Origin of the sequence: Novacetimonas cocois, from assembly GCF_003311635.1 — a bacterium.
Classification (GTDB): Bacteria; Pseudomonadota; Alphaproteobacteria; order Acetobacterales; family Acetobacteraceae; genus Novacetimonas; species Novacetimonas cocois.
In genome coordinates this window covers 57,672-115,342 of record NZ_QEXL01000005.1, presented here as the reverse complement: position 1 = coordinate 115,342, position 57,671 = coordinate 57,672, and the positions used below count along the sequence as shown (strand labels likewise).

At 62.3% G+C, this 57,671-nt stretch carries 50 protein-coding genes and 1 riboswitch (2 of these 51 cut by a window edge); of the genes, 31 read left to right on the top strand and 19 right to left on the bottom strand.

Annotated features, from left to right (window positions below; genetic code table 11):
- On the bottom strand, window positions 1–1,167 hold the 5' portion of the coding sequence (gene ahpF, locus NJLHNGOC_RS05125; RefSeq protein ID WP_113595411.1) for an alkyl hydroperoxide reductase subunit F. The gene continues 414 nt to the left of window position 1, outside the view; only the first 1,167 of its 1,581 coding nucleotides appear in the window; its start codon is at window positions 1,165–1,167; its stop codon lies off the left edge, out of view.
- Window positions 1,168–1,243: 76 nt separating this feature from the next.
- Entirely contained in the window at window positions 1,244–1,807 is a 564-nt protein-coding gene (gene ahpC / locus NJLHNGOC_RS05120; RefSeq protein ID WP_113595410.1) for an alkyl hydroperoxide reductase subunit C, read from the bottom strand.
- Between the two features lie 144 nt (window positions 1,808–1,951).
- Between ahpC and NJLHNGOC_RS05115 the strand changes: the two genes are divergently transcribed.
- A complete protein-coding gene (locus NJLHNGOC_RS05115) occupies window positions 1,952–2,908 on the top strand; it encodes a hydrogen peroxide-inducible genes activator (RefSeq protein WP_113595409.1) in 957 nt (318 codons plus the stop codon).
- Between the two features lie 17 nt (window positions 2,909–2,925).
- On the opposite strand, the gene NJLHNGOC_RS05110 is transcribed toward NJLHNGOC_RS05115, so the two are convergent.
- From NJLHNGOC_RS05110 to NJLHNGOC_RS05065, 10 genes are all read right to left on the bottom strand, one after another.
- Window positions 2,926–3,855 (bottom strand): AEC family transporter, encoded by a 930-nt coding sequence (locus tag NJLHNGOC_RS05110; protein WP_113595408.1) that lies wholly within the window; start codon window positions 3,853–3,855, stop codon window positions 2,926–2,928.
- A 164-nt stretch (window positions 3,856–4,019) separates the two neighbouring features.
- A complete protein-coding gene (gene mgrA, locus NJLHNGOC_RS05105; RefSeq protein ID WP_113595472.1) occupies window positions 4,020–5,045 on the bottom strand; it encodes an L-glyceraldehyde 3-phosphate reductase in 1,026 nt (341 codons plus the stop codon).
- Window positions 5,046–5,333: 288 nt separating this feature from the next.
- Entirely contained in the window at window positions 5,334–6,284 is a 951-nt protein-coding gene (locus NJLHNGOC_RS05100) for a helix-turn-helix domain-containing protein (RefSeq protein ID WP_113595407.1), read from the bottom strand.
- 196 nt (window positions 6,285–6,480) lie between these two features.
- On the bottom strand, window positions 6,481–7,335 hold the full coding sequence (locus tag NJLHNGOC_RS05095) for a transporter (RefSeq protein WP_239021350.1): 855 nt from the start codon (window positions 7,333–7,335) through the stop codon (window positions 6,481–6,483).
- Window positions 7,336–7,441: 106 nt separating this feature from the next.
- On the bottom strand, window positions 7,442–9,901 hold the full coding sequence (locus tag NJLHNGOC_RS05090) for a membrane-bound PQQ-dependent dehydrogenase, glucose/quinate/shikimate family (RefSeq protein WP_113595405.1): 2,460 nt from the start codon (window positions 9,899–9,901) through the stop codon (window positions 7,442–7,444).
- Window positions 9,902–9,942: 41 nt separating this feature from the next.
- Window positions 9,943–10,251 carry a LolA-like protein gene (locus tag NJLHNGOC_RS15600; RefSeq protein ID WP_133258666.1) on the bottom strand — a complete coding sequence of 103 codons (309 nt, stop codon included), beginning with the start codon at window positions 10,249–10,251 and terminating at the stop codon, window positions 9,943–9,945.
- A 384-nt stretch (window positions 10,252–10,635) separates the two neighbouring features.
- A complete protein-coding gene (locus NJLHNGOC_RS05080) occupies window positions 10,636–11,319 on the bottom strand; it encodes a sulfotransferase family 2 domain-containing protein (RefSeq protein ID WP_113595471.1) in 684 nt (227 codons plus the stop codon).
- Window positions 11,320–12,051: 732 nt separating this feature from the next.
- Complete coding sequence (locus NJLHNGOC_RS05075) at window positions 12,052–12,837, bottom strand: alpha/beta fold hydrolase (protein WP_113595403.1); 786 nt, start codon at window positions 12,835–12,837, stop codon at window positions 12,052–12,054.
- A gap of 355 nt (window positions 12,838–13,192) precedes the next feature.
- Window positions 13,193–13,762, bottom strand: coding sequence for an NADPH-dependent FMN reductase (locus tag NJLHNGOC_RS05070; RefSeq protein ID WP_113595402.1), 570 nt, complete (start codon window positions 13,760–13,762; stop codon window positions 13,193–13,195).
- Between the two features lie 174 nt (window positions 13,763–13,936).
- The gene (locus NJLHNGOC_RS05065) at window positions 13,937–14,818 is read right to left on the bottom strand and encodes a pirin family protein (protein WP_113595401.1); all 882 of its coding nucleotides are present in this window, start codon (window positions 14,816–14,818) and stop codon (window positions 13,937–13,939) included.
- A 120-nt stretch (window positions 14,819–14,938) separates the two neighbouring features.
- On the opposite strand from NJLHNGOC_RS05065, the gene NJLHNGOC_RS05060 reads away from it, so the two are divergent.
- From NJLHNGOC_RS05060 to NJLHNGOC_RS05040, 7 genes are all read left to right on the top strand, one after another.
- Complete coding sequence (locus NJLHNGOC_RS05060; RefSeq protein ID WP_113595400.1) at window positions 14,939–15,868, top strand: LysR substrate-binding domain-containing protein; 930 nt, start codon at window positions 14,939–14,941, stop codon at window positions 15,866–15,868.
- Window positions 15,869–15,895: 27 nt separating this feature from the next.
- Window positions 15,896–16,831 carry a 2-hydroxyacid dehydrogenase gene (locus NJLHNGOC_RS05055; RefSeq protein ID WP_113595399.1) on the top strand — a complete coding sequence of 312 codons (936 nt, stop codon included), beginning with the start codon at window positions 15,896–15,898 and terminating at the stop codon, window positions 16,829–16,831.
- A 145-nt stretch (window positions 16,832–16,976) separates the two neighbouring features.
- Window positions 16,977–18,203 carry a lytic transglycosylase domain-containing protein gene (locus NJLHNGOC_RS05050; RefSeq protein WP_239021349.1) on the top strand — a complete coding sequence of 409 codons (1,227 nt, stop codon included), beginning with the start codon at window positions 16,977–16,979 and terminating at the stop codon, window positions 18,201–18,203.
- Window positions 18,204–18,406: 203 nt separating this feature from the next.
- On the top strand, window positions 18,407–18,538 hold the full coding sequence (locus tag NJLHNGOC_RS16590) for a hypothetical protein (RefSeq protein WP_275399379.1): 132 nt from the start codon (window positions 18,407–18,409) through the stop codon (window positions 18,536–18,538).
- Between the two features lie 74 nt (window positions 18,539–18,612).
- Window positions 18,613–18,747, top strand: a complete 135-nt coding sequence (locus NJLHNGOC_RS16585) for a hypothetical protein (RefSeq protein ID WP_275399378.1) — start codon at window positions 18,613–18,615, stop codon at window positions 18,745–18,747.
- Window positions 18,748–19,048: 301 nt separating this feature from the next.
- The gene (locus tag NJLHNGOC_RS05045) at window positions 19,049–20,200 is read left to right on the top strand and encodes a PepSY-associated TM helix domain-containing protein (protein WP_239021348.1); all 1,152 of its coding nucleotides are present in this window, start codon (window positions 19,049–19,051) and stop codon (window positions 20,198–20,200) included.
- Window positions 20,201–20,250: 50 nt separating this feature from the next.
- Window positions 20,251–20,847: an NAD(P)H-dependent oxidoreductase gene (locus tag NJLHNGOC_RS05040; RefSeq protein ID WP_113595469.1), complete on the top strand. Its 597-nt coding sequence runs from the start codon at window positions 20,251–20,253 to the stop codon at window positions 20,845–20,847.
- Window positions 20,848–20,983: 136 nt separating this feature from the next.
- Here the strand turns inward: NJLHNGOC_RS05040 and NJLHNGOC_RS05035 are convergent, their stop codons facing one another.
- Both NJLHNGOC_RS05035 and NJLHNGOC_RS05030 read right to left on the bottom strand, forming a co-directional pair.
- Complete coding sequence (locus NJLHNGOC_RS05035; protein ID WP_113595397.1) at window positions 20,984–21,928, bottom strand: PDR/VanB family oxidoreductase; 945 nt, start codon at window positions 21,926–21,928, stop codon at window positions 20,984–20,986.
- A 12-nt stretch (window positions 21,929–21,940) separates the two neighbouring features.
- Complete coding sequence (locus tag NJLHNGOC_RS05030; protein WP_113595468.1) at window positions 21,941–22,993, bottom strand: aromatic ring-hydroxylating dioxygenase subunit alpha; 1,053 nt, start codon at window positions 22,991–22,993, stop codon at window positions 21,941–21,943.
- A 126-nt stretch (window positions 22,994–23,119) separates the two neighbouring features.
- On the opposite strand from NJLHNGOC_RS05030, the gene NJLHNGOC_RS05025 reads away from it, so the two are divergent.
- Window positions 23,120–24,061, top strand: coding sequence for a LysR family transcriptional regulator (locus NJLHNGOC_RS05025; protein WP_113595396.1), 942 nt, complete (start codon window positions 23,120–23,122; stop codon window positions 24,059–24,061).
- A 291-nt stretch (window positions 24,062–24,352) separates the two neighbouring features.
- A complete protein-coding gene (locus NJLHNGOC_RS05020) occupies window positions 24,353–24,937 on the top strand; it encodes a hypothetical protein (RefSeq protein ID WP_113595395.1) in 585 nt (194 codons plus the stop codon).
- Between the two features lie 105 nt (window positions 24,938–25,042).
- Here the strand turns inward: NJLHNGOC_RS05020 and NJLHNGOC_RS05015 are convergent, their stop codons facing one another.
- On the bottom strand, window positions 25,043–26,254 hold the full coding sequence (locus NJLHNGOC_RS05015; RefSeq protein WP_113595394.1) for a DUF2075 domain-containing protein: 1,212 nt from the start codon (window positions 26,252–26,254) through the stop codon (window positions 25,043–25,045).
- A gap of 217 nt (window positions 26,255–26,471) precedes the next feature.
- On the opposite strand from NJLHNGOC_RS05015, the gene NJLHNGOC_RS05010 reads away from it, so the two are divergent.
- Both NJLHNGOC_RS05010 and NJLHNGOC_RS05005 read left to right on the top strand, forming a co-directional pair.
- Window positions 26,472–27,326: an ABC transporter ATP-binding protein gene (locus tag NJLHNGOC_RS05010; protein ID WP_239021347.1), complete on the top strand. Its 855-nt coding sequence runs from the start codon at window positions 26,472–26,474 to the stop codon at window positions 27,324–27,326.
- Window positions 27,323–28,744 carry a hypothetical protein gene (locus NJLHNGOC_RS05005; RefSeq protein ID WP_113595393.1) on the top strand — a complete coding sequence of 474 codons (1,422 nt, stop codon included), beginning with the start codon at window positions 27,323–27,325 and terminating at the stop codon, window positions 28,742–28,744. Before NJLHNGOC_RS05010 ends, NJLHNGOC_RS05005 begins: the two co-directional genes overlap by 4 nt.
- A 221-nt stretch (window positions 28,745–28,965) precedes the next feature.
- Here NJLHNGOC_RS05005 and NJLHNGOC_RS05000 read toward each other — a convergent pair whose 3' ends face one another.
- Window positions 28,966–31,029, bottom strand: a complete 2,064-nt coding sequence (locus NJLHNGOC_RS05000; RefSeq protein WP_239021346.1) for a S46 family peptidase — start codon at window positions 31,027–31,029, stop codon at window positions 28,966–28,968.
- A gap of 308 nt (window positions 31,030–31,337) precedes the next feature.
- Between NJLHNGOC_RS05000 and NJLHNGOC_RS04995 the strand changes: the two genes are divergently transcribed.
- Window positions 31,338–32,705 (top strand): PQQ-dependent sugar dehydrogenase, encoded by a 1,368-nt coding sequence (locus NJLHNGOC_RS04995; protein WP_113595466.1) that lies wholly within the window; start codon window positions 31,338–31,340, stop codon window positions 32,703–32,705.
- Window positions 32,706–32,767: 62 nt separating this feature from the next.
- On the opposite strand, the gene NJLHNGOC_RS04990 is transcribed toward NJLHNGOC_RS04995, so the two are convergent.
- The 3 genes from NJLHNGOC_RS04990 to NJLHNGOC_RS04980 all read right to left on the bottom strand — a co-directional run bounded on the left by NJLHNGOC_RS04990 (window position 32,768) and on the right by NJLHNGOC_RS04980 (window position 36,959).
- Complete coding sequence (locus tag NJLHNGOC_RS04990; RefSeq protein ID WP_239021345.1) at window positions 32,768–34,936, bottom strand: prolyl oligopeptidase family serine peptidase; 2,169 nt, start codon at window positions 34,934–34,936, stop codon at window positions 32,768–32,770.
- Window positions 34,937–35,049: 113 nt separating this feature from the next.
- Entirely contained in the window at window positions 35,050–35,649 is a 600-nt protein-coding gene (locus NJLHNGOC_RS04985; RefSeq protein ID WP_133258665.1) for a hypothetical protein, read from the bottom strand.
- Window positions 35,649–36,959 (bottom strand): carotenoid oxygenase family protein, encoded by a 1,311-nt coding sequence (locus NJLHNGOC_RS04980; RefSeq protein ID WP_165837845.1) that lies wholly within the window; start codon window positions 36,957–36,959, stop codon window positions 35,649–35,651. Before NJLHNGOC_RS04980 ends, NJLHNGOC_RS04985 begins: the two co-directional genes overlap by 1 nt.
- Window positions 36,960–37,066: 107 nt before the next feature.
- Here NJLHNGOC_RS04980 and NJLHNGOC_RS04975 point away from each other — a divergent pair, with 107 nt between their 5' ends.
- From NJLHNGOC_RS04975 to NJLHNGOC_RS04890, 18 genes are all read left to right on the top strand, one after another.
- Window positions 37,067–37,654, top strand: a complete 588-nt coding sequence (locus tag NJLHNGOC_RS04975) for a TetR/AcrR family transcriptional regulator (protein ID WP_239021344.1) — start codon at window positions 37,067–37,069, stop codon at window positions 37,652–37,654.
- Between the two features lie 52 nt (window positions 37,655–37,706).
- Window positions 37,707–37,924: riboswitch (cobalamin riboswitch) on the top strand.
- Window positions 37,925–38,043: 119 nt separating this feature from the next.
- On the top strand, window positions 38,044–40,143 hold the full coding sequence (locus NJLHNGOC_RS04970) for a TonB-dependent receptor plug domain-containing protein (RefSeq protein WP_113595389.1): 2,100 nt from the start codon (window positions 38,044–38,046) through the stop codon (window positions 40,141–40,143).
- A gap of 1 nt (window position 40,144) precedes the next feature.
- Complete coding sequence (locus NJLHNGOC_RS04965; protein ID WP_113595388.1) at window positions 40,145–40,990, top strand: ABC transporter substrate-binding protein; 846 nt, start codon at window positions 40,145–40,147, stop codon at window positions 40,988–40,990.
- Window positions 40,987–41,994 (top strand): FecCD family ABC transporter permease, encoded by a 1,008-nt coding sequence (locus NJLHNGOC_RS04960; RefSeq protein ID WP_113595387.1) that lies wholly within the window; start codon window positions 40,987–40,989, stop codon window positions 41,992–41,994. Before NJLHNGOC_RS04965 ends, NJLHNGOC_RS04960 begins: the two co-directional genes overlap by 4 nt.
- Window positions 41,991–42,749 carry an ABC transporter ATP-binding protein gene (locus NJLHNGOC_RS04955; protein WP_113595386.1) on the top strand — a complete coding sequence of 253 codons (759 nt, stop codon included), beginning with the start codon at window positions 41,991–41,993 and terminating at the stop codon, window positions 42,747–42,749. The genes NJLHNGOC_RS04960 and NJLHNGOC_RS04955 overlap by 4 nt, the downstream gene beginning before the upstream one ends.
- Before the next feature lie 574 nt (window positions 42,750–43,323).
- A complete protein-coding gene (locus tag NJLHNGOC_RS04950; RefSeq protein WP_113595385.1) occupies window positions 43,324–43,749 on the top strand; it encodes an NADH-quinone oxidoreductase subunit A in 426 nt (141 codons plus the stop codon).
- A complete protein-coding gene (locus NJLHNGOC_RS04945) occupies window positions 43,746–44,381 on the top strand; it encodes an NADH-quinone oxidoreductase subunit B (protein ID WP_113595384.1) in 636 nt (211 codons plus the stop codon). Before NJLHNGOC_RS04950 ends, NJLHNGOC_RS04945 begins: the two co-directional genes overlap by 4 nt.
- A 4-nt stretch (window positions 44,382–44,385) precedes the next feature.
- A complete protein-coding gene (nuoC, locus tag NJLHNGOC_RS04940) occupies window positions 44,386–46,152 on the top strand; it encodes an NADH-quinone oxidoreductase subunit C/D (protein ID WP_113595463.1) in 1,767 nt (588 codons plus the stop codon).
- Window positions 46,139–46,630 carry an NADH-quinone oxidoreductase subunit NuoE gene (nuoE, locus tag NJLHNGOC_RS04935; RefSeq protein WP_113595383.1) on the top strand — a complete coding sequence of 164 codons (492 nt, stop codon included), beginning with the start codon at window positions 46,139–46,141 and terminating at the stop codon, window positions 46,628–46,630. Before nuoC ends, nuoE begins: the two co-directional genes overlap by 14 nt.
- On the top strand, window positions 46,627–47,931 hold the full coding sequence (gene nuoF, locus NJLHNGOC_RS04930) for an NADH-quinone oxidoreductase subunit NuoF (RefSeq protein ID WP_113595382.1): 1,305 nt from the start codon (window positions 46,627–46,629) through the stop codon (window positions 47,929–47,931). The genes nuoE and nuoF overlap by 4 nt, the downstream gene beginning before the upstream one ends.
- Window positions 47,928–50,678, top strand: a complete 2,751-nt coding sequence (gene nuoG, locus NJLHNGOC_RS04925; RefSeq protein ID WP_113595381.1) for an NADH-quinone oxidoreductase subunit NuoG — start codon at window positions 47,928–47,930, stop codon at window positions 50,676–50,678. Before nuoF ends, nuoG begins: the two co-directional genes overlap by 4 nt.
- Complete coding sequence (gene nuoH, locus NJLHNGOC_RS04920; RefSeq protein ID WP_113595380.1) at window positions 50,675–51,631, top strand: NADH-quinone oxidoreductase subunit NuoH; 957 nt, start codon at window positions 50,675–50,677, stop codon at window positions 51,629–51,631. Before nuoG ends, nuoH begins: the two co-directional genes overlap by 4 nt.
- A gap of 26 nt (window positions 51,632–51,657) precedes the next feature.
- The gene (nuoI, locus tag NJLHNGOC_RS04915; protein ID WP_113595462.1) at window positions 51,658–52,170 is read left to right on the top strand and encodes an NADH-quinone oxidoreductase subunit NuoI; all 513 of its coding nucleotides are present in this window, start codon (window positions 51,658–51,660) and stop codon (window positions 52,168–52,170) included.
- Window positions 52,171–52,182: 12 nt separating this feature from the next.
- Window positions 52,183–52,686, top strand: a complete 504-nt coding sequence (gene nuoJ, locus NJLHNGOC_RS04910; protein ID WP_113595379.1) for an NADH-quinone oxidoreductase subunit J — start codon at window positions 52,183–52,185, stop codon at window positions 52,684–52,686.
- 1 nt (window position 52,687) lies between these two features.
- Window positions 52,688–53,011: an NADH-quinone oxidoreductase subunit NuoK gene (gene nuoK / locus NJLHNGOC_RS04905; RefSeq protein WP_113595378.1), complete on the top strand. Its 324-nt coding sequence runs from the start codon at window positions 52,688–52,690 to the stop codon at window positions 53,009–53,011.
- Complete coding sequence (gene nuoL, locus NJLHNGOC_RS04900) at window positions 53,004–54,971, top strand: NADH-quinone oxidoreductase subunit L (RefSeq protein ID WP_113595377.1); 1,968 nt, start codon at window positions 53,004–53,006, stop codon at window positions 54,969–54,971. Before nuoK ends, nuoL begins: the two co-directional genes overlap by 8 nt.
- A complete protein-coding gene (locus NJLHNGOC_RS04895) occupies window positions 54,968–56,479 on the top strand; it encodes a complex I subunit 4 family protein (RefSeq protein WP_113595376.1) in 1,512 nt (503 codons plus the stop codon). Before nuoL ends, NJLHNGOC_RS04895 begins: the two co-directional genes overlap by 4 nt.
- Window positions 56,476–57,671, top strand: partial view of an NADH-quinone oxidoreductase subunit N gene (locus NJLHNGOC_RS04890; RefSeq protein WP_113595375.1) — the 5' portion only. Its footprint extends 259 nt past the window's final position; 1,196 of the gene's 1,455 nt are visible here — the first part of the coding sequence; its start codon is at window positions 56,476–56,478; its stop codon lies off the right edge, out of view. Before NJLHNGOC_RS04895 ends, NJLHNGOC_RS04890 begins: the two co-directional genes overlap by 4 nt.

Here is a 57,671-nt window from a genome sequence, read left to right as displayed (position 1 = left end):
GAGGTGAGAGCCACGCTGCAGCAGCGTGACATGGGCAACGATGCCGGCAAGGTCAATCGCGGCCTCCACGCCGCTATTGCCACCACCAGCCACGGCGACACGCTTGCCCTTGTAAAACGGGCCGTCACAGTGCGGGCAGTACGCAACACCCTTGTTGCGGTATTCCTCCTCACCCGGGACGCCAAGATGACGCCAGTGCGCACCCGTCGCCAGGATGACCGTCCGCGCATGCAGGATCGCCCCGCTTTCCAACGCGACACCATGCAGGCCGCCCGGCTGGGCCGCGGGAAACAGTTCCTTCGCACGCTGCGCCGAAATCACGTCCACGTCATAGGTGCGGACATGGGCCTCCAGCGCGGCGGACAATTTGGGACCGTCCGTTTCAGGAATGGAGATGAAATTCTCGATCCCCGCCGTATCCATCACCTGCCCGCCGAACCGTTCCGCCACGATACCGGTCCGCAGCCCTTTGCGCGCGGCATAGATTGCAGCCGACGCACCCGCCGGCCCGCTGCCGATGATCAGCACGTCGAACGGCGCGATGTCCTTCAGCTTTTCCGCCGCGCGCCGGGGGGCGTCCGCGTCCAGTTTCGCCAGTATCTGCTCGATATCCGCGCGTCCCGTCTCGAACGGTTCGCCATTGAGGTAAACCTGAGGAACGGACATGATGTTCCTGGCCGTCACCTCGTCCTGAAACAGCGCGCCATCGATCGTGGTGTTGTGGATATGGGGATTGATGACGCTCATCGCGTTCAGCGCCTGAACCACGTCGGGACAGTTCTGGCACGATAGCGAGACATAGGTCTCGAAATTGTAGGTCCCCGGCAGGGCGCGTATCTGGGCGATGACGTCATCCGAAAATTTGGGGGCATGCCCCGCCACCTGCAGCATCGCCAGCACGAAAGAGGTGAATTCATGCCCCATCGGGATGGCGGCGAAGGTGACGCCGCTTCTGGCATCCGCGCGCCGGATCACGAAGGACGGGCGCCGCGTGGCCTCGCCATGTTCGGAAACCTCCACCTTGTCGGAAAGGGCGGCGACATCATGCAGGAGTTCATGCATCTCCCGCGATGCAGGACTGTCATCGAGCGAGGCTTCGAGCACGATCGGGTGCGCCAGCATCGCCAGATAGCCCTTGAGTTGCGTTTTGATGGCATCCTGCAGCATGGGGAAAATACTCCGCTTTTTCCGAAAAGATGGGCGGGAGGGCCTGACCCCGAAGGGCCAGACCACGAACCTGCGATCAGATCTTGCCGACGAGGTCCAGCGAAGGGGTCAGCGTCTTGCCGCCTTCCTTCCACTTCGCGGGGCAGACTTCGCCCGGATGGGACGCGACGTACTGCGCGGCCTGGATCTTGTCGAGCAGTTCGCTCGCGCTGCGGCCGACGCCGCCGGCCGTGATTTCGATGTACTGGATCTTTCCTTCCGGATCGATCAGGAACGTGCCACGGTCCGCAAGGCCCGCTTCCTCGATCAGCACGTCGAAGTTACGCGCCAGATGGCCGGTCGGATCGCCGATCATGACATACTTGATCTTGCTGATCGCCGGCGACGTATCATGCCACGCCTTGTGCGTGAAATGCTTGTCGGTCGAAACCGAATAGATTTCCACGCCCAGCTTCTGGAACGCGGCATAATTGTCAGCAAGGTCCTCAAGCTCCGTCGGGCAGACGAACGTGAAATCCGCCGGATAGAAGAAAAAGACGGACCATTTGCCCTTTACGTCGGCGTCGGTCACCTTGATGAACTTGCCGTTGTGGAAGGCATCAGCCTCGAAAGGCTTCAGTGGCGAATTGATGCGTGCCATATGAAATGCTCCTTGCTTTCGCTTGTCAGTTGATGACAGGCCTGTTGTCCCACGAACACGGATGACGCGGAAACAGTTTGTTCTGATAGCTCTGATCGGCAGAACCTTTCAATCCCGCCCTTAAAATCCGCTATACCTATACCCATGAGGTACATTCCCCTTTCCGGCCTTTCCCTGCGGGACATTGAATATGTTGTGGCGGTGGACGACCTGCGCAACTTCTCCCGCGCGGCGGATCGCTGTGGCGTCAGTCAGGGCGGCCTGTCGGAACAGGTGCGCAAGCTTGAAACCCTGCTGGGCGTCGTGCTGTTCGAACGTTCCCGCCGCCATGTCGCCCCGACGCCGCAGGGCGCGCGCCTGATCGCGCTGGGCCGTGACGTGCTGGCCGCCGCCCGCGCAATGATCGAGGCGGCGCGCGTGCAGACCGGCCCGCTGGAGGGCATGCTGCGCATCGGAATCATCGCGACACTTGGCCCCTATTACGTGCCCAGCCTGCTGCCGCTGCTGCGCAATGCCTATCCACAGCTGAAGCTGCAACTGACGGACAGCCTGACGCTGCCGATGCTCAGGATGCTGCGTCATGACGAACTCGACCTCGTCTTCGCGGCGCTCCCGGTGGGGGGCGAGGGCTTTCACCACGCACCGATATTTGAAGAGCCGTTCCTGGCCGCCTTTCCCGCCAGCCATCCCCTTGCGGCCCGCGAAACGCTGGCGATGCGCGATCTTGACGGGCCGGACCTGCTGCTGCTTGAGGACGGGCACTGCCTGCGCGATCAGGCGCTTGCCCTGTGCGGCATGCCCCCACGGCGCGAGCAGCCACGCCTTGCCGCCAGCCTGGAAATGCTGTGGCACATGATCGGCGCGGGGGAAGGATATTCCCTGATCCCCCGGCTTGCACTGCGCCACCGCGCGGAGTGGGAGGATCTGATCACCACCACGCCGCTTCCCGACGCCAGCCGGACGATCGGCCTTGTCTGGCGCGCATCGGACCCGAGGGAGGCTGCATTCATCGAATTCGCGCGTTTCCTGCGCGAAAATGCGCCCGAGGGATGTCGTCCGGCCGAATGGCCCGAAACGGGACCGACCGAGGTTGCAGGCTGAATGCCCGGCGCGGCGCGCTAGCTGACGCAGGCGATGAAGAACGTCATCGTCAGCACTGACAGCACCGCGCTGAGGAACAGGGTCGAGGCCGCCTCGCGCTCATCCACCCTGAAACGCACACCAAGGATGACGACCACCGTCCCGACGGGAATGGACAGCGCCATGATCGCGGCGCGGATCGTCTCGTGCGACAGCCCGATCGCGGCCAGCAGCAGCCATGACAGGGCGGGCACCACGATATTGCGTGATGCCACGGTCACGATGACGGGAAGCGTTATGGAAACCCGTTGGGAAAACAGCACGATGCCCGATGCGAAAAGTGCCACGCCCGCCGTGGTGTTCCCCAGCAGCCCCATGGCGTTGAGGAGCGCATGCGGCGGATGGAGGCCAAGGATGACAAACGCCGTCGCCACGATCGGCGCCCAGACAATCGGCTCCTCTAGCGAGGAGAGGATCTGTTTCATGACGGGCGGCGCGGCGGAGGCATCCGCATTTTTCGCCAGCAGCATAAGGCTGATGGGCGTCTGGACCAGCACCATGGCGAATACGGCGGCGGAAATCACCACTGTCGCACTGCTGTGCCCGATCAGGGGCGGCAGCATGGCCGAACCGATGAACGGCACGGATGGCCCGCCGATCGCAAGTCCCTGCAGGGTGGATGCAGCCCCGTCGCGCCTGAACACATATCGCGACAGGCCATAGGCCACCGCGAAACTGCCGCACATGATCAGGAAAACGGAGGCCGCCAGCGGAACCTGTTCCGCAAGGGTCGCACGCGGCGTACTGGTGATCCCGACGAACAGGTTGAGCGGAAAGGCGTAGAGCATCACCATCCGGTTGAGGGTAGAGACCTGCTCCGCATTGAAATCCTTGTGCCACCCGGCGCGATACCCCAGGGAAAACACCACGACGAGCGGCAGCATCGCAGCCAGTATGTTCGAAAGCATGCAGTCCTGATTCCCGTGCCTTGCAAAACATGATGTCCCGTGCCGGGCATCACCTGCTGAAATATTCACCGCGCGCAGGCATCGACCTGCCTGGACCATGCGTCGGGAGGGATGAAATCGCAACGAAAGGGGGCTGCGTCAACCGGCGTCAGAAGGAGCTGACGTCAGAGAGAACTGACGTCCCGCCACAGGTCGATCTTCCCCTCACGCGCATACCGATCGATCAGGTCCAGCTCTTCAGGGCTGAACGACGGGTTTTTCAGGGCATTGAGCGAGTCGTCAAGCTGCGCGACATTACGCGCGCCGATCAGGGCAGATGTCACCCGCGGATCGCGCAGGACCCAGGCAATGGCTATCTGTGCAAGGCTCTGCCCGCGTCTGGCGGCAATGTCGTTGAGGGCACGCACATGGGCGAGGTTTTCCTCGCTCAGCATGGTGCGGCTGAAGGATTCATCCATCGCGGCACGGGACCCGGCAGGCACGCCATCAAGATACTTGGCCGTCAGCAGCCCCTGCGCCAGCGGGGAAAATGCGATGCAGCCCACGCCCAGTTCCGCCAGCGTATCAAGCAGCGAGACCTCGATCCAGCGGTTCAGCATGGAGTAGGAGGGCTGGTGTATCAGCAGGGGAACGCCCTCCCCCTTCAGGATTTCAGCCGCCTGCCGGGTGCGTTCGGGACCGTAGGAGGAGATGCCGACATACAGCGCCTTGCCCTGACGGACCATCTGCACCAGCGCGCCCATCGTCTCCTCCAGCGGGACATCAGGGGTCGGACGGTGGGAATAGAAAATATCCACATGGTCCAGCCCCATGCGACGAAGGCTCTGTTCCAATGACGTCAGCAGGTGCTTGCGCGATCCGCCCGCGCCATAGGGACCGGGCCACATGTCCCAGCCGGCCTTGGAGGAAATGACCATTTCATCGCGATGGCCCGCGAAGTCCTCTTTCAGGATCCGGCCGAAATTTTCCTCCGCGGATCCATAGGGGGGACCGTAATTGTTCGCCAGGTCGAAATGCGTGACCCCGCGATCAAAGGCACGCCGGATGACCGCGCGTCCGGTTTCAAAGACATCGACGCCACCGAAATTATGCCACAGGCCAAGGGAAATGGGCGGCAGGACCAGCCCCGAACGTCCACAGCGCCGGAAACCGGCCTGTTCATAACGGTGCGCGTCAGGAACCCATGCCATCGTCTTCATCTCCCCCCGGGCCTGAGCGTGACATCGTAAGTTCAGGCACCACACGGAAAAGGATATACGTCACTTCACGAAACATGGACAAGGCAGGGGCAATCCCCCTGTTCCGCCGCAGTGACACAGTGACGTACGACACCTGACGGCCGTTTTAAACAGCCGCCATGAAACATCGTGCATATTACAAGGAAATTTCAAGCGCAGCCTTGACCGGAAAGCCCCTGAAAAAAACCGTGTTCAGGAACCTTCATTATGTTTATCGACAGGTGGTTTTTAAAAAGTCTTTCAACGGATCCCCAGACCCTTCATCTTGCGATAAAGGGTCGCGCGGCTGATCCCGAGGCTGCGCGCGGTTGCGCTGGCGTTGCCATGTGACAGGGCAAGGGCAGAGCGGATCACGTTCTCCTCCGCCTTGTGGAAGCTGATCTCGTCCCCGGATTCAAGCTTGTTCAGCAGGTTGGGACGCATCTGGATCATGTCGTCCGTCCACCCCGTCAATGAACGCGCGGCGTGGGTGGCGCCAATGATTTCCCCTTCGTCATTGACGCTGACCAGCGGCGCGGAACATCCCTCGGCCGTGCCCAGCGTCAGCACGCGGCCGCCCGCGTAACAGGCACGGAAAAGCTGCTCCTCGATACGGCGGCCAGACTGCATCAGCGCATCCAGCACAAGAGGGGCCACCGGACGCGTGGAGTTCCCGCTGAAGGCCGCGAGATTGATGGCGCCGGCGACCTGTCCCTGCGCATCGAAAACAGGCACGGCATAACTTGCCAGAAGCGAGAAACAGAAGCGCCAGTGTTCCCCCTCCCCCAGCACTATGGGGCAGCAATCCTGAACCGATGTGCCGATCCCGTTCGTGCCCGCGACATGTTCGCTCCAGATCGCGCCTTCGCGCAGTTCCAGCCTGCGGCATACCGGCTGATGCGCCTCGTCAATGTTACGGGCCAGTATGATGGCATCGCGATCCGCCAGCAGCACCATTAGGCCCAGCCCCTGCACAAGGCTGAACAGGCGGCGCATTTCGGGCATGGCAACCTTCAGAAGCTCAGCCGAACACCCGCTGACATGTCGGAATTCCGCCCCGGACAGGACATCCGCCTTCCACCCCTGCGACGGGTCCAGGCCATAGGACGCAACACAGCGCTGCCATGATTTGGTGACTTCCGTCGTACTGGCGGGCCGCAGGGCCGGAACTGGCGGGACAGGCTCCGCATGTCTGTCACAGGTCGGTATCATCTGTATCTGCCGTCCACATGTCAGGTCGCAAACATCATGGGTGTGCGACCGGTGGGTATCTTTTCAGGGGTGGAACCGATCATGTGACATCCGGTATTGCGTTGTATCCATGCCGCTCTTCTTGTCGCATATCTCGCGAGGGAACCAGTATCAAATTGCCGAGATACCATGCCCGCAGCCGTGACCACCATCCGTTTTACCACAGATACACGAATTTCACGTAATAGGCATTACTTTCCGGAACATTGCGGCCATCGACGGAATGGGAATAGCGGCTGGTAAAGGACAGGTGGCGGGAGATGTTGAACATGACGCCAAGGCCAAGCGTTACTTCGCGACTGTTCGAATCATCCAGATACTGCCCTGCCGTACGGTCATAGGTGCCTTTTACATTCTGCCAGTCAAGGGCGAAGAACGGCTCGACAAGGCGGGAGGCTTTCCAGCTGAAACGCAGGTTGGTGTAGAAGACGACGCCGGGGGAATAGCGGTGCTGCCCCTTCTGGTGTCTGTCCCCTCCCGCCACGGTTCCGGCATCGCCATCGAAACTGAAATGCTTCCATTCATAGTCGAAGATGAAGCTGGAAATGTTTGACCAGTAATTCGGGCTGGTCGCATCGCGCGTGCCAAGGGGGGTCTGCATGAAGGTCTGGATGCCGAACGTGCTGTGCCTGTTCGGCTTGAACCATGCCGCCGGGCCGACGATGGTGGGACCAAGCCCGCCAAAATCCGTGCCGTTGGCGAGGGAATAGCTTTCGGTCTGGATCAGTTCGAAGGCAAAGCCCACATGCGGGATGGCGTCAAAGCTGCGGAAATGCACGTATTTCGTCATGCCTGACCATGTATGGCTGCCGCCACTGGCATGACGCTGGCCAAGGCTGTTGTAGGAACTGCCGGCCGCGTTTCCATCGCCGTACTGCACAAGGACGTTGAACGGCTTGAAATCAACCGGCAGGTCATATTCATGCGGTCCGATGATCCCCAGCGTCACGTCCGCCGCGCGGGCCTGTATCGCGCATGCCGTCATGACGGACATGACCGCGAGATGAAGCATGGCGCGCGGCCACGCAGACCTTTGTATCGGATGCATGGGGGATGTTTCCGTGAAGAAAGACACGGGTATCCGACCGGGGCCGGATACCCGCGCGGGTTTCTATTGTTTATTGGGGCGTGCTGGCGCCCTGCTGGCCGTCCAGCGTATAGGCGATGATGTAATCGCCGCTTCTGGTGCCCAGTCCGCCATGACCACCGGCGGCAATCACGACATACTGCCTGCCACCGATTTCATAGGACATGGGCGTGGCCTGACCGCCCGCGGGCAGCCGGTCGTCCCACAGGACCTTTCCGGTGGCGAGGTCAAAAGCACGGAGGTAGTCATCCGCCGTCGCGCCCATGAACACGACGCCGCCCCGGGTCACGATATTTCCGCCGATATTATACATGCCGGTAGGCAGCGGCAGATTGTTGTGCGTGCGGAAGGGACCCGTGTCGCGCGTGGTGCCGACGGGATGCTGCCAGACGATCTTTTTGGTGACGAGGTCGATCGCGGTCAGCGTGCCCCACACCGGCCCCTTGCAGGGGATCTGCAGCGGATTCAGCCACGGGGAGGTAAACGCGATATACGGCGTGCCATAATCAGGCGAAACCGCAAGGGCATCCCCCTTGGCCGCGGGTTCGTCCCCCTGCCCGTTCCATTTCGGAAGGATCCCGGCACCTTCCAGCTTCTGACGCCGGTCCAGCCGGATGCGGAACGGCAGGTAGCTTGCATTGGCAAGCATGATCTTGCGCTGCGGGTCGATCGTGATGCCCTGCCAGTCAACGACACCATAGAACGCGGGATAGACAATGGTGGACTGACCCACATGCGGGGGCGTGAACTGCCCTTCATAGGCTGACTGGCGATACTGGATGCGGCAGATCATCTGATCCAGCAGCGTCGCGCCCCACATGTCGTTTTCCTTCAGGTCGGGCGGCGTCAGGCTGGGCATCGCCACCGGGAAGGGCTGCGTGGGGGAGACATGGTCATCCGGCGCGGCACCCGCGGTCGGGACACGGCGTTCGGCCACGGGATAACCCGGCACCGTTTCGCCCGTGCGACGGTCAAGAACGAAGAATTCCCCGCGCTTCGTACTCTGGACCAGTGCCGGTATCGTCTCCCCGTTCGCGCCGGGCAGGTCCACCATGGACGGGCCGGACGGGATATCCATGTCCCACAGGTCGTGATGCACCGTCTGATAGGTCCAGCGACGTTCGCCCGTCACGATATCCAGCGCAATCGTCGCGGATGACGTGGCATCATCGAACGGACGGCGCGACCCGCCCCAGTTGTCGGGCGGCGCGTTTCCGGTCGGGATATAGACCAGCCCGAGGTTCAGGTCGGCGGTATAGACGCCCCACGCATTCGGGGTATCGCGCGTCAGCACGTCATCGGGGCCGGGTTTCCACGTTTCCGGCCGGTGTCCGGCATCCCACGCCCAGGCAAGTTCGCCGGTGGTCGCGTCAAAGCCACGAATGGCGCCCGAAGGTTCGAAATTGGCCTGGTTGTCGAATATCCATCCCCCCGTAATCAGCCGGTTCTTGGCCACCAGTGGTGGCGAGGTGATGAAATGGAAACCATGCGGCACATGGCCCAGATATTCCCGCAGGGAAATGAAGCCATGATCGCCAAAATCATCGCACGGTTTGCCGGTTTCGGCATCCAGCGCGACCATGCGCACGTCCGCCACCGGGGAATAGATGCGCGTGCGGCAGCTTGTCTGGATTTCGTCGGGAATACGGTAATAGGACACGCCACGACAGGCGAGATAGACGTTTTTCGCAAGGTCGGCCGCAGCCGGATGGGGATCGAACTTCCACTTCACCTTCCCCGTCGCGGCATCCAGCGCGATGACCCAGCTGTGGGGGGTGCACATGTAAAGCGTGTTGTCCACCTTGATCGGCGTGACCTCAAGGTTGAATTCATGCCCCTGATCAGGCCCCGCGACCGTGCCTTCGCCTTCCTGCTCCACATCGCCGGTGCGGGTTGTCCATGCGCGCCTGAGCTTCGTGACATTGGCCGGCGTGATCTGTGCCAGCGGCGAATACCGATCCCCACCGACCGTGCGGCCATAGGCCTGCCAGTCGCCATCGGGGATGCCATCGGCGGCAGGGTCGGGCTGTCCCTGCGCCATCATGCGCTCCGCCGGAACCGTCCCGTCGATGGAATAGGACATGAAGCAGCTGATCAGCAGCACGAGGGCGGCCGCACCAACGCCGCCAAGCACCGGCAGCTTGTCAGACAGCCAGCTGCCGCTGCTGCGCCAGACCGACGGCAACAGCAGCCACGCGCCAATGCCGAGCAGGGTGAGCAGCCGGACCTCCAGCCCCCATATGTCGAAGCCGACTTCGGCCAGGGACCATACCGTTGCCACCAGAAGAAGGGCGGCATAAAGGCCGACCGCCAGTTTCGGCTTCCGCAGGCCACTGACCGCCGCCGCCAGCATGATGCCGCCCGCAACGACATAGAACCACGAACCGCCAAGGAAAAGCAGCTGGGCGCCCCCGAAGAACAGGAAAAGCCCGACCAGAGCCAGCAAGACCGAGGTTATTATTGATAACAACCTTCCATTTGTTTCCCGCATGCCATGTTTCTCTCTGTAGTTTTCATGGGCCGCGCGGTACGTCAGGGATGATGTTTCCCTGTCCCGACGGCCAGTGAGCCCTGTTCAGCATGGAGACATGGCAAAACACCATGCTGCATCATGGTGGCTTCACACAGGTTTGTTTCATGAAAGGCCACCTGTCTCATTCCTGAGACAGGTATTGAAAAAAACAGGAGTTTAAGCGGGCAATGCGTATTGCGGACCAGCATGGCGCGGGCACGATTGCGGGCCCCATCCGGATCCGTCACGCACGAAACAACGCGGGCGATTTTCTGGCCGATCGGACAGGAAAAGACCCGCAGCGTGTTACCGACACCAAATCCCGGCATCCCAATCGTTGTCGGACCTCAATTAAAAGCGCCCGGTCACGACAGGATAATTATCAGGGAAACATCGACCGGGATGAACGTATGGAGGCGACATGCTGACAGCGCATTGCCCCGTTCCTGTATTACAGGAGTATCCATCAGGGATTTCTGGAGACCGCTTAAAAAGAAAGGTCTTTTGGCGCTGTCTTTTCAGGAGGGCTGCGTTTATCGAAGCTTTTTGAAAAAAGCTTCACCAAAAACTTCTTTATCATGACAACAGGTTTCGTGGGGGACTTCCACGGAAATCTCCCGTCGCAAATGGGAATTTTGTCGATATCGTTACTGACAGAAATGAACATTCCTGTTCGCAATATTGTCAGAAATATCAGGGAAGTTTCCTGATTTTCACTTCGATCCCGGAAGATACTTCCTGAGGCTTTCTTCATACAGGACAAAGTCCTGCTCATACAGGGTTTCTATGCGCTTTTTCTGACGTGCTGTCAGCGCGATGTCACTGCAGCGGCTTTCATTCAGACGCTGGATACGCATCTCGCGGAACTGCGGAAACAGGCGCGGCAGCTGGGAGACGGCCTGCATGGGGATGAGATTCCGTACCAGCACGTCGCCCTGACGTCCGCAGACATACCACGACTGCGGCCGGAAGATATGGTCCATCTTGTAAACGGAGCGGGCATTTTCAACATGATCCAGCGCATCATCCACGGACCGGAACGCCATGTAGCGATCGCGGAACGTATCAACAACCTGCCTGTGGGCCGTCCCACCGGCGCGCGCATACCCATAGGACGAGATGAATCGCGACACGGGATCGCGAAGAATGGCGATGCTGGGCAGGTTGCGGACATTTTCCGGCGCGGTTTTTATGAAGAAATTCATCGTTTCATGAAGCATCGTGCGCCCGTAAAGGGCCATGGCGATGGACGTTCCCGCATTCTTGGGCACATGGATGAAAAGCAGCCCCCGCTGCGCGATCATGGCCATGCGGGCCTGGCGTTTGCGTCCATGGGGAATGTGAAGGCCGCAGTCGGCCGCCCATTCATGGAAATCCGATGCGATGGGAAATCCCATCGTCCGGGTCGCGGAATTGAAAAGGGTCTGGGATAAAGAAGGACCGGAAACCGGACGCAGAAAACTTCCTGAACAGTCGGAGGGCGGATTATCAACGTTCATGAATGACTTTCTCCCGGGCGGGCGGCACGTTCGGCGTGGCGTATTTCAGGCACGCCGAACTGTGTATCATGACGTCCAAGAAAATCGAGTCATGTATCCTGCATTGTTACTTTATGTTCCAAAAAAGTATGGATTTCTTTGAATAATACACGTCGAATCCAACAGGAATAATAGTATAGCTTCGGCTTATCCAAAGAAATGTTTTGACATTGTATCTTATTGTTACTTATTGCCGCAAGGCGGATCTACAGCATCCGCTCTATTTATCTTCTTGATTTCACTTATGAAATATCAGGACTGTAGAAGTATGAAAATTCCCCCGGGAAGACGCAACAGTCGTTAGCCCATCGAATACATCAGATGACAAAACATCCCTAAAGAATGTATCTTTATGCATGTTTTGTCATGGAATGGTGCCCTGCGCGTAGCTTCAGATCCGTTACATTTTCATCATCCTGCCGCGAATCAGAACGCTAGCTGCAATGAAGGAGCCTCACTTCCCCTGTCCGGCCCTGTTTCGTCCGGGGCAAAACCGGTCGGGATGCGTATCCCGGCAGGGCATGTCGTCAGTCGTGGGATGATTTGCATGTTCCACCCTGCCGGACCCCGCCGTCAGCCGCGAATTCCCCCTTACCCCTCGGACAGGAAGTTCACCAGCAGTTCCAGAAAAGCTGCCGGGGCCTGCGCATGGACCCAGTGACCGGCATCGGGAATGGTTTCCAGCCGGTAATTCGGGAAAAGCCGCCGCATGGCGGGGTAGTTGTCCGGCGTGATGTAATGCGAACGCCCGCCCGCAACAAACAGGGTGGGACCATCATAATGGACGCCATCCCCCATCTCCGGCCATCCGACAATCGCGGGCATGGAGGCCGCAATCTCCTGAATCCCGATATTCCAGTGGGGATGTTCCCCCATGTCGATGTTCATCATCATCAGGTCACGGACAGGTTTTTCGGAGATGATCCGTCCCAGCAGGGCGTCGGCCGCCGCCCGATCCAGAAAGTCGGGAAACCGCAGGTCGGCCATTTTCCCCGCAAGGCTCTGCGATTGCGAAAACCCGCCCTTCCCCGGCGCGATATCCGCGATCAGAAGGGAATGCACATCTACCGGAAATGTCAGGGCAAGCATCATCGCCACCTTTCCGCCCATCGAATGCCCGATGATGGTGGCAGGAAGGGCATCATGCGCCGCCAGTGTTTCGCGCACGTCACCAGCAAGGGTGGGATAGTCCATCATGCCATGCGGACTGTTTCCATGATTGCGCAAATCGAGGGCAAGCGTGCGGCGCGTCGCGGCGATCCGTCGCTGGAAAAAACCGAAATTGCGTGCGCGACCGAACAGGCCATGAAGGAAGACGACGGGTGGCTGCGACCGATCGCCATTTTCGGGGCCAAGTTCTATCGTGTTGAGAAGCATGAGGGGACGAACTCCGGTTCCTGTCAGGTTTCGGGGTTATCCTAGGATGCTCGGCCCCAGCCTGCCTTTCATAACTTTGTGGGGCCGCTGCATGGGGCGTGTCCAGTCCGGCATCATGATTTTCATGTCCATGTGCAGCCGTTTTCCCTCCCCCACGGCCCATGCTGAAGACCGTTGCCATATATCTGGTGACTGGCACGGCTGACTGGCACGGCTTTTTAAACGTTCGCCACGATCATGGCGTGGGCCGGCGCCACGTCCCCGATGAAAACGGCTGCATCTTGTCCCTGGACGCACAAAGGCGGTCCTCCACAAAGCAGGAGAACCGCCAATCATGGCAGGCAGCGTCAGGCGATCAGGGCCTGAGTTTCCGGGCAAACTGGCTGAATGCAGCCAGCTGACTGGCAAGGAATTCGCGCGTCACGCCATCGGTCAGCCGCAGCGTATCCGCATCCACCTTGCCCGCGACCTGCCCGATCATCGCTTCCGGCCGGTTCAGGACGAAGGCATTGAGGAAAACCAGACTCTGACGCAGATGATACTGCGCACGCGCCCCTCCGATCATGCCGGGAGAGGCCGTCTGGATCGCGACGGGCTTGGCGGCCAGAGGCTGCGGCGTGACGCGCGACAGCCAGTCGATGGCGTTTTTCAGCACACCGGGCACGGAATAGTTATATTCCGGCGTGACGATGATGACACCATCAGCGTTCCGTATGGCCTCAGCCATCGCCAGCACCGCTGCTGGAAATCCCGCATCCTGCACGTCCTGACTGTAATGGGGGAAATCGGCAATGGAGCCGAGCGGGGAAATCGACACCCCCACCGGCGCAAGTTCCGGCAGCGCGCGTGCGACCGCGGCATTGAAGGAAGCCTTGCGCAGGCTTCCCAGCAGCGTGACGAAATGCAGGGGAGACGGAGTTGTCATTTCAATTATATCCTTACCTGATAATTTTTTTTCATGAACATCATTTTCGGAAAGACAGGGAGATGGCCTTTGAAAGGCCGGAAGCCGTAAGATGTCCCTGATGAAAGTTTTTCAAAAAGCTTCGGGGAACGCCGCCTTTTTTGAAAAAAGGCGGCACCCGGAAACTGTCATTGTTCAAGCAGTCTGCCGCCCCCGGATGTTACCGAAACGTCCACCGCGCAGATCCTCGATGGCCTGGCGGATCTGTTCCTGCGTGTTCATGACAAAGGGACCGTACCCGACTACCGGCTCGTTCAGCGGCTCGCCGGTCAGGACCAGAAAGCTGGTCGCCGCCACGGCCTGAAGGGTCACGTCCTCTCCTTCCCGATCGAAAAGCACGAACTGCGCGCTGCCGAGTTCCTGCTGCCCGTCCACGATCAGGCGTCCTTCCAGACACACGATGGCGGCATTATGCCCCCGTGGCAGGGTCAGGGATGCCTGCGCCCCCTCCCGCAGCTTTCCGTCCCAGACATTGAGGGGCGAAAATGTCCTCGCAGGACCGTGCACGTCCCCCATGTCCCCCGCGATCACCCGCAGGGTTCCGGCATCATTGGGCAACGCGACCGATGGAATGTTCGCGGCCGTGATGGTCTGGTAAGCCGGTGGCGTGTCCTTGTCCCTGGCGGGAAGGTTGACCCACAGCTGGACCATCCGGAAATCGCCGCCGGTCCTTGCATATGCAGGGGAATGAAATTCCTCGTGCTGGATGCCGCGCCCGGCCGTCATCCACTGCACGTCGCCCGGGCCGATAATCCCGCCCCCGCCCGACGAATCCCGATGCTCGACCTCCCCGTCATAAACGATCGTCACCGTCTCGAAACCGCGATGCGGGTGTTCCCCTACCCCCCGGCGGCCCCCGGTCGGCTGGAACCGATGCGGGCCGGCATAGTCAAGAAGCAGGAAGGGGCTGAGATGTTCCCCGAATCCAGTGTAGGAAAAAAGGGAGCGGACCGGGAAACCGTCCCCCACCCAATGGCCACGGTCATTTCCATAACGGCCAAGAATCTTCTTCTGCATGGCTTTTTCCCTCCATCTGGCGGAACCGCCCGGTCCCGCCGCCTTCGATGTTCAACATGGCCTGTCCACATCGTTCCAGAAAGATTGCCAGATCAGACGTTGCGTTCTATCAAAAGGACGATGCAGGATCTCAACGATTTCCTTTATTTCGTGCAGGTCGTAAGGCACGGCGGCTTTTCCGCTGCGGCGCGGGCCTGCGGCATCCAGAAATCGCGCCTCAGCCGCAGGATCCGGATTCTGGAGGAACACCTGAACGCGCGCCTCATACAGCGTTCCTCGCGACATTTCTGTGTCACCGAACCGGGCCAGCGGTTTTACGAACACTGTGTCGCCATGCTTGCGGAGGCCGAGGCCGCGGAACAGTCCGTCGCACAGCTTCAGGCGGAACCGTGTGGCGTCCTGCGCATGAGCTGCCCCATCACGCTGCTCAATTTCCAGTTCGGCGCGATCCTTGCGCGTTTCATGGTCCGCTATCCCGCCGTGACGCTCCAGCTCGAAAGCACGAACCGGCGTGTCGATATCCTCAAGGAAGGGTTCGACCTCGCCATCCGTGTCCGTTTCCCCCCGCTGGAACCATCGGACCTTGTCATGCGGGTGCTGGATACCAGCACGCAGTGCCTGATCGCGACGCCGGGACTGGTGCCCCGTCCGCTGCTGTCCCCGGCTGACCTGAACGGATTGCCCAGCCTCGATTTCAATACGCGTCCCGGGGCCCGTTCATGGCTGCTGACGGATACGAAAGGCCAGACGGCAACGGTGTTTCATGAACCGCGCCTGATAACCGACAACTTCGCCGTCCTGCGGGAGGCCGCGCTGGCGGGGGTGGGCATCGCGCAGCTGCCGACCATGATGGTCTGGCACGATATCGAGGCAGGGCGTCTGGTCCAGGTGCTACCGGGGTGGAAGCCGCAGGCGGGCATCGTCCATGCCGTCTTTCCCTCCCGTCGGGGACTGGTGCCGGCGGTCAGGGCGCTTCTGGATTTCATGGCGGAGGAATGCGCAACCCAGCGGCGGCTTGCGTCACAGGCTTTTCATGACCCGTTCGAATAAGGAACCAGGCGATATGGTGATGGCAATATGGTGACGCTGGCGGTCGGCCCGCATGAGGACTTCGCGCAATGGAAGGCGGCATTTTCCCGGGTCATGCCCGACCTGCGCGTCGTCTGGCACGAGGACCCGGACCTGTCCCCCTCCTGTGTCGACTATCTTCTGGTATGGGAACCGGGTCAGGGTACGGCGGCCCGTTTTCCCGCGCTGAAGGCCATTTTATGCGCAGGCGCGGGCATTGACCACCTGCTGCAGGATCCCGACTGGCCGCATGACATTCCGCTGGTCCGGATGGGGGGGGAGGAAACCGCCACCCTTATGGAGGAATATGTCACGTGGGCCTGCCTTTCCCTGATGCGCGAAACGCGGACATGGGCGCTGCAGCAGGAACGGCGGATTTTCCATCGCCACCTGACGACCCGGACCGCGCGGGACACGACGGTCGGGATCATGGGAATGGGGCATCTGGGCACGCGGGTCGCCCATCGGCTGTCGGCATTTGGCTTTGACGTGCGCGGATGGTCGCGCACCCCCAAGAACCTGCCGGGGATCGAGGTATTCGCGGGCGGCGACAGGATCGCGGATTTCCTTTCGCGGGTGGACATCCTCGTCTCCCTCCTGCCCAGTACGCCACGGACCAGGGACCTGATCAACCGGGAACTGCTGTCCCATCTGCCCCCGGGCGCCGGGCTGATCAATGTGGGGCGTGGCGACCAGCTGTGTGAGGACGATCTGATAGAAGCCCTTGATGAAGGACGCCTGTCGGGGGCGATCCTTGACGTCTTCCGGCATGAACCCCTGCCCCCCGATTCACCGCTGTGGACCCATCCGGCCATCACGATCACCCCCCACGCGGCCTCCGAAGCCTCACGCGACGGGCAGGTTTCCTATCTGGCAGGGGTCATTGCGGATATCGAACGGGGCGGGATGCCGGAACTGCTGTACAGGCCGGAACGGGGCTATTGATACCGCGGGGCCATCGATGGCCTGTTGCTGACGGATGGCGTGGTCACAAAAGATCATAATTTCGCCCCGCTTGTGTTATTGATGGGATGAAAGCCGGTCATGTCCGTCCGGCATCCGTGGCGCGGGATTGGCCGCCCCGGACAGGATGATGAAGCATGGCGCGATGATCGGTTACAGGGCGGGAATGGCAGTCATCCTCACGCTGGGGCTGGCGGGCTGCGCCGCGACATCGCCGTCTTCCACGCCCGGCCCCGGCCCCCTGTCCGCGGGGCAGCGCATCTATCGCGCGCCGGGCAGTGCCGACGATCCGTGGGGGCCATATATCCAGGAGGCCGCGATCCGCTTTTCCGTGCCGGATTCATGGATCCGCGCCGTGATGCAGCAGGAATCCGGCGGCAGGCAATATCTGGAAGGACAGCTGACAACGTCGGAGGCCGGGGCAATGGGGCTGATGCAGCTGATGCCGCAGACCTATTCCGACATGCAGGCCCAGTACGGGCTGGGCGGCGATCCTTATGACCCCCATGACAACATCATGGCCGGCACGGCCTATATCCGGCAGATGTATGACCGTTTCGGTGCGCCTGATTTCCTGGCCGCCTATAACGCGGGGCCGGACCGGCTGGATGAATGGCGCCGCAATGGCAATCCCCTGCCGGATGAAACCGTGCAGTACGTCGCCGCCATCACGCCCAATCTGGGGGCTGGCGTCTCCCCCTCCGCCACGATCATGGCGCCCGCTGGGGCAACGATGCTTGCCCGCGCCGATGGGGTGGATGTGAATGCCGCCTATGTTCCGCCCGGCGACGCCGACGCGGCTCAGGCCGGCGCGATTCAGGCGCGTGCGATTCAAGGCAGCGTCCCGGCGTCGCTGTCGCGTACGGCCGATGGCTGCCTGCGCAACGCGGATGCCGCCTATGACCCTGCTGCGCCGTGCCTGATGGATCAGGATTCACCCCATGACGGAAATGGCGATGGCGCGCCGCAACGCACGCCGTCCGCCCCGGACGGCACGGTCATGGCCGACAGCGCCGCCATGCCGGATCGGGCCATGCCTGACACCGGCAGTGCCATGGCCGGGACAGGCATGGTTCAGGCCGTAAGCTATACCCCCACGCCCGGCGGGGAATGGGCCGTGCAGGTCGGGGCGTTTTCCACCGATACCGAGGCCCAGCAGGCGCTGCGCCTGACGCGCCAGATGATCGGAATGACGCGCGCGCGGCTGTCGGACATGGTCATGCCCGTTTCAACCGGGACGGGCGTACTCTATCGCGCGCGCCTGACCGGCTTTGCCGCCCCCGACGCATCCGCCGCCTGCCAGACCCTGCATGACCATGCCATGGCCTGTTTTGCCGTGCCCGCCCGGACATGAGGGAGGGGTGCGGACACCAGCCGCCAGCGGGACGAAACCGATGGACGGGCAGTGCTGCAGTGCAACGTAAACGCCCTGTCTCCAGTCCCGGATTCGTGATCGGATTTCCAGCCTGACGAAGCGGCTGTCCCCCCTTTTCCAGCGGCCGCGCCGCCCCATATCGGCAGCAGTCGGAGAGATGTTTTTCCGGCTGGGAGGTCACCATGACAATGGGAACTCGTTACCATTCACCGGGCAAGCCGGGAAACCGATCCGATCGCAACACCATGGACCTGTTGGGAATAGGCATCATCGTCCTGACACTGGCCCTGTGGATCGCGCTGACCCTGATCTGAACAGGTCGTCATGCCCCGGCGCATGAATGCCCCGCTTTCGCATGCCCGTTCTCCTTCATGTTCGGGAGGTTCAAATGTTGAAGTATTCGCATCGCCCCATGCGGGCGGACATGTTCCGCAGGGGGAATCTCAACCGCTGGGACGTTATCGGCCCGGCAATACTGGCGGCGGCGTTCGCGCTGTCGACAGCCCTCATCTTCCTTGCATGACAGATGCAATATCGCGAAAAGCCCGGTCCCAAGGCCGGGCTTTTCGTTTGCGCCCCTGAAATTTCCTTCTTCAATTGCACCCGGCCGTCATGCGCGAACCAGCCTGCCGGTCGTAATATCCGCCATGACCAGCGGAACCTTTTTTCCTGATCGCGATCCCTTTCATGCCCCGACAGGCAGGAAACGGCGTGGGCTGATACTTTTCTATACCTGAATCCTGCGGTCCCGATGGTTGGCGCACATGCCAATGCCTGCTAGCGTCGCCGCACATATCAGGATCAGGCCAAGAGGTAGTCGCAGGGTGCTTCGTAAAATCCATCGCTGGGTCGGGCTTTTCCTCATGCTTCCCCTTGCCCTGCAGGGCCTGACCGGGACGCTGCTCATCATCATTCCCCTCCTGCTGCCGGGACCGCCGCATATCAGCGATACCGGCCCGCAGGCCGGGGCGGAGGCGATCATCGCGGCATCACGCGCCAGCGCGCCCCCGGCCATGATCCCGCTGCGCTACAATCCCGCCACCCATCCGGGTGACAGCGCGCTTGTCACCTATGGGCCACCGGGGGAACGCCATCCCACGTCCGAAGTCTTTGTCAATCCGGTTCATCCGGCGGTCATCGGGACATATGTGATCCCCTCGTGGCTGCGTTTCCTGCACAATCTCCATGCCGACCTGTTCCTCCTGCCTTATGGACAAAGCGCCACGGGGATGATGGGCCTTCTTCTCAGCGGCATGGCGATCACCGGGCTGATCCTCTGGTGGCGCCCGGGCGTCGCGTTGTGGAAAGCCGGGAAATGGCGCAGGGCCATCCTGATTTCGCCTCGCGCGCGTGGGCTGCGCCTATGGCGGGAGGCGCATGTCACCATCGGTTTCTGGCTTTCATCCATGCTGCTGTTCCTTGCGCTCAGCGGTTCCGTTCTGGCGTTTCCCTTTGCCCGTCCGCTGTTCGGGATTCACCGCCCCGCGCCCACGGGCCATCATGGCCACCACATGGAGGGCGCCCGGGATGAACAGGAACCGGGCGAACAGGGGCTGGATACGGCACTGGCCGCGCTGAAGGCCCGCATGCCCGAGGCACGCCTGCTGTTGGTGCAGATGGGGGAGCATCCAGAGCAGCAGTCATTCGACGTGGTGCTGCCCGCCTATGGCGCCAATCATCCGGCGACGGTGCAGTACGATCCGCAAACGGATGTCCTGCGCATCAGCCGCGATCCCGGACAGCAGCGCACGGGCGAGCGGAGCTTCCAGTGGCTGCATACGCTGCATGAGGCCAGGCTGGCATCTCCCGCGCCGGTGGCGCTGGCGTGGAAAGGCGCCGTGCTGGTAACCGGCATGGGGCTGGTGTTCTTTTCGCTTTCTGGCGTGGTCATGTGGACCCTGCGCCGACGCAACGCCACACAGCGCACGGCGCAGCGCGGCGACCGTGGCATGACGCCCTCATCATCGGGCATGTGATATGGTATCAGGGATTTCCGAAGCCCCTGAACACGCAACAGCAGGACAGGATGAAAAAACTTCTTCTACTGAATGGCGCGAAAGCGTTCGGCCATTCGCATGGCCGCCTGAACACGACATTGCATGACATCGCCACGGAACACCTGTCCCATGCGGGATTTGAACTGCGCCGGACAACGATCGACGCCGGTTACGACGTGGGGACGGAGGTCAAAAACTACCTGTGGGCCGATGCCGTCATCTACCAGTTTCCCGGCTGGTGGATGGATGTGCCGTGGATCGTGAAGAAATACCTTGATGAGGTCCTGACGGCCGGCCATGGCAGCCTGTATGCCAACGATGGACGCAGCCGCGCCCATCCCGAACGCAAATACGGATCCGGCGGCCTGGCACAGGGCAAGAAATACATGATTTCCACCACGTGGAACGCGCCGGAGGAAGCATTTACGGACCCCGGACAGTTTTTCGAGGGGAAAGGCATCGACGGGGTCTTCTTCCCCTTTCACAAGGCGCACGAATTCCTGAGCATGTCCCGCCTGCCGACCTTCATGGCGAACAATGTCATCAAGTCCCCCACGGTCGATGCGACAATCGAACGGTATCGCGCCCATCTGACCACGGTGTTCGCCCAAGCCCCCGCCGCCTGAATATACGGCCGGACATACGCGATGGCCGCAGCGGCAGGCACCAGACCGGGACGATTTTCCTTCGTCCCGGTCTCAAAGGCCGCCTGAACAGGTCATCCCCGGCAATTTTTGCTATAGACTGTTTTCAGACAGCCTTTCAGAGTTCCAGCACGAGGGAAGATCCACGCGCCCTGGAACAGCACAGGGCGATGCTGCGTTCCTGCTCGTCCTGCGTCAGGATCATGTCGCGATGATCCCCCTTCCCCTGCAGCAGCGGGACGACACACGCGCCGCACATCCCCTGTTCACAGGACAGGGGAACATCGATCCCCGCATCCAGCAGGGCATAGGCGATGCTCTGTCCCGCAGGGATGCTGACCGTCCGGCCGGTGCGGGACAGGATCACCTCAAACGGCCGGTCTGACGTCCCGGCGGGCTGTTCTACGGGCTGGAAATGTTCCCTGCGCACCTGATCGGGACGCCATCCTGCCGATACGGCGTGGGAAGAAACGGCATCCATGAAACCGTTGGGCCCGCACAGCATGACGACAGCATCGGGCGATGGCACCTCCAGCGCGTCGGGATACCCGTTCCGAAGGCTTGTGGCCAGCATCACCCGCCCCGACGCGATATCCTGCGCCAGATCCTGCCTGAACGGCGCATTTGCAGGCTCACGGACATAGTAATAAAGCCGCCAGTCGGCCTCTCTGTGCCTTAACGTCCCCATCATCGCCATCAGGGGCGTGATGCCAATGCCACCGGCAATCAGGATGTACCGGCTGGCCTCTGGCATGGGAAAGGCATTGCGGGGGGCGGATATTTCCAGCGCCATTCCCGTTTTCGCCTGCGTGAACAGGGATTCAGATCCCCCGCGGGAAGTCGCGTCGCGCTTGATGCAGAGTTCATAAGTCCCAAGCGCATCGGGCTGGCCGCACAGGGAATACTGCCGCACGGGGCCCGCAGGCGTCACGACATCAATATGCGCCCCGGCCTCGTACGGAGGAAGGGGCCCCTGCCCTTCGGCGGCAAGGAGCCGCAGACGGATACAGTCGGTGCCTTCGCGCGCGACATCATGGATCACGGCGGAAAGAAAGGAGGTCATGACGTCCGGCCTTCAGGAGGTGAAAAACTGGCTCAGCCCCATCGTGCGCAATGCCCGGCGGTATGCGATGGAACTGCGGTCAGCCATGACATGGGCCTCCAGCGTCGGGTCGAGCGGCAGGTTCTCAGGCTTCTGCGCCTCCACCAGCGCACGGTCTTCCTCAAACACGCGCAGGTTGAAGTCATAGACATCCTGCAGCGGCAGATCCTTGTCGAAATTGCGGCACATCGGTGCGAACATCCGGGTCTTGCGCGCCGACACCGGTGAGGCCGCGTTCATGATGACAAGCCGGCCATTGTCGGGGAAATGGATTTCCAGCGTCGCGACGAATGGCACATGCACCCGGAAATGACGCAGCCATTCGAACCCCGGCCGCCCGCGATCGGACTTGCCGATGGGGTAATTGCCCACGCTGCTGCGATATTCCGCTTCGAACCCATCATGAGTCATGCGTGGCGTATAGGGGGGAACCACCGGATTGTCGGGATCGGCGAACGTGTCGGTATGGACAAAGGCGAAATGCGCCACGTCGATGAACCCTTCGACCTGCCGTCCCGCAAACCCGGCAATGTCGATCCACGGGCAGTTGATCTGCTGATAATCGGGATCATCCCAATGGGGCATCGGCGGTATCTTCGTATCCCCGCCCGGAACAAGGCAGGTCCATATCAGCCCGTAGCGTTCGACCGCCGGATAGGTACGCAGGTTGAGCTTCGCGGGAATGGCGGCATCAGGATGGGCGGGCACCCTGACGCAGCGTCCCTTCGCCCCGAAACGGAAGCCGTGATACGCGCATGCCACCGTCTGACCGTCGCCCTTCCCCATGCTGAGCGGCACGCCCCGGTGGGGACACAGATCATCGGCAATCACGATGTCCCCGCCCGAGCGGTAAATCACCAGCGGCGCATCCAGCAGCGTCACGCCCATCGGCTTGTCCCCCAGATCGCGCACCAGCGCGACCGGATGCCAGCAGCGGGCCAGGATGTTCCAGTCATCCGCGTCGAATGTCACGTCGCGCGGCAGGGAAGCGGTATCGGTTGAACGGGAACACGCGGCAGTTGTCATGATGGTCTCTCCAGCGAACATGGCCGACAGCGTTCCCGGCCGTTTTTTTCACGAAGATCATTTCACATGTGTGCGCATCTCAGATATATCATAATTAATCATTCTTCATTCTCATAATGAGAACGCATGTATCCTTTTTCCCGTTTCCTGACCTATTTCATGGAGGTGGCGCGCCAGAAATCCATCCGCAGGGCAGCCGATGAACTGCGGATCGCGGGATCGGCCATCAACCGTCACATCCTGCTGGCAGAAGATCAGCTCCAGACACCGCTGTTCGAACGCCTGCCCACCGGGATGCGCCTGACCGCCGCGGGCGAGCTGCTGTATGGCTGCGCCCGGCGCTGGATGACGGATTATGACGACCTGACCCGCCAGATTGACGAGGTCAAAGGCATAAGGCGCGGACAGGTGGACCTGCTGGCCCCCGAAGCACTTTCACGGGTGCTGCTGCCGGAACTGATCGCAAGGGTGCAGGCGCGGCATCCGGGGGTGGTCCTGAACATCAGCATTCTGGAAAACAAACGGATACGTCAGGCCCTGCTGTCGGGCGAAGGTGACATCGCCCTCGTGCTTGATCCGGAGGAGATGCGCGACCTGCTTGTCAGAAGCCGCGTTGCCTTTCCGCTGGGCTTTGTGTGTCCGCGCGGGCATCTTCTGGCGCGCGGCGGGGCACTCAGCCTGGCACAGTGCGCGCCGTATCCGATGATCGTCCCCGAACCGCCGCTGGCGCTGTCTTCCGTTTTTTCCCGACTGGCGGCGGCGGAGCATGTCGTGCCCACGGTCGCGGCCCGCGCGAACAATGTGCAGATGATCAAGTCGCTGGTGGCAGAAGGCGTCGGCATCAGTTTCCTGAGCTATCTGGATGTGATGTCCGAAGTCATGCGGGGCGAGCTGGCGTTCATGCCCCTGTCCGGCGCGGATGTCCCCCGCCTGACGCTGGCAGTGGTGCAGGACCGTACCCGCCAGCTGTCGCGGACCACGCATATGGTCGGGAACATCATCCGGGACATCATGGCCCAATATTTGCAGAAAATGACCCAAGACGGCCCCGCCAACCCGACTGCATGAGGCCGCCATGCCGAATGCCCCCTACCTTTGGGAAAGGGCGATCATGGCACGGATCCGGTTCCACCTGACATGCGCGAAGCATCGTTGCCTCCCCCTTGCCGCGTGTTCGTGCATCAGCCGCAACTGGCGAAGCATTGACGCGGTGGCTGCGCGCCCTATATTTTCCACAGTGGAAGGATCAGAGCGGGAACATGGCTGGATACATGGATGTCGGGCCGGAACCCAACCGCCTTTCACAGTTCCTGTCGTATCAACACTCTTCTTGATTTTTCCTGACGAAGGACCGGGAAAATGCCTTTCTTCAGTTCCACCGCGAAATACATCGCGACTGCCCTGCCCGCCGCCTTGCTTGGCGGCGTCCTGTACACCCAGCCAACGCAGGCCCAGACGCTTACGGTCGTGGATGCGGCCGGGCATCCTGTCGGCGTGCTGACGCCCGCCCAATCCGCCGCGCCGCCGATGTTCGATGCGATCGACCGGATGATGGATCAGGAATTCGCGGCGATGGAGGCCGAGCAGCGGCAGATGATGGGTCTGGTCAATCAGGTCATCTCCGCCCCCGCAGGGCGCATGCCCGCACCCGTCCGCGCGGTTGACGCGCATGGCAGGATGCCGCAGGCGACCATGTACCAGACCGTGACGACCATTACGTGGGGCGCGAACGGAACGCCGTGCGCGCAGACGATCAGCAGCAGCCAGCAGGGGCAGGCCGCCCCGATCGTGCAGGTGGCGACGCGCGGTGATTCCACATGCAATGCCCGCCTCTCCTCGGGAGGAGTGCCCGTATCGTCACCCTCCCCGCAGGCACGGACCCTGACGCCTGCGGTTGACATGAGCGTGGATCACCCGTCCGGGGCTTCGTCGAAACCTTTCTGAAAAACGACCGTCCTTTCACGGCTGCCCCGCCCCGCATGGCAGGACAGCCGTGAGGGTCGGGCCACGCCGTGGGACGGATATCATATCCCGTGGCAATGGCCGCAGTCAGGTCCGCCGGGACGCCATGTCGTGCAGTTTCTTTCGCAAATCTGCGTTGCTGGCATAGATATATAATCCCATCGTGCCCCGTGTCATAAGGACATTGATGGAATTGAGGATGATCTGTTCCTGCACGGCCTCCGGATTGTCCAGCGCATCCCGGCCGACAAAGGCCGCGCCATCTTCATACCGGTCGGGCTTGATGACGATCCGCTGCGTCCGGGGATCGTAGGTGACGCTGGGGCCGAGAATCACGCCGGCATAATTCAGGTCGAACCCCTGCACCGTATAGACGGATCCCACTTCGTCAATCGTGTCCTCCCGCTCCGCCCAGGGCAGGCGCTGTTCCGGGCGGGCACGATCCCAGCGCAGCCTGAAGCGTCCCTCCTCGATAAAATGATCCTGCCCGTTCAGGACGTACGGGTAATCATAGGTCGAAAGCATGCGGCACAGCCCGAACCGGGCATTCATCGCACAGATGTCGTGATACATTTCCAGCGCATCATCATAGATACGGAAATCAAATTCCTGCTGGGCCGGAAGTGGCAGGATCCGCCTGCTGCAGAAACCGCTGATCCATTTCATGACATCGGGGTTGGCCCGGACCCTGAACTGCGTCGTCAGGGTAAAAACCTCATGCGGGATATCACGCAGCAGGTGTTCAAGGCGCCGGTCATCCCAATAGCTCTTGAATTTCAGAACCTGCCGTGAATCAAACACGATGATCGCGATCCGGCTCAGCCTGATGATTTCCTGCAGGTGATTGTCGTGATTGAACCTGTTGTAACTGTCCCTGCGGCTCAGCAGCAGGTGGGCTTCGTCGATGAAGACGATGTCCGCCCTTTTATGCTGCCGGTCCATGGAATTGACGAAAGTCGTGGGACGTTCGTAATCCTTCTTGCGCAATGTCGGAAGGGATTCCGATATGTTCCTGTACAGTTTTATCATCTCGGGATGATTGACCAGGAACACATTATGCGTGCCATGCAGGACATCGTTGCTGCCAGATAAACGTGATGCCTCCTGTATCTTTTCGAATGCGCTGTTGATGACGATGCTCTTGCCCGTCCCCGCGTCCCCACGGATGACAAGGACCGCATGTTCCGAATGGATATGATCGCAGCAGAACCGGACGATCGTGCTGACCAGATCGTCCGGTTCCGCGCTGAGGTTACGTCCGGGCAGAAGTTTCAGTTCGGAACTGTTTGTCTGTTGCATCGCCTCGATTATCCGGTGGTCTATTCATGATGCCGCATCGGCGGCCCATCCTCCATTACCCCCGCCTTATATCAGAACATGTCGGCCTGCGCCCCATGCGACAGGCAGAAGACGGCTCCTTCGATCTCGTCCGCCCTCTTTTTTTACCATCGTCCGTGCAACCTTGACGCCTCGTTTCCATATCACAATGATAAGGAAACCGAGGTGGAGATACAGCGTGCAGGCTCTGGCGGACGATCCATTGCGGATCGAGGGTCTCGTAAAAACATATGGCAATCGTCGTGTCCTCGACGGGATCGACCTGACGGTTCATCCGGGCGAGATCACGGCCCTGCTGGGGCCCAATGGCGCCGGCAAGACGACGCTGATCGGCTGTCTGCTGGGGCTGTTGACGCCGGATGCCGGGTCGATCCGGCTGTGGGGGGAAGCGGTGGAGGAACTTGCGCCGCAGACCCGCGCGCGGATCGGTTTCGTGCCGCAGGCCCTGACCGGGTTCACATGGTTCCGCGTGCGCGAACTGATGGATTACCTTGCCCTGTATCGCGAACGGCCGGGCGATCCGCAGGACCCGATATGGGAAGAATGGGCGGCACTCGACCCCGCCGCGCGCGTCAGGTCGCTGTCGGGCGGGGAGCGGCAGCGCCTTGCCATCGTGCTGGCGCTGCGCTTCATGCCGGACCTGATCGTGCTTGACGAACCGGTGGCAAGCCTCGACCCGCAGGCGCGTCACGATTTCATGCGCCTGCTGCCGCAATATGCACGGCGACAGGGGGCAAGTGTCCTGATCTCCTCGCACATCATTTCCGATCTGGAAAACATCTCGGACCGGGTGGTCATCATGCGCCACGGTCAGGTCCGCCTTGACATGGCGGAACCCGATATCATGAATTCGATCCGCTCCATTTCCGCGACACCGTCCCCTAAATGGGGCCTTGAGATCCTGGCCGAGGAAAAGGACGGTCCCGTATGGGTACGCGGCTGGCGCGAAGGGCTGGACATGGCGGCAGCAGATGCCGGAATTGCCGTGGCGATGCCCGAACTTGAACACCTGTTCCTCGCGCTGTCGCGATGATGAAGGATATCCTCCATGCGCTGAGGCTTTATGCCTCTCCCGTGCTGTTCCGCGAAAACGGGGCGCTGACCGCTGCCCTGTTCTATCTTGGCGTAATGGGGTACGAGATCGTCCAGCACAGGCATGACGTCCTGTGGCATGACGGTTATTTCACCCAGTCGCCTGCCCTTGGCCAATGGTGGTGGCTGGCGCAGCAGATGCTGTTTGTCGCGTTCGCGCTGCAATACTGGCGGCAGGTGCGTTCCCCCCTGTCGGCCTTTTATCCCCGCATGCTGAAGGGTGAATACGGGGCGATACTGATCATGCTGGGCGGTGGGGCGGTGGCTCTTGCGTTGCCCATGATGATCGTAAAGGCGCCGATCCTCAACACGCTTGCGCTTGAGACGATTTCCCTGCCGATGGCGGTGGGCAGCAATCTGGGGATGCCAAAGACACTTCGCCCACGCATTCGCTGGCTGCGTTCGGCGCTGACACTGCTTGTTTTCCTGCTGTTCCTGTTTCCAAAGATGCAGGACAGGATTCTGTCCGCCCCATGGTTCGTGGCACTTGGCCTGATCATCGCCGGCGTGATCCTGACATTGATTGAACTGCACTACGCGCCTTTCCCGGCCCCCGCGACCAATCAGACGCGCCTGCCTGATACAGACGCGAAAGCAGAACCGTCACGCGCCCACCTCCTTTCGCCCATGCTGGGCCGCGTGCTGCGCGTGGTGTTCTGGCAGCCGCCGTGGCTGAGGCACATGCCGGTGCCACAGGCCTTCAACATGACAGGCCCCGTGACATTGGTACTGCTCACCACGTCCATGAGCATCGGCTTCATGATCGTCGCCACAGCCATCGAAGCGGCAACACACCAACGCTGGCCGCAATGGCACGATGCCCTGGCAGGTCTTGAGCCGGTTCCGCAATTCATCTGCATGCTCAGCGCGATGAGCCTGTCGCAATGGCTCGTCGCCCGCCGGAACTGGCCCTTCCTGTTTACGCTGGGTCCGTTCGGTCATCGCAACGTATTCGCGCGTCGCCTGTACCGCACGCATTTCCTGCAGGCGCTACAGACGGCGGTGATCGCATCGGTCCTTGCCTGCGGCATCGCGATCGGACGGGGTGCATTGCCACCCGCGCGCGCGCCGGCGGCGACACTTGCGGTCATCTGCGCGATCATGGGGGCATCCTATGTGCCAAGCCTTACGGTCTTTGCGGCCCGGACCGCGCGGCCCGGCCTTACGCAGATGCTTTCCACGGTCAGTGCGACAATGGGCGTGCAGCTTGCCGCGGAAATTTTCCTCGGGCCCGATCATGTCCCGTCATGGGCATGGCTGACGGCGGCGGCGCTGGTTCCCTTCTGCATCGTGGTCGCCATGTTCGCGCCCACAGCCCTTGCCCGCGCCGACTGGCCCATCGAACCACCCGCGCTTTAGAGGCTGTCTGATAAAACAGGCTGCTGATTGGAAATGACAAAAGTTTCTGGGTGTCGCCTTTTTTCAGAAAGGCGACGTTCTTTGAAGCTTTTTGCAAAAAGCTTCACCAAAAACTCTTATGATTTCAGGATATTATCTGGGCTACCTTTTCGGACAACCCTACTGATGGCAGCAGGGATGGCCGACCCGGGACCGAAAATCCCCGGTCGGCCTTTACCCGATCAGGGCTTCGTGGCACCCGACGTGGTCGCCTGATGTCCGTCGATCAGTTCATGCACCAGCGTGGGTTCGTTATACACATCCCGCAGCGCCGCGATGATGGCGCTGGTATCGGTCGAAACCGCGCGGTTGTTGGAAATGTCGTAATAGAGGTCGCCCGCCAGGCTGGGCAGGTTGCCATCGAAAATCAGCCCGACCGCATGACCATTGCGGTCAATGACCGGCGATCCCGAATTGCCGCCGACGATATCATTGGTTGAAACGAAATCGACATGGGTCGCGGGGTCCACCTTCGATTTCGCATCCAGCCAGCGTTTCGGCAGTTCGAACGGATCACTGCCGGTGGCATGGCGATACATGCCCGCGAAATCGGTAAAGGGCGGGATATCCTTGCCATTTTCCGTCCATCCCTTGACCGTGCCCCACGACAGCCGGGGGGAGAACGTCGCGTCGGGATAGATATCGTCGGCATGTCCCTCCGCCTTGGCACGTGCGAAGATGGCGCGCGCGATATCGCCTTCGGCCTTGTGCAGCGGCGATGTCACTTCGTTGAGCATCCGCTCACGCATCTGGGCATAGGCGGGATAGATCCTGCGGGCGAAAACGACCATCGGGTCGGACGATGCTTCCACCGCTTTCTGGCCACCTTTCCACAGCGCCACGCGCACGGCGGGATCGGCCAGCTTCGTCCCCTTCACCAGTCGGGCGGCCAGCGCCTCCGGGCTGTCGGTGCCAAGGACGGTCCTGACCAGTTCATCATCCGCCCCCAGCGTCTGGCGCATCAGGGTCAGGCCAAGGGCAAGGGTGTCGGTTTCCAGCTGGGGATAGACGGGCTCCTTCGCGCCAAGGGACGTCTCGACTTCGCCAAGCTGCGCCTCATGATACCCCGCATGCCGTTTTGCATCCGGCTTTTCACGCTCGCTCGCCCCGTCCACCAGCGTCATGGCGTCCTCCGCCAGTCCCGGCAGCGCCATGCGCAGTGCCAGATGGGCAGGGAAGAGGGTCTTCTCGACCGCGATGGCCTGTTCAATGTCGTGGAAAGGCTGCCCGTACTCCTTGCGACGGCCCGCATCCGCATCGATCCAGGACTGAAGCGCCGCATCCTCCTTCGCACGGCGCGCGACAATGTCACCCGTGCGCAGCGCGGCCTGCGTGCCGGAATAGGATTTCAGCCCGTTCTGGATGCTGAAAAGCGCATCCTCCGCTTCCTTGGCGTGCCCGGGGCTCTGCCGGGAATATTCCCACAGCATCCCTTCGCGGGTGGAAAGGTATCCGATGATCGCGGGATTGACGATATCGCGCTGGAACGCCAGGGCGGATGCCGGAAGGCTGCGTTGCGTCCGGCCCGGATTGCCCGACGTGAACACCAGTTCCCCCGCCTTTGGCCCCATGGGATCGAATTGCAGGAACGGGGTATGGACCGGCTTGCCCCCGTCATAGACCCGCAGCATCGAAAGATCGATGTCATAGCGCGGATAGCTGAAATTGTCGGGATCGCCGCCGAAGAAGGCAATCCCCTGTTCCGGGGCCATGACGACGCGCACGTCCTGATAGCGGCGATAGCGATAAAGCGCGGTCTGCCCCCCGTGGAACAGCGAAACCATGTCACAGCGCCAGTGCGTCGGATCGCCATTGACGCAATCCTTCGTCAGCTCGCTTTCCACCTGCTGGAGGGCCGCGGTATAGGCCGCCCCGCTCGTGCCCTTTGTCGCATCGGTCACGCGGGCGGACACGTCGCTGATATTGTCGAGGCGGTCGAGCTCCATGCCCGGGCACTGACGCTCCTCGGCGGGGGAGTGGGAGTAAAAGCCGTTGCGGAAATAATCGTGCGTCTTGTCAGACAGCGCGGCAAGACAGGAATTGGCGCAGTGATGGTTGGTCATGACCAGCCCGTCCCCCGACACGAAGGAGGCGGAACACCCTTCGGCAAGGCGTGCCGAAGACTGCACGACATGCTGGATCCATGCGGCATCAGGCGCGAACCCGTAGGTTTTCTGCAAGGTGGAGACAGGCAGGTGGTTGAACGTCCACATGCCCTCTTCCGCGCGGGCGGTACCCGTTGCCACCAGGGCCAGGAAAACGGATGCGGACCCGAGAAGAAATGATTTTGACAGCATAAGACACCCGATAAAATATAATATTATAACATACCACATCATGACGTGGCGTTTTTGGCAAGCCCTGCGACAGCCACGCAAAGGAAGGGGAAATATCCTGCGCCTTTCCCCACGCGGGAACATGATGTGACCACGGACAGGAAACCTGCAAAGGGAATTGTCTGTTGAGCATGACAGGATGCCCGAAGCGCGACGAAATGGGCAGCGCAGCCCCGATGACCGCAGTATCGGCATCGGGCATGAACGAGGAATGCGGAATGAAGACAGGTTACAGGTTTTACCTGACCGGCGCGGTGGTTGGCATCGTGGTGATCGGGCTGGCGGGATGGAGAATCGTCGTCCATCCCGAACAGGCCTCCCTGCCGGTCGCGGCCGGCATCGGGCCGCACCCGGCTCTTCCCGCGCCCAACCAGACCCTGATGCCGACCGTCAATATCGCCACGCCTGTCGGATGGCACGACGGGACGCATCCCACCGCGGCGCCGGGCCTGAGCGTCGAAAGCTATGCCACCGGCCTTGATCATCCGCGCTGGCTCTACAGACTGCCGAATGGCGATATCCTCGTGGCCGAAAGCAATTCGCCCGGGACGGATGTCCGGACGCTGAAAAGCCGCGTCGCCCGCTTCATCCAGGGACAGGTCGGCGCAGGTGAAAAAAGCCCGAACCGCATCATCCTCCTGCGTGATACAAAGGGGGACGGCCACGCAGACATGCGCACCGTGTTCCTCGATGGCCTGTATTCCCCCTTTGGCATGGCGCTGGTGGGCAATGACCTGTATGTCGCCAATGCCAACGCCCTGATGCGCTTTCCCTATCACGATGGCGAGACGCGCATTACCGAACCGGGGGTAAAGGTGGTGGACCTGCCCGCCGGGTACAACCATCACTGGACCAAAAACGTCATCGCCAGTCCCGATGGAAAGCAGCTTTACATAACCGTCGGTTCAAACAGCAATGTCGCCGATAACGGCATGGACGCGGAAAAGGGACGCGCGGCGATTTACCAGTACGACCTGACATCCGGCACGATGCGCGAATACGCAACCGGCCTGCGCAATCCCAACGGGATGGGATGGGAACCCACGACGGGCGCGCTGTGGGTCGCGGTCAATGAACGCGACGAAATCGGCAGCGACATTGTGCCCGACTACATAACGGCCGTTAAGGAGGGCGCCTTTTATGGCTGGCCCTACAGCTATTACGGGCAGCATGTCGATGTGCGCGTACAGCCCCAGCGACCGGACCTCGTGGCGCGCGCGATCGCGCCCGATTACGCGCTGGGACCGCATACGGCCTCGCTTGGCATCGCATTTTCCGGCGGCAGCCTGTTGCCCGAAGACTGGCGGCAGGGCCTGTTTGTCGCGCAGCACGGTTCATGGAACCGCATGCCCAAAAGCGGCTATCGTGTCATCTATGTCCCGTTCGTCGACGGCCATCCCTCAGGAACGCCCAGAGACGTCCTGACGGGTTTCCTGACCCCTGACGAAAAGCATGTCCATGGCCGCCCGGTGGGCCTGACGCTGGATCGCGACGGGGCGCTGCTTGTCGCCGATGACGTGGGCAACACCATCTGGCGGGTGACCGGCACGCAACAGACGCCGCCCCCCGCCCCGGCCGCCGAGTGACATAACCATCAGGCCGCGCATGACTGCGGGACGGACCGCCGTCATGCGCGGCCAGGGGATGATTACAGCTTCATTCCCAGCTGATCGAACAGGAACGCCACGTAATCGGCGGTCTGTCCCAGACGCACGTTGACGGCGCTGCCCATGCCGTGTCCCGCCTTGTCGCTGATGGAAAGGTAGATCGGATATCCCGACGCCGTATCGGCCTGAAGCTTTGCGATCATCTTGCGCGACTGCGCGGGATTGACGCGTCCGTCATGCGTTCCCGTCGCCATGAAGACAGCCGGATACTTCACCCCCGGCCTGACGGCCTGGTACGGGGAATAGCCGATCATGGCGCGGAACTGCGCCGGATCGCGGACCGTTCCGAACTCCGTCACGTTGAATTCGCCATTGGGGTCCAGTTCGATCCGTGTCATGTCATAAATCCCCACCAGCGACACGACCGCACGGTAAAGTTCCGGCGCCTGCGTCATCGCGGCCCCCATCAGCAGGCCGCCATTGCTGCCGCCAAGGGCCGCAAGCCGGGTGGGAGAGGTATATCCGTCCGCGATCAGCTGGCGGCTGACGGCGGCGAAATCGTCAAAGACGTTCTGCTTGTGCGTCAGGGCGCCATCCTCATGCCATGTCGCCCCGAATTCCCCGCCGCCGCGCAGGTTGGTATCGACATAGACGCCGCCCGCGTCCAGCCATGCGCGCATCCATGCCCCGAGGAAGCGCGGCGTTTCCGAAATTCCATATCCGCCATACCCGTAAACCAGCGTCGGGTTCTGGCCATCCAGTTCTGTTCCCTTGCGCCGGATGACCGTCATCGGCACGCGGGTTCCGTCCCGTGACGTCGCCGTGGCCCGCACGGCCTCGCAGTCCGCGAATGAAATCGGGCTTGTGCTCGACAGCGGGGTCGCCTTCAGCTTTCCCGTCCGGGGGCGGTAGCGCATTACCTGATGCGGGGTCAGATAGCTGTTGAAGGACACCAGCATGTCCCCATGGGAAATGGGGGTCACGTCCGAAACCGAAATCACCGAAGGCAGGGGAAGGTCGCCTTTCGGCTTCCCGTCGGGGGAAAAGACCGAAACACGGCTCGGCCCGCCGACCATTTCGCGCACATACAGCGCATCGCGGGTCGCGATCACCGGCGCGCCGCCAAACTCCGCCCCACCCATGATGACGCCATCGCCCTGCGCGATCAGCCGTTTCGCATCGGCCACCGCCGGGTGATCGATACTCGTCTCAAGGATTTCGCCACGCGGCGCGTTCTTGCGCGACACGAGGTAGATATGATCGTCCGGACCGATCGCGGCGGCGACGACGCGATCATCGAAATCGCTGATGCGCGTTACCTGCCCGGTCTTCTGGTTGATGACATACTGCTGGAACCGTCCGCCATCGCCATCCTCGACCGATATCAGCACGGCATGCCCGTTCTGGCTTACGCCGTAATTATCCAGCGCGATTTCCGCGATCTTGGGGAAATCGCGTCCCGCGACATAAACATCCTGCGAGACCGGGGTCCCGAGTTGGTGGTACCAGACCTGCTGATAGAAATGGCGGTCCGCCTCGGGCCGTTCATCGCCGGGATAACGGGTGTACCAGAACCCGCTGCTGTCCGATTTCCATGCCAGGCTGCCGCCCGCGGTCGGGTATTGCGCGCGGGGCACGACATCGGCGGTCTCCCGGCCTGTCTTCGTGTCGAATACATGCACGGTCCCGTCTTCCGTCCCGTTGCGCGACAGGGACACGGCCAGCAGCCTGCCATCGGGTGACGGGACGCTCCAGTCAATGGCGGTCTGCCCGGACGGGTCGATGATGTCGGGATCAACAATCGTGCGGAACGTTTTCGGACTGGCGTCACCATTCATGACGCCAACCACCGGCTGCTGGTGTGGCGGCAGCATGGCCTGCGCGAACACATGACCGCCCGCAAGATGGAAATCCGAATAGGACGGCGACTGCGCCCGATAGGCGGCCATCAGGCGGTCAAAGACCACCTGCCGCTGCGACAGGTGATCGAGATAGGCGCGGGTGCGCTGGTTCTGCGCCGCCGACCATGCGATGACCTTCGGGTCGTCACTGTTTTCCAGCCAGCGATACGGATCGGTCACGCGCACGCCGTGATAGGTCTGTGAAACAGGGTGTACCGGGGTTGGTGGCGCGCCCGGATCGGCCGCCCAGGCCGTGGAGCCCATGAACAGGGCAAACAGTGAGAGCGGCAGGAGCTTCGGACGCGGCATCGGATCAAACCTTCGGTCATCGCAACGAACCCCGAGCGGTAGATACTTCCGGCGCCCCCGTCAACCGGCGGGCCGGATCGCACGGTCCATGGGGTGGGGCGCGGCAGGATCTCTCATGCCCCCTGACGGAAAAACCCCATGCGCCGGCACAGGCGAAAGACATCCGCCCCCCTCTGCCCCAGCAGGATCATCGCCACCAGGCTGCCTGTTCCCAGCGTGCCGCGTATCACAAGGGCGCGTTCGGGCGTCAGGTAAACCGCCATCCACAGATATGCTGCCGCCTTGAGCATGAAATAGCCGGACCAGAACAGGGTAAAGGCGCGAAAGAAGGCCAGCAGGCCAATCCGGTCCGATGAGATGGGCATGCCCTGTCGTTCCTCCACGATTGTCTGGACAATCGATTTCTGTCCACAGGCACCCATTGCAAAGGCCGCAGCCAGGACAAGGTTGGTAAACACCGCTTCGTAACGGAACAGGAAAGGCGTCGCGCAGGTCAGGTCAACCACGCCCAGCACAAGGGCCAGGCCATTGGAAAGGACCCACAGGCGCGGCATGCCGAGATGACCGCGCACCCGGCGCATGGCGTCGAACACCACGAACGCGACCGTGGCGGCGATCGCAAGGCGCGTCCATCCCATGCTGGCGAGGACGGCAAAGATGATGATCCCGCCTGCCTCCATCAGCAGTGGGACAATACCGCCACGCGCCCGCATCAGGCGATCCCCCGGCCGGGATGGGCGTCGGGAATGAAATTGCCATGAAAACCATCGGGGACACGCTGGGGCAGGATGACACTCGCAACGGGGCCATCCGCGATATGACCGGCATCAAAGACAGCCAGCCGCGATGTCCGCCAGTCGGGACGCCATGCCACCGCCAGCAGCCATCCCTCGTCCCGGGCGGCATCCGGGGCACGTGGCACGAATACCGGCTCACTGACTGACGCGTCGGTGCCGAAATCGAACTGGTCCCCCTGCCCGCTTTCGGCATCCATGCGGGTGATCGCATGAAAACCCCCGGCTCGTCCCGGCGCACGGCTGGCCAGATAGAACCGTGTGTGGCGCGACCCGGCAAAACGTTCGTCAATCCGGGGGAATTCGCCCGTCACGTCCGGCAGCCCCGCCACGCGTGCCTCGCCCCGACCATCCAGAGGGACGCTCCAGCGTTGCGGACGCACACTTCCACAGGAACCGTGACCGCCATCGCCGCGCGGAAACAGCGGCGGTTCGTCATACACCAGAAGATCAAGGAACAGGCGGCCCCCCTCTTCCCACGCATTGACGATATGAAAGGCATAGCCGGGTGGCGCATCGAACCACCGGACTTCCCGTCCGTCCCCGCCACGACGCAACAGTGCAAGCCTGCCGCCAAGTTCGGGTTGCCATGCAAATCCGAACCCCGAACGGTCTGTCCGGTCCGCCCTTCCCACCAGCGCAAGGACTGGCAGAAGCACATGATCCGGCGTCACGGCCATGTCGTGTATCATGCTGCAGAACGGCGCCCTGATGCGCGTTTCCCATGTCAGCCGGCCCGAAGGCGCCAGCGTGCCGCAGCGGATGACGTTCGACCAAGGACCATCCGCCGCGTAACCGAAGAACACCAGTTCCCCCGTACGGGGATCATGCTTCGGATGGGCGGTAAAGGGGGCCATCCCCACATGCCATGCGGTCGGCATCGGGCCGGTCGCGCCTGGGGATGACGGGTCGAACATGACCGGCGCATGCGCCTCCTCCAGCGCCATCATCCGTCCGCCATGGCGGATGATGTTCGTGTTCGCCTTGCCCAGCAGGCGCACCTGCCCGGCAGGCACCACCCAGCGGTTCCGATAGGACGCCCCGCCCGGCCCCAGCGTCACGGCATGAACCATCCCCTCACCCAGGAACCAGTGCGCATCACCGTCGGGGACACGTGGATTGGGACCGTTGCGATACAGGGTTCCGCAAAGTCCCGGCGGCAGCCTGCCCCTGATTTCAAGCCCTTCGCCTGTCAGTTCGCGTGTGACGGACATCCGGTTTTCAGTCATGGCGACCCCGAATTCTTTACACCGTAAAGAGTGAAGGGACATCCCATACCTCGTCAAGCGAAAATATACAGTGTAAAGTGCAGCGAGGAGGACATCTCAGGACACACATGACCATGAAGCCCGACCCGTCGCCCAAAGCCCCGTATCACCATGGCGGCCTGCCTGCCGCCCTGCTGGAATCCGCCCGCCATCTGCTGAAGGAACAGGGGATCGGTGCGCTGGGACTGCGAGCCATCACGCGCCATGCAGGCGTTTCCGCCACGGCCGCGGCGCCGCATTTCGGGAACCTGACAGGACTGCTCAGCACGCTGGCCGCGACGGGATATGACGAACTGGCCGACGCGATGGAGGCGGCGCAGCCACATGGGCCACGGGCGGTCGGACTGGCCTATGTGCATTTCGCGCTTGCCAATCCCGACCTGTTCACCCTGATGTTCCGCAGCGATGCGATAGACCGCGACCATGGGCAGCTGGCCCGTTCCTCCGCCCGGGCTTTCTCCCTGCTCGCAGCACTGGCGCAGGATGGACGCATGGGATCGCCGGGCACGTCTTCGCGCGCGGCCGTCATGGCGGGATTGTGGGGAAAGGTTCATGGCCTTGCCGTTCTGGCGACAGACGGGCTGCTCTCCCCCCTTGTCGGGACAAAGGACGGCCCCGCCACGCTGGATGCGCTGGTCGCCGCGGCATTGCGGTGATCCCCACCGGATCGCGCGCGATACAACCGGGTTGACAGAAAGGGCGGAGCATACCAGAAGACACGCCGACGGTTCCTTCTTGTCGAAGGAGTAAAAGGGAACGAAGTGCGGATTGCGATCCAATGCTTCGGCTGTCCCCGCAACTGTAAGCGGTATGCCTGCGCATCGCCGGACATCGTGGTCCGGACCACTGGGAGTGCATCTTCCCGGGAAGGTCATGCGCAAGGCGACGCCGCAAGCCAGGAGACCTGCCGTCCGCATTTGTTGCAACCGGGAACTGTCGGGCGGGGTGTCCTGACGGTGTGACGTCAGGCGGTGACGGGCAGACCCTGCCTGCATGACGGCACGCTCTCGTGGCAACGATGACTTGACCGCGAGACCTGATCCTGATGCATATTTTTCGTACCCTCCTGATTACATCGACCACGTTCGTGGCGATGGGAACATGTGTGGCGCAGGCGGATGATTCCGTGAAATCCCGGACCACGGCCAGACAGGCCCCGAAGCAGTATGTCGTGCGGACCGGAAAATCGAAGGCCGTCATTTCCCCCGGCAATGCGGGGCAGCCCGAACTCATCAGCGTCAGTGCCGCGCGCAGACCGACGGCCGTCGATGACATCGGCACCAGCATGACCATCATCACCGAACAGCAGATCCAGACGCAGCAGCGCCGTGGGCTGGCCGATATCCTGACACGCCAGCCGGGCCTCAACGTCGTGCAGACCGGCGGGCCGGGCGGAAGCACCTCCATTTTCATGCGGGGCAACAACGCCAACGAGGTCAAGGTCCGCCTTGACGGCATGGACATCAATGACGGCAGTTCCGCCAGCGGCATGTTCGATGCGGGCCAGTTCGTCACCGACGGCATGGGACGGATCGAGATCCTGCGCGGTCCGCAAAGCGGCCTTTATGGCGCGGACGCCATGGCGGGCGTGATCGACATCACGACCACGCAGGGACAGGGCCGTTTCAAGCCGTTCGTGCGTATCGAGGGCGGCAGCTATGGCACGTTCAACCAGACCTTTGGCGCGCGGGGCAGCAAGGGGCGGTTTCATTACAATGTCGAACTGTCCCATTACCGGATGGACGGGTTCAACAACATCCCCTCCTATATCGAACGCGCCTATCACGCGGACCGGGCACAGCGGCATGAGGGCAACCGCAACGACAACCGTGGCGCCAATATCCGGCTGGGCTACGATGTCACGCGCAACCTTGACCTTGGCCTGACGGCGCGCCTGGTACAGGCGAACAATCATTCCTATTCCCTGTATGACCTGCAGAGCGAGGCCCTGTACGGGGATTCGGGCGTGCGCGAACAGACCAACCAGAACGAAGCCATCGTCCGGGGCACCGCCCATCTCGTCTCGTTCAAGGGGCTGTTCGATCAGGTCATCGGCCTGGGATACATGACCAACCGCAACCGTTGGACGGAAACGGGCACAAGCTATGGCAGCCCGGTCAATCCCGATCCCGACTATTACCGTTCCAGCCGCCTGAAGGTGGACTGGCATGGCACGTTCAATTTCCGGCAGTATGGACAGTTGCTGATCGGTGCGGAACATTTCCACGATACGTTCAATACCAGCCACATGGCCGCCAGCATATGGGACAGCGGATACAATACATCCGCCAGCATGGATACGACGGCAGGTTACGGACAGTACCAAGGCAACTGGAACCACATCCTGTATGGCGCCGCCAACATCCGTTACGACGCGAACTCCCGCTATGGCGACCATGTGACATGGCGTGTCGCGCCTGCGATCCATGTTCCGGGCACCGGCACGATCATCAAGGCCAGCGCGGGGTCGGGCTTTCATGGTCCTTCGCTGTACCAGCTGTTTGTCAATCAGGTGGGCGTCGGCTATTCCGAAAAGGGAAACCCGAACCTGAAGGCCGAGCAGCTGATCGGATATGATGCCGGCGTGGAACAGAAGCTTTTGCATGACCGGCTGAATTTCGGCGCCACGTGGTATGACAACCGGGCGCGCAACCTGATCCAGTCCTCCCTTTCGATCGATTCCTCGTACAACTACAACTATTCATATTCCAACGTCGCGCGGGCCCGGATGTACGGGGTGGAGGCATTCCTGAACTGGAAGGCGCTCAGCACCCTTGAGTTCAACCTCAGCTACACCTGGACGCATGCGCGCGATGAAACGGACAATACGGAACTGCAGCGGCGTCCCCAGCACAAATTCAATTTCAACACGACATGGAAGCCCATCAAGGATCTGACATTTTCGGGGAACATCCTTTATACAAGCGGATGGCGCGACCTGCCGGTCATCGGAACCGAGACATGCAGCACCTGCGCCAAGGGGCACGGTTATGTGACGATCGACGTCGCGGCCAATTACAGGGTCAACAGGTATGTCTCGGTCTATGCGCGTGCGGACAACCTGCTGAACCGGCAGTATGAAGAACCGATCGGCTACCTCCAGCCCGGACGGGCGGGCTATGGTGGCTTCATGCTGAATTACTGACATGAAACGGGCGGCGTGGGTACTGCTGGCGGGTATCGTGGCATGTGCCGGGACGGCGCAGGCACGTGCCCTGCCACGGGTGGCGTCGCTCAACCTCTGCGCCGATCAGCTTGTCCTCATGCTGGCGCAGCCGGAACAGATCGTGGGGCTTAGTCCGCTGTCCCGTGACTGCTGGGATTCCGTTCTGTGCGAACAGGCGCGACATGTTCCCGTCATTCGGCAGAGCGCGGAAAATATCGTCGCCGCCCATCCCGATGTCGTGCTGGGCAGCACCTATACCGCAGCCAGCGCGGCGGTCGCGATGCAGGCAGCGCGGGAAAGCGGCGCGCGGGTTCTCGCGCTGCCGCCGGCAACGGGCCTTGCGGACATCCCGGCCCAGATCATGCAGGTGGCGGACGCCATCGGGGTGCCGGAACGTGGCCGCGCGCTTGCCGATGCATTCGCCACGCGCCTTGCCGCCCTTTCGGTCCCCCCACGCCCCGATGACCCGACCGCCGCGATTTATGCCGCCAACGGTTTCGTCACCTATGCCGGCTCCCTGCCCGATGACGTGCTGGCGCATGCGGGCCTGCGCAACTACGCCACGGTGGAGGGACATGCAAAGTCATCGCGGTTTTCCATGGAAGTGCTGATCGCCCATCCCCCCGACCTGCTGGTCCTTGACCGTTCCGGCGCGGGGAATTCCATGGCGCAGTCCATGCTGGATCATCCGGCGTTACGGCGGGCCTTTGCCGGTTCCCGTCATCTGGATCTTCCGGCCCGCCTGTGGCTGTGCGGCCTGCCCCAGACACTCGACAGTCTCGCCCTGCTGCGCGATGCGCGGCGAAACCTGGAAAAGTCGCCGTGAAATCAGTTTCCGCAAACTTCCTGCTCAATGGCGCGCTGGCGGTGGCGGTGGCCGGCCTGTTCTGCGCCTCCCTCATGTGGGGGGAAACCAGCCTGCCCTTCATGGATGCGCTGGGGGACATGGCGGCGGGCCGGCATACGGCAAATGCGATCATCCTTGGCGAACTCCGCCTGCCACGCAGCCTGCTGGCGATCATGGTGGGGGGAACACTGGGACTGTCGGGGGCGGCGTTGCAGGGATACCTGCGCAATCCGCTGGCCGATCCCGGGATCCTGGGCGTATCGGGGGGGGCGGCACTTGGCGCGGTGCTCGTGTTCTATACCGGGCTGATGCAGCTTTCGATCGTGGCGCTTCCGCTTGGGGGGCTGATCGGCGCACTGGCGGCAGCGGCGACCCTGATGGGACTGGTGGGACAGGGCGGCACGCTGGTCCTGCTGCTGGCTGGTGCCGCGCTCAGCAGCTTTACGGCCGCGCTGACGGCGCTGGCCCTCAATCTGGTGCCCAGTCCCTATGCCTCGTTTGAAATCATGCACTGGCTCATGGGATCGCTGACGGACCGGACATTCACCCACGTGTGGATCAGCCTGCCCGGCGTCATTGTGGGCATCGCCCTGATGTTTTCGGCGGCACGGGCGCTGGATGCCCTGACACTGGGCGAGGACGTGGCCGAAAGCCTCGGCTTTCGTCTGCGTGGGCCATGGGGCGTCCAGACGCGCATCGTGCTGGGCGCGGCGCTGGCGGTTGGGTCGTGTGTCGCTGTTTCCGGGGCCATCGGGTTTGTCGGACTGGTGGTGCCGCATCTTTTACGCTCCCTGACGGGGCACCAGCCATCGCGCCTTCTGCTGCCTTCGCTGCTGGGTGGAAGCTGCCTGCTGGTGCTGGCGGACATGGTGGTGCGTGTCGTGGCGGTGGGGCCGGAACTGCAACTGGGCGTGCTGACGGCGCTGGTGGGTGCGCCCATTTTCTTTGCCCGTGTCATCATGCTGAAACGAAGCGCGTCATGATCCTGCTGCAGGCTGAAAAAACCTCGTTCCGGCGTGGTGAACGCAAGGTGGTCGACGCGGCGTCGCTGACATTGCGGGCCGGGCGGGTCATGGGCCTGATCGGGCCGAACGGCGCGGGCAAAAGCACGTTCCTGCGCATGCTGGCAGGGCTGTTGCGCCCCCAAACCGGGCATATCCGTCTTGCCGGGCGCGATATCAGCGAAATCACCGCCCATCAGCGCGCCCGTCAGCTTGCCTTCATTCCGCAGGAGGGGCAGAAGCCCCCGCCGATGCCGTTACGTGCCCTTGTGGCACTTGGCCGCCTGCCGCATGGACAGACGGGGGAACGGGCGGCCAGCCACCCGGCGGTCCACGACGCCCTGACGGCCACCGGTCTGCTGGACCTGTGCGACCGTCCCGCCAGCCACCTGTCCGGGGGGGAGCGGGCGCGCATGAACCTGGCGCGCGCCCTTGCAACCGCAACCCCCGTCATCCTTGCGGATGAACCCATCGCGGCGCTGGACCCCGCGCATGCCCTTTCGATGATGCATCTGCTCCGCGTGCTGGCGGCGCAGGGCAAGGGAATTATCGTCGTGCTCCATGATCTGGTACTGGCGGCGCGGTTCTGTGACGAACTGGTGCTGATGGATAACGGGGCCGTCGTGCGGCATGGCCCCCCTGAGGAAGTATTGCGCGACGACCTCATGCGCTCCGTCTATGGCGTTACGGTCAGGCGGATTGAAAATGCCGTCATTCCATGGTCGCTGGACAGGTGAGATCGGACGGCCGGAGCTTTATGTGATCCGTGTCGTCTGCTTTTACGCCGTTATATTCCCATAGGGCCAAAACGGTCCTGAAATTCCTGACAGGCCATCAGGTTCTTTAAAATGGGTCCGGGCAGGTTCAGGGCCTGACCCGCGCCTGATGCGATTTTCAGATGAGGATATTTTTAAAGAATCATTACAATGTCAGTATATTTTGAAAATTAATATCAGAAATTCCTTGTAGTTACAGGATACTTCCCGGAAAATTCCAGAAACAGCCTTCAGGCAACATTCCGTTCATGTCCGCATGGCATGGAAAGGCTCCTTCCCTCTGGCAGGAACACATCGCGGAACAGTTCATCCTGCTTATTGAAATAACTTGCATGACCGGACCGCAACTTCCCCTTTCCTGCCGCGTATAGGCGACTGGACGCATATTCCGGCATCCCGTGCCTCCGCCCGGAATAGATCGGGCGATACATGCAGCGTTTCCACAAAGCCGTGACCGGTTATCACCCAACACCGCAGACAGCATTATAAAAATCACCTCCGTTCAGAATAAAAAACAGAAGCGGAATTGTCAGCCATGGAAAACATTCCCGACATATGGGCGATTTTTACCTATGCTGTCGTCATAGGAATACTTCTGGCCTGTATGCTGGGACTGTCCGCCATTACCGGCACCCGGCGAAGCGGCAGTGATATGGGACGTTCCATGTCCCTACCCTTTGAATCCGGCATCGTGCCCACGGGATCGGCACGCCTGCGGCTGCCGGTGCAGTATTATATGGTCGCCATGTTCTTTGTCATATTCGATGTCGAAACGGCCATCCTCATGACATGGGCCACGGTCGTACGCGAAACGGGATGGGTCGGGTATGCCGCGGCATTCGCCTTTATTGTCTTTCTGGCGGTTTCCCTTGCCTATCTGTGGCGTGCCGGGGCGCTGGACTGGGGACCGCGCGTTCCCATGCGCCCTGTCGCGGAAATGCGAAAGGATCAGGTATCGTGAACTGGTCCCTTTCTTCCGCCAGTGCCGCCGGACGGAGGCAGGCCACACCGGGTTTCAGTGAAACCCTGCGCCGCAACCTGGTCATGGGCCGGTTGCAGGATTTCGTGGCGTGGGGACAGAAAAACTCCATCTGGCCGCTGAATTTCGGCCTGTCATGCTGTTACGTCGAAATGGCGACGGCATTCACCAGCCGCTTCGACATTGCCCGCTTCGGGTCCGAAGTCCTGCGCGCCACGCCACGCGAGGCCGACCTGATCGTCATTTCCGGCACCGTGTTCGCCAAGATGGCCCCCGTCATCCAGCATCTTTACAACCAGATGCTGGAGCCACGCTGGGTCATCTCCATGGGATCGTGCGCCAATTCGGGCGGGATGTATGACATCTACAGCGTCGTGCAGGGCGTGGACAGCTTCCTGCCGGTGGATGTGTACGTGCCCGGCTGCCCGCCCCGCCCCGAGGCGCTGCTGGAGGGGCTGATGCTGCTGCAGAAATCCATCGGCACGCGCCGCAGGCCACTCAGCTGGATGGTGGGGCCGCAGGGTGCGGAACCCGTCACGCCACCCAGCCTGCGCGATGAAAAACGCGCCCGGCGCCAGGGCATGCGCGACCTGCGCGCGCCCGACGGGATCTGATTTCATGACCGCCCTCCTTTCCCCGGCCCGCGAACCGGGTCTGGCGGGCAGGATCTTGGCCCGGCTTCCCCACGGCATACTCGCCACCCAGCCGACATGCGACGGGGTTCCCACCATCTGGGTCGCGGCGGCCGACCTGCGCCCCGCCCTTGTCGCGCTGAAAACGCCGGATGCCGCGTCCCTCATGCTGCTGGACCTGACCGCCATCGATGAACGCGACCGCGCCCATCGCGACGGACAGCCCGGATCCGCGTTCACGATCGTCTATCACCTGATTTCACTCGTCACCCGCGCGGATGAAATACGGATCAAGGTGCCCCTTGGCGAAACCGCGCCGTCCCTTCCCAGCATCTGCGACCTGTGGCCCAACGCCAACTGGTACGAACGTGAGGTTTGGGACCTGTTTGGCATCCATTTCCATGACCATCCCTGCCTGCGCCGCATCCTGACCCCACCCACATGGACCGGCCATCCGCTGCGCAAGGACCATCATGCCCGCGCCACGGAAATGCCGCCCTACAGCCTGACGGAAGAGCACGAAGCGCGGGAACAGGACGCCATGCGCTTCGACCCGTCCGCATGGGGCATGCGGCGGCACAGTGAACACAGCGATTTCATGTTCCTCAACCTCGGCCCCAATCATCCCAGCGTGCATGGGGTGTTCCGCATCGCCCTGCAGCTGGAGGGGGAGCGGATCGTCGATGCCGTGCCCGATATCGGCTTTCACCACCGTGGCGCGGAAAAGATGGGGGAGCGCCAGTCATGGCATACCTACATCCCCTATACCGACCGGGTGGACTATCTCGGCGGGGTCATGAACAATTTCCCCTACGTCATGGCGGTCGAGACCCTGGCCGGAATTACCGTGCCACCCCGCGCGCAGATGATCCGTGTCATGCTGGCGGAACTGTTCCGCATCGCCAGCCACCTCGTCTTCTATGGCACCATGGCGCAGGATGTCGGACAGCTTTCGCCGGTTTTCTTCATGTTCACCGACCGCGAACGCGTCTTTGCGATCATCGAGGCGATATGCGGCTTTCGCATGCACCCGGCATGGTTCCGCATCGGCGGGGTGGCCATGGACCTGCCCCAGGGATGGGAGGGACTGGTCCGCGACTTTCTCAACGACCTTCCCCGGCGGCTGGACGAATATGACGCGATGGTCATGCGCAATCCCATCTTTCGCGCACGGACGAAGGGGATCGGCGCCTATACCACGGCAGAGGCCATCGCATGGGGCGTCACCGGGCCGGGCCTGCGCGCCACGGGGCAGGAATGGGATTACCGCAGGCATGCGCCCTATGCCTGTTACGACCAGCTTGAATTCGACATCCCCACCGGCGCCAGCGGCGACTGTTACGACCGCATCGCCGTGCATGTCGAGGAAATACGCCAGAGCCTGCGCATCATCCGCCAGTGCGTGGACAACATGCCGGCAGGTCCGGTCAAGGCCGACCATCCCCTGACCACCCCGCCGCCGAGGGCGCGGACGATGCATGATATCGAAACCCTGATCCACCACTTCCTCGGCGCAAGCTGGGGGCCGGTCATCCCACCGGGGGAGGCCCGCGCCAGCATCGAGGCCACGAAGGGCGTAAATACCTATTCCCTGATCAGCGATGGCGGGACCACGTCATACCGCACGCGCATCCGCACGCCATCCTTTGCCCACCTGCAGATGATACCGCTGCTTGGCCGCGGCATCATGATCGCGGACCTGATCGCGATCCTGGGCAGCATCGATTTCGTGATGGCCGATGTCGACCGCTGACGCCCCCCTGCCCGCGTCCATGCGGACGGAAATCCTTGCCCTTGCGGCACAGGAACTGCACCCGCGCGGGGCGAGCGTCGCGGCCCTGCGGCTGGTGCAGGACCGCCTGGGCTGGATCAGTACCGCGCACCTGCGCGAGGTGGCCGCCCTGCTGGGCATGTCGGACGATGACCTGGATGGCATCGCCACCTATTTCAACCTGCTGTTCCGCAGGCCGGTCGGGCGGCATGTCATCATGCTGTGCGACAGCGTTTCATGCTGGATCATGGGTCGCGAACCGCTATGCGCCCATCTGTGCCGGACGCTGGGCATCCGGCCGGGGGAAACTACGGCGGACAACGCCATCACGCTGCTGCCCACGGTCTGTCTGGGACATTGCGACCATGCCCCGGCCATGCTGGTTGACGACGCGCTGCATGGCGACGTGGACATGGCGGGCCTCGATCACCTGATCGACACGCTGAGGGAGACGCCATGACATCCGTTTCCGAACGTCCCCTGACCGCCATGATCGATCCCGCGGCCGGGCCGCCGGACTGCGCGGCGTATGAACGTGCCGGCGGGTGGCAGGCGACGCGCCGGGCGCTTGGCGGTCTTTCCCCGGCCGAAATCATCGACATGGTGACGCGCTCGAAGCTGCGGGGACGCGGGGGGGCGGGCTTTGGCACCGGGCAGAAATGGAGCTTCGTGCCAAAGGAACCCGCCGCAGAACGCCGCAAATACCTGATCGCCAATGCTGACGAGATGGAACCGGGCACCTTCAAGGACCGCCTGCTGATCGAAGGCAATCCGCTGCAGCTGGTCGAGGGGATGATCCTTGCGGCCTATGCCGTGCAGGCGGGGCATGGCATCGTTTTCCTGCGCGGGGAATATCATCTGGCCTGCGCCCGCCTTCACCGCGCGATTTCCGAGGCACGGCAGCAGGGATGGCTGGGCGATGATATCCTTGGCTCCGGCTTCGGTTTCGACATCCATATCCATTCCAGCGCCGGACGCTACATCTGTGGCGAGGAAACCGCCCTTCTGACCGCGCTCGAAGGGCGCCGCGCCACCCCGCGCAGCAAGCCGCCCTTTCCCCAGACCGGCGGCCTGTGGGGCGCGCCGGGCGTGGTGAACAATGTCGAAACACTGTGCAACCTGCCCCATATCGTCGCCAACGGGGCGGAATGGTTCGCGGGCCTTGGCCTGAGGGAAGACGGGGGGACCAAGATCTATGGCGTCAGCGGCCGCGTGGCAAAACCGGGCGCATGGGAACTGCCGATTGGCACACCGCTGCGCCAGATCATCGAGGAGCATGCGGGCGGCATGCGTCCCGGATACCAGCTGCGCGCCCTGCTGCCCGGCGGGGCGTCCACCGCGTTCCTCGACGCCACGGCGCTTGATGTCGCGATGGATTACGGATCGGTGGAAAAGGCGGGCAGCCGGCTTGGGACCGGCATGGCCATCATTCTGGATGACCGGACCTGCCCCATCGGCATGATCCGCAACCTCGAACATTTCTTCGCACAGGAATCCTGCGGATGGTGCACCCCATGCCGTGACGGGCTGCCGTGGGTGGAACGCCTGCTCGACGCGATCGAGGACGGGACGGGATGCGACGAGGATCTGGACCAGCTTGGCCGCCATGCCCGCATGCTGGGCGCGCCGGGCCGGACCTTCTGCGCCCATGCGCCGGGGGCGATGGCGCCGCTTGCCAGTGGGCTGAAGCTTTTTGCCGCCGATTTTACCGACCACATCCGCCACGGCCGCTGCCCGCAACAGGCGGGGGCGCAGACATGACCAGCATCCGCATCGATGGACGGGACTGCCCGACCCGCACCGGCATCAACCTGCTGCAGGCCTGTCTGGAGGCAGGGGCCAGCCTGCCCTATTTCTGCTGGCATCCCGAACTCGGCTCCGTCGGGGCGTGCCGCCAGTGCGCCATAAAACAGTTCAGCGGACCTGACGACACGAAAGGCCGCATCGTGATGGCCTGCATGACGCCCGTCAGCGACAATGCCATCATCTCCGTTGATGACCCGGAGGCCCGGGATTTCCGCGCCAGCGTCATCGAATGGATGATGGTCAATCATCCCCATGACTGTCCCGTATGCGAGGAAGGCGGCGAATGCCACCTGCAGGACATGACCGTCATGACGGGACACAACACCCGCCGCTACCGCTTTACGAAACGCACCCACCGCAATCAGGACCTCGGGCCGTTCGTGAAACATGAAATGAACCGCTGCATCGCCTGCTACCGCTGCGTGCGGTTCTATCGTGATTATGCGGGCGGGGAGGATCTGGCGGCATTCGCATCGCATGACAACGTGTATTTCGGCCGCGCCGCCGACGGCACGCTGCAGAATGCCTTCAGCGGCAACCTTGTGGAAATCTGCCCGACCGGCGTGTTTACCGACAGGCCGTTTTCCGCCGTCTATAGCCGGAAATGGGACATGCGTGGCGCGCCGTCGGTCTGCGTGCATTGCGCGGTGGGGTGCAATACCATCGTCAATGCGCGCGAGGAGACGCTCCGCCGCGTCCTCAACCGCTATAACGCGGATGTCAACCGTTACGTGCTGTGCGACCGGGGCCGGTTCGGGCATGGATTTGTCAATGCGCCGACGCGCATCCGCACGCCACTGCGCGCCATTGACGGGCGGCAGGTGCCCGTCCCCGTGGCCGATGCCCTGGCGACCTTCGCACGCATGGCCGCAACGGGGACGGCAGGGGGACGGATCGTGGGCATCGCCTCCCCCCGCGCCTCGCTCGAGACATGTTTCCGCCTGCATGCGCTGGTGGGGCCAGAACATTTTTCCACCGGCCAGACGCAGCGCGAACAGCATTGCGCGGAACTGGCCCACGACCTGCTCGCCCGGCATCAAGGCGTCCTTCCCACCCTGCATGAGATGGAAAGCGCCGATGCCGTGCTGGTCCTGGGCGAGGATGTCTGCGCCACGGCCCCCCGGCTTGGCCTGTCGCTGCGGCAGTCGGTGCGCCAGCCCTCCTTCCACGTGGCGGACGACGCCAGGGTGCCACGCTGGATGGATGCGGCGGTGCGCACGCTGGGGAGCGAGTGCCCGTCCGCCCTGTATATCCTGACGCCCGCGCCAACCGATCTGGACGGCGTGGCCGCACAGACCCTCCGCGCGGCGCCTGACGATATCGCGCGACTGGGCTTTGCCATCGCCCATGAAATCGATCCCTCCGCCCCGCCTGTCATGGATCTGGCGCCCGATGACGCGCGCCTTGCGACACGGATCGCGCAGGCGCTGGGGGCCGCGCAAAGGCCACTGATTGTCTCGGGCATGCAGTACGGCTCCCCCGCGCTGATGCAGGCCGCAGCCAGCATTGCCGCCGCCCTTGCGCGCACAATCCCCGCGACGGGCCTGTCGCTGGTCCTGCCGGAATGCAACAGCATGGGGCTGGCGATGATGGGGGGCCTGACGCTGGAAACGGTGCTGGAACAGGCACGGGCGGGCGGGATTTCCAACCTGATCATCGTGGAAAATGACCTGACCCGCCGCCTTGACCCGGCGGATGTGGCGCAACTTGTCGCGGCCGTTGCCAATATCGTGGTGATCGACCATACGGCAACGCCGCTGTGCCAGCAGGCCGGCCTTGTGCTGCCCGCCGCCGCCTTCAGCGAATGCACCGGCACGCTGGTCAGTCAGGAAGGCAGGGCGCAACGCTTTTTCCAGGCGGTCTTTCCCCCTGCCCCCCTGCAGGCCGCCTGGCGCTGGATACAGGCGCTGGGCCAAAACCCTGACCCGGCCACTCCGCACATGACGGGCCTGACCGGCTGGCGGGATCTTGATGACGTCCTTGCCGCGATAGCAAAGGCGTTTCCCCGCCTTGCCCCGGCGCTGGGGGCCGCGCCGGGGGCGGATTACCGCATGGACGGTCAGAAACTGCGCAGCCAGACCTATCGCGCCAGCGGACGAACCGTCATCCGTTCCTACATAACCGTGCGTGACCAGCCGCCACCCAGCAGCCCCGACACCCCGTTCAGCAGTTCGATGGAAGGAGCATATGAACCCGGCATGCCCGCCGCGCTGGTTCCGGGCTATCAGGCGTCGCCATGGAACTCGGTCCAGGCGCTGAACCGTTTCCAGCAGGAAATCGGCGGCCCCATGCGCGGCGGGGCATCCGGCATCCGGCTGTTGCCCTGCAAGGCGGAGGATGGGGCCGGGCCACATTCCGCCCATGCCTGCGCCACGGATATTCCCGTCCCCCATGTCGCACGGGCGGACAGTGTTCTGGTACTGCCCGAGACGCGCCTGTTCGGCAGCGAGGAACTGAGCATGCTCTCGCCCCCCGTCATGGCGCGTTCGGCCGCGCCAGCGCTGGGCCTGCCTGCCGGCATGGCCGGGTCGGGACGCACGATCCTGCATCTGGGGGACGGGGCGCATGCGCTCCCTGTGGAAGTCGTGCCCGGACTGCCTGCGGGCGTGGTCCTGTGTCCGGCGCACATGGTCGCGCGGGCCCTGCGTTTCCCCCGCACGGCCCGGCTGGAGATGATACCGGACGAAGGGGAAGGGCCATGACGTATCCAGCGCTTGTCGCCATCATCCTGACACCCCTTTTCATCCTTGGCCTCGCCACCGTGCTGACATGGGTCGAACGGCGGCTGCTGGGGTTGTGGCAGGACCGGCATGGTCCCAACCGCGTCGGGCCGGGCGGCATGTTCCAGGCCGTGGCGGACGGGACCAAGATCCTGTTCAAGCAGGACTGGGTGCCGCCTTTTGCCGACCGGGGCGTGTTCGTCCTTGCACCTGCCATCGGCATGATGACGGTGCTGCTGTCCTTTGCCGTCATTCCGGTCACGCTACGCGCGGGCATCGCGGGCGACATGAATGTGGGGCTTCTGTTCATCCTCGGCATGATGGGGCTCGGGGTTTATGCCGTCGTGCTGGCGGGCTGGTCATCCAACAGCAAATTCGCGCTGCTGGGCGGCATGCGGGCGGCAGCACAGATGATCAGTTATGAAGTCTTCATGGGGCTTTCCCTGCTGGGCGTGATCATGATGGCCGGATCGTTCAGCCTGCGCGATATCGTGGCGGCACAGGACAGGCTGTGGTTCATCATCCCGCAATGCCTCGGTTTCGGCGTGTTCATGCTTGCCGGCATTGCGGAGACACACCGCCTGCCCTTCGACCTTCCCGAAGGGGAGAACGAACTTGGCGCGGGGTTCCACACCGAATATTCGGGCATGAAATTCGGCATGTTCTTCATTGCCGAATATGCCGGGATCGTCCTGATCTCAAGCCTTGTGACCACGCTCTATCTCGGGGGATGGCGCGGGCCGCTGCTGCCGCCTGTCCTGTGGTTCGCGCTCAAGACCGCGGGCATGGTGGCGTTCTTCATCCTGCTGCGCGCCAGCCTGCCCCGCCCGCGTTACGACCAACTGATGGCGCTGGGCTGGAAGGTCCTGCTGCCGCTTTCCCTGTTCAATGTCATGGCGACCGGAACCATCCTCATGCTGCGCGCGTCCTTGTGACACGCCTGATGCAAAGGCATCTGTCCATGTTCGATACCCTGCGCACCCTTCTGCTGACGGCGCTGCATGCCTTTCACCGGCGCGCGACCGTACAGTATCCCGAACACAAGCCATACCTGCCGCCGCGTTATCGCGGGCGGATCATCCTGTCGCGCGATCCCGACGGGGGGGAGCGGTGCGTGGCGTGCAACCTGTGCGCCGTCGCCTGTCCCGTGGACTGCATCAGCCTGCAGAAGACCGAAGCCGATGGCAGGTGGTATCCGCAATATTTCCGGATCAATTTCTCCCGCTGCATTTTCTGCGGCTTTTGCGAGGAAGCCTGCCCCACCTATGCCATACAGCTGACGCCCGACTTTGAAATGGGCGAATATGCGCGGCCCAACCTTGTTTATGAAAAGGAAGACCTGCTGATCAGCGGGACCGGGAAATACCCCGATTACAGTTTCCACCATGTCTCGGGCGTTCCCATTCCCGGCAAGCCGCGTGGCGCGTCCGAACGCGAACGCCCGCCGGTCGACCTTCATTCGCTACTGCCGTAGGCGATCGCGATCATGCACGCCCTGGCCCTTCTTGCCGCAGGCGTCAGCGTCGTGGCGGCGATCATGGTCATCACCCGGCGGGTGGCCGTGCATGCGGTGTTATATCTGGTGGTGACGCTGCTGGCGCTTGCGGTCGTGCTTGTCATGCTGGGCGCGTCATTCGCGGCGATGCTGGAAATCATCATCTATGCCGGCGCGATCATGGTGCTGTTCGTTTTCGTCATCATGATGCTCAATCTGGGTCAGCCGGACAGCGCGCGTGAAAAGGAATGGCTGCGCCCGCGCGCCTGGCGGGGACCGGCGATCCTTGCCGCCATTGTCTGTGCGGAGCTTCTTTATTGCCTTGGCCCATTTTCCGGGCCGCAAACACGCCCGTCTGCCGCCATTACGGCGCGTGACGTGGGGTTCGGCCTGTTCGGCCGCTACGTGCTGATGGTCGAACTGGTGTCATTCCTGCTGCTGGCCGGTCTGGTCTCGGCCTTTCATATCGGACGCAGCCGGGCGGGACATCACTGACATGGATGCTTTTTCCTTCAATGACACGCTGCTGCTGGCGACCATCATGTTTTCGGTCGGGCTGGCGGGCGTTCTGGTCCGGCGCAACATGGTGTTCATGCTGATGTCGCTGGATATCATGCTCAACGCCACGGCGCTTGTCTTCGTGGGCGCGGGCGCGCGCTGGCATGATGCGACGGGACAGGTGATGTTCCTGATGATCCTTGCCCTGGCCGCCGTGGAAACGGCGGTGGGGCTTGCCATCATCCTGTGCCTGCATGCCCGGGGACGCCCGACGCTGGACGCCGATACCGGCAACCTTCTGCGGGGGCGGCAGCATGGGTGAAATCCTTCTTCCTTTTCTTGTCCTCTACCCGCTTGCGGCGTCGCTGATCGCGTTTGCCGGCGCCGGGCGTCTGGGCGCCGGAGGTGTCGGGACGATCGCCTGCACCGGGGTGGGGATTTCCGCTGTCCTTGGCGTCGTCGTGTCCGTCATCCTTCTGCATGGCCCCGCAACGGGGACATTGCAGGTCGTGCTGTGGTCATGGATGCGCGTTGCGGGATTTTCGGCCGATATCGCCTTCATGCTGGACCGGATTTCCATGCTCATGATCCTTGTCGTCACGATCGTGGGCCTGCTGATCCATGTCTATGCCGCGGGCTACATGCGCGACGATCCGGGGATCGCGCGCTTTTTCGGCTGCATGACGCTGTTTGTCGCCGCCATGCTGGTACTGGTGCTGGCGTCCGACCTGCTGTGCCTGTTCATCGGGTGGGAGGGGATGGGACTGTGTTCCTACCTGCTGATCGGGTTCTGGTATGACAACCCCGCCAATACCGCCGCCGCGCGCAAGGCATTTTACATGACGCGGATGGGGGACGTGGCATTGCTGTGTGCGATACTGCTGCTGGCGGGTGCGACGGGTTCGCTGCGCATCGTAACCGTGCTGACGGCGGTCGCGAATGGGCAGGTCTCCCCCCTTGGGATCAATATGGCAGCATTCTTCATACTGGTGGGGGCGCTTGCCAAATCGGCGCAGATCCCGTTCCAGGCATGGCTGCCGGACGCCATGGCGGGGCCGACGCCGACTTCCGCCCTGATCCACGCGGCCACGATGGTGACGGCGGGCGTCTATCTGATCGCGCGGCTGCATGGCCTGTTCACCATGGCGGTACCCGTCATGGCGCTTATGGCCGTGCTGGGGGCGCTGACGCTGCTGATGGGGGCCTGCACGGCGCTGGCGCAGTCCGATCTCAAGCGTGTCCTTGCATGGTCCACGATCAGCCAGCTTGGCTACATGTTCCTTGCCCTTGGGTGCGGGGCATGGCAGGCGGCGCTGTTTCACCTGATGACCCATGCCTTTTTCAAGGCGCTGCTTTTCCTGAGCGCGGGCGCCGTCATCATGCGCGCCCATCATGAACAGGATATCTTCCGCCTGGGCGGCCTGCGCCATGCCATGCCGGGACTGACCATGGCCTTCGTCACGGGGGCATCCGCGCTGGCGGGCCTGCCGCTGGTGACTGCCGGGTTCTACAGCAAGGAAATGATCCTGTCGGGCGTATGGCGCGCCCATTTCGACCTGACGCACGGGTGGAGCGTAAGCGGCCATCCGTTATGGGGGATTGCCCTGCTGGGGGCCTTCCTGACCGCACTTTATATTTTCCGCTGCGTATTCATCGTCTTTTGCGGAAAGGCGGGAACTGCGGCAACGGGCCGGACATCGCGCCTCATGACCGTTCCCCTTGGCTGTCTGTGCGTTCTCTCCGTTTGTGGGGGGATGATCGAAATGCCTGCCCCGCTTCCTCGCCCCCACCTGTTCAGCACCCTTGTTGATCCTGCGTCATTGCTGCCGCATGTGGACGAACCGTTCTGGCCCGTGCTGGCGGGCGCGGCCGTGCCCCTTGCCGGGGTGTGGGTCGCATGGGTGCTGTGGGGACGCCCCGCGCCTGTCATGCGCGAAATCCCCGGACGGACGGCCGTCATCCGCCCTGTCCGCGGCGGTTGGGGAATGGACGGGCTGTATGACCGCCTGTTCATGCAACCCCTGCGCCTGCTGACGTGGCTGACGCGGCATGACATCCCCGGCCGTGCCACCACGGGAACCGGGCGGCTGACGCAGACGGCCAGCACCCTGATTTTCAGGGCGCGGGCAGGCTTTCTGGAGATGCTGGGCCAATGGGCGGCCCGGGTTACCCGATGGGGGGGGCGCCTGCTGGACCGGTTACACGACGGTCGCATGCGGTGGTATGCGGCGTGGATCGCAGGTGGGCTGTGCGCGGGCATTGCCATGGCGGTCCTGTCATGAATCCCCTGCCCGTCCTTGTGCTGCTGCCCATCACGGGCGGGGGGCTGGCATGGCTTGCAGCACACATCCGGCCGCATTCCGCCCGCCCATCCGCACGCGATGCGTCATGGTGGACGGTGCTTGCGACCCTGATCGGGGAAACGCTGGCGCTTGCGATGGTCACATTCCATCATACGGGCCATGCCGGGCCGTGGCTGGAACATTTTTCCACGCCGTGGATCCCGGCCATGGGAATTGCGGTCAGGCTGGATATCGACGGGCTTTCGCTGTCGATGATCTGGCTTTCGCTTGTCCTGTGCTTTCTGTGCGCATTTCTTGTCCCCCGTCAGGACATGCCCGGTGCCGGGACGTTTCATTTCCTGTTCCTTGCGACCCTTACGGGCATTATCGGGACATTTCTGGCCACCGACCTGTTCCTGTTCTTCTTTTTCTGGGAACTGATGCTGGTGCCGATGTTCGTACTGATTGCCGCATGGGGGCATGAGGACAGGCAGCGCGCCGCCATGAAGTTCTTCATCTTCACGCAGGGTGGCGGGCTGATCATGCTGCTTGCCATCCTTGGGCTGGTCATGACGCATTTCCGGGCAACCGGCGTGCTGACATTCGATTACTTCGCGCTGTCGCGGACACCGCTGTCCCCTGCCCTGTCCATGCTGCTGATGCTGGGGTTCTTCATCGCCTTTGCCGTCAAGCTGCCGGTCGTACCAGTCCATGTCTGGCTGCCTGACGCCCACACGCAGGCGCCAACGGCGGCCAGCGTTCTTCTGGCGGGAATCCTGCTCAAGACCGGGGGATATGGCATGATCCGTTTTGATGTCATGCTGTTTCCCGATGCGGCCAGCCGGTTCTTACCCGTCGCCATGACGCTTGGCGTCGTCGGGATCCTGTACGGGGCGTGGATGTCGTGCATGCAGGACGACGTCAAGCGCCTGATCGCCTATAGCAGCATCAGCCATATGGGTTTCGTGCTGCCTGGCATCTTTGGCGGTTCAGCCATGGGAATGCAGGGGGCGATCGTGCAGATGCTGGCCCACGGGCTGGGCACGGGCGCGCTTTTCCTGATCGCGGGCGCCATTCAGGACCGGCTGCATACGCGCGACATGCGCCATATCGGTGGATTGTGGGGCGCCATGCCGCGCCTGTCCGGAACGGGGCTGTTCTTTGCCGTGGCGTCGCTCGGCATGCCGGGACTGGGTAACTTCGCCGGGGAATTCCTTGTCCTGCTGGCGACATGGCATGTCAGTCCCGTCACCGCGACGCTGGCGGCCTCCGGACTGATCCTGGCCGCCATCTATGCGCTCAGGATGGTCAATCGCATATTCCTCGCGGCACCACGGACCGACCTTCGACCCGTACGGGACTTTCCGGCGCGGCAGATGGCGATTTTCGCCTGCGTCATGGCCTTTATGGTCGTGCTGGGTCTTTATCCGCAGCCTTTCATGACGTTTTCCGCCCCGTCTCCCCTGTCCGTTACGGCCATGCCCCGCCCGGAGGGTCGCGCGCCATGATCGGGCATGATCTTTTCCTGCCAACGCCATTGCCGGTGATCTGCGCGGGACTCATGATCATGCTTGCCGCGACAGCGTGGCGACGCTCGGTGGGGCGCGGTTTTTCATGTGCGGGGGTGACACTGCTGCTGAGCCTTGCAGCCGTGGGCCGGCATACGGGCAGACTACCTGATGATGGTGGCAGCCTGTTCATTCAGGATCAATGGACAGCCTATACGGCCATCCTGATCGTATTTTCCAGCCTGTGCATCCTGCTTATGTCATGGCGCGATGCAATGCATGACAGGGACGCGCTGGTGGATGAATATCCCCTGCTGCTCATGCTGGGTACGCTTGGCGCGCTGACCATGGTATTCAGCGTGAATTACATGCCTTTTTTCCTGGGACTGGAAATATTTGGCATCTCCCTCATGGGACTTATGGCCTTTGGACGCCACCCCGTCCTGGCAGGGCATGAGGCAGCGATGAAATACCTGATCCTGTCGGGGGTATCTTCGGCCATTCTTCTGTTTGGCATTGGCCTGGCCTATGGCGTTACGGGATCGCTGCGCTTCATGCCGCCCGTTGCGGCCGGGGATGTGCCGCCCGCATTGTCCGTTGCCGCGACGGTCATGATCCTTGTCGGCATGTTCTTCAAACTTTCCGCCGTGCCCTTTCATATGTGGCTGCCTGACGTGATGGAGGGCGCGCCTGTTCCTGTTGCGGCTTTTCTGGCCGTGACCTCGAAAATCGCGATCTTTTCCTCACTTGTCCGCTATTTCGGGACGGAGCAGCAGGCAGTGTTCGTCGATGACATCCTGTATGTCGTCATTATCCTGACCATCATGGGCGGCAACCTGCTTGCATTGCGTCAGGTCAGCCTCACACGCCTTATGGCATGTTCATCCATTGCGCATGTGGGGTATCTTCTGATTGCCTTTCTCTGCCCCGGCCATATGCAGTCACGGGCCATAACCATTTATCTTGCGGCCTATACCGCCAGCACACTGGGCGTCTTTGCGGTCATGACCGCCTTTGCCACCGCTGACGGGCCGGATGGCACGGTTATCATGCAGTGGAAAGGACTGTTTTTCACCCGCCCGTTCCTGGCATCGGCCATGTCGCTCATGCTGCTTTCGCTTGCGGGAATTCCGCCGGGGATAGGCTTTTTCGCGAAGTTCGAGATTGCGGCAGCCGGCGTTGAACATCAGCG

Coding starts and splice junctions, on each gene's coding strand:
- ahpC (WP_113595410.1), bottom strand. CDS start 1,807: ATGGCACGCATCAATTCGCCACTGAAGCCTTTCGAGGCTGATGCCTTC.
- NJLHNGOC_RS05115 (WP_113595409.1), top strand. CDS start 1,952: ATGAGGTACATTCCCCTTTCCGGCCTTTCCCTGCGGGACATTGAATAT.
- NJLHNGOC_RS05110 (WP_113595408.1), bottom strand. CDS start 3,855: ATGCTTTCGAACATACTGGCTGCGATGCTGCCGCTCGTCGTGGTGTTT.
- mgrA (WP_113595472.1), bottom strand. CDS start 5,045: ATGGCATGGGTTCCTGACGCGCACCGTTATGAACAGGCCGGTTTCCGG.
- NJLHNGOC_RS05100 (WP_113595407.1), bottom strand. CDS start 6,284: ATGATACCGACCTGTGACAGACATGCGGAGCCTGTCCCGCCAGTTCCG.
- NJLHNGOC_RS05095 (WP_239021350.1), bottom strand. CDS start 7,335: ATGCTTCATCTCGCGGTCATGTCCGTCATGACGGCATGCGCGATACAG.
- NJLHNGOC_RS05090 (WP_113595405.1), bottom strand. CDS start 9,901: ATGCGGGAAACAAATGGAAGGTTGTTATCAATAATAACCTCGGTCTTG.
- NJLHNGOC_RS15600 (WP_133258666.1), bottom strand. CDS start 10,251: ATGCCGGGATTTGGTGTCGGTAACACGCTGCGGGTCTTTTCCTGTCCG.
- NJLHNGOC_RS05080 (WP_113595471.1), bottom strand. CDS start 11,319: ATGGGATTTCCCATCGCATCGGATTTCCATGAATGGGCGGCCGACTGC.
- NJLHNGOC_RS05075 (WP_113595403.1), bottom strand. CDS start 12,837: ATGCTTCTCAACACGATAGAACTTGGCCCCGAAAATGGCGATCGGTCG.
- NJLHNGOC_RS05070 (WP_113595402.1), bottom strand. CDS start 13,762: ATGACAACTCCGTCTCCCCTGCATTTCGTCACGCTGCTGGGAAGCCTG.
- NJLHNGOC_RS05065 (WP_113595401.1), bottom strand. CDS start 14,818: ATGCAGAAGAAGATTCTTGGCCGTTATGGAAATGACCGTGGCCATTGG.
- NJLHNGOC_RS05060 (WP_113595400.1), top strand. CDS start 14,939: ATGCAGGATCTCAACGATTTCCTTTATTTCGTGCAGGTCGTAAGGCAC.
- NJLHNGOC_RS05055 (WP_113595399.1), top strand. CDS start 15,896: ATGGTGACGCTGGCGGTCGGCCCGCATGAGGACTTCGCGCAATGGAAG.
- NJLHNGOC_RS05050 (WP_239021349.1), top strand. CDS start 16,977: ATGATGAAGCATGGCGCGATGATCGGTTACAGGGCGGGAATGGCAGTC.
- NJLHNGOC_RS16590 (WP_275399379.1), top strand. CDS start 18,407: ATGACAATGGGAACTCGTTACCATTCACCGGGCAAGCCGGGAAACCGA.
- NJLHNGOC_RS16585 (WP_275399378.1), top strand. CDS start 18,613: ATGTTGAAGTATTCGCATCGCCCCATGCGGGCGGACATGTTCCGCAGG.
- NJLHNGOC_RS05040 (WP_113595469.1), top strand. CDS start 20,251: ATGAAAAAACTTCTTCTACTGAATGGCGCGAAAGCGTTCGGCCATTCG.
- NJLHNGOC_RS05035 (WP_113595397.1), bottom strand. CDS start 21,928: ATGACCTCCTTTCTTTCCGCCGTGATCCATGATGTCGCGCGCGAAGGC.
- NJLHNGOC_RS05030 (WP_113595468.1), bottom strand. CDS start 22,993: ATGACAACTGCCGCGTGTTCCCGTTCAACCGATACCGCTTCCCTGCCG.
- NJLHNGOC_RS05025 (WP_113595396.1), top strand. CDS start 23,120: ATGTATCCTTTTTCCCGTTTCCTGACCTATTTCATGGAGGTGGCGCGC.
- NJLHNGOC_RS05020 (WP_113595395.1), top strand. CDS start 24,353: ATGCCTTTCTTCAGTTCCACCGCGAAATACATCGCGACTGCCCTGCCC.
- NJLHNGOC_RS05015 (WP_113595394.1), bottom strand. CDS start 26,254: ATGCAACAGACAAACAGTTCCGAACTGAAACTTCTGCCCGGACGTAAC.
- NJLHNGOC_RS05005 (WP_113595393.1), top strand. CDS start 27,323: ATGATGAAGGATATCCTCCATGCGCTGAGGCTTTATGCCTCTCCCGTG.
- NJLHNGOC_RS04995 (WP_113595466.1), top strand. CDS start 31,338: ATGAAGACAGGTTACAGGTTTTACCTGACCGGCGCGGTGGTTGGCATC.
- NJLHNGOC_RS04990 (WP_239021345.1), bottom strand. CDS start 34,936: ATGCCGCGTCCGAAGCTCCTGCCGCTCTCACTGTTTGCCCTGTTCATG.
- NJLHNGOC_RS04985 (WP_133258665.1), bottom strand. CDS start 35,649: ATGCGGGCGCGTGGCGGTATTGTCCCACTGCTGATGGAGGCAGGCGGG.
- NJLHNGOC_RS04980 (WP_165837845.1), bottom strand. CDS start 36,959: ATGACTGAAAACCGGATGTCCGTCACACGCGAACTGACAGGCGAAGGG.
- NJLHNGOC_RS04975 (WP_239021344.1), top strand. CDS start 37,067: ATGACCATGAAGCCCGACCCGTCGCCCAAAGCCCCGTATCACCATGGC.
- NJLHNGOC_RS04970 (WP_113595389.1), top strand. CDS start 38,044: ATGCATATTTTTCGTACCCTCCTGATTACATCGACCACGTTCGTGGCG.
- NJLHNGOC_RS04965 (WP_113595388.1), top strand. CDS start 40,145: ATGAAACGGGCGGCGTGGGTACTGCTGGCGGGTATCGTGGCATGTGCC.
- NJLHNGOC_RS04955 (WP_113595386.1), top strand. CDS start 41,991: ATGATCCTGCTGCAGGCTGAAAAAACCTCGTTCCGGCGTGGTGAACGC.
- NJLHNGOC_RS04950 (WP_113595385.1), top strand. CDS start 43,324: ATGGAAAACATTCCCGACATATGGGCGATTTTTACCTATGCTGTCGTC.
- nuoC (WP_113595463.1), top strand. CDS start 44,386: ATGACCGCCCTCCTTTCCCCGGCCCGCGAACCGGGTCTGGCGGGCAGG.
- nuoE (WP_113595383.1), top strand. CDS start 46,139: ATGTCGACCGCTGACGCCCCCCTGCCCGCGTCCATGCGGACGGAAATC.
- nuoF (WP_113595382.1), top strand. CDS start 46,627: ATGACATCCGTTTCCGAACGTCCCCTGACCGCCATGATCGATCCCGCG.
- nuoG (WP_113595381.1), top strand. CDS start 47,928: ATGACCAGCATCCGCATCGATGGACGGGACTGCCCGACCCGCACCGGC.
- nuoH (WP_113595380.1), top strand. CDS start 50,675: ATGACGTATCCAGCGCTTGTCGCCATCATCCTGACACCCCTTTTCATC.
- nuoI (WP_113595462.1), top strand. CDS start 51,658: ATGTTCGATACCCTGCGCACCCTTCTGCTGACGGCGCTGCATGCCTTT.
- nuoJ (WP_113595379.1), top strand. CDS start 52,183: ATGCACGCCCTGGCCCTTCTTGCCGCAGGCGTCAGCGTCGTGGCGGCG.
- nuoK (WP_113595378.1), top strand. CDS start 52,688: ATGGATGCTTTTTCCTTCAATGACACGCTGCTGCTGGCGACCATCATG.
- nuoL (WP_113595377.1), top strand. CDS start 53,004: ATGGGTGAAATCCTTCTTCCTTTTCTTGTCCTCTACCCGCTTGCGGCG.
- NJLHNGOC_RS04895 (WP_113595376.1), top strand. CDS start 54,968: ATGAATCCCCTGCCCGTCCTTGTGCTGCTGCCCATCACGGGCGGGGGG.